Genomic DNA, 57,671 nt, shown 5'->3' on the forward strand with positions numbered 1-57,671 from the left:
GCGCTCCCGACGGTCGCCAGCAACATCATGCCGCTGGCAATGACGCTTTTCCTTGCCGAGAATGCAGGCGGCCAGGTCAAGATCGTGACGGGCGAGAATGCCGTCCTGATGGAACAGCTACGCCTCGGCGATCTCGATCTGGTGGTGGGACGGCTTGCGGCGCCCGAGAAAATGGCGGGGTTGAGCTTCGAGCATCTCTATTCGGAACAGGTCGTGTTTGCGGTCCGCACCGGGCATCCTCTGCTCGAGGCGAAACAGTCGCTCTTTGAGACGCTGGGTCATTTCCCGATCCTGATGCCGACGCGCGGATCGATCATTCGGCCCGTCGTCGAGCAGTTTCTGATCACCCACGGCATTACCGATCTCCCGGTCCAGATCGAGACGGTTTCCGATACGTTCGGTCGCGCCTTCGTCCAGACCAGCGACGCTATCTGGATCATCTCCCACGGCGTTGTGGCGGCCGATATCGCCCACGGCCTGCTGGCAACGCTGCCCATCGACACGGCGGAGACGAAGGGTCCGGTGGGGCTGACCCTCAAGGCCGAGGCCGGCGTCCCTGCGCCGCTCGATATTCTGATGCAGACGATCCGCCAGGCGGCGCGCGACATTGCAGGGGCGGCGGGCAAACGCGATTGACGACCGCAGGTCACCGTGATCGAACGGACGAATGAAGGCATGAGGGAGCGGAGAATGCAGGATCGGGAATTGTTGGAGGCGATGTTCCGCGCAGCGGTAAAGGCAGCCGATCCTCTAACCGGCATCAGCCGGCACCTGCCTGAGCCGCCACAGAACGGCCGTACCGTAGTCGTCGGCGCCGGCAAGGGCGCAGCCCAGATGGCAGCTGCGCTGGAAACGATATGGCCCGGCGAGCTCTCAGGCGTCGTCGTCACCCGTTACGGCTACGGGTGCGAAACACGGTTGATCGAGGTTCTGGAAGCGTCTCACCCTGTGCCCGATGCGGCCGGTCTCGCCGCTGCGGTGAAGATCATGGAAACGGTCTCTGATCTGACGGAACGGGATCTGTTGATTGCACTGGTCTGCGGCGGCGGGTCTGCCCTTCTGCCGGCGCCACCGGAGGGACTGACGCTCGATGACGAGATCGCGCTCAACGAGACCCTGCTGGCATCGGGCGCGCCGATTTCAGCGATGAACGTTGTCCGCAAGCATCTGTCGACGATCAAGGGTGGCCGTCTTGCGGCAGCAACCCAGGCCAGGGTCGTCAGCCTGATCGTCTCCGACATCCCCGGCGACAATCCGGCCTTTGTCGCGTCCGGCCCGACAATCCCCGACGAAAGCACGCGGCACGATGCCTTGGCCATCGTCGAAAACTACGGACTCAATCTCACGCGGGCCATGATGGCGCATCTGACGTCGCCCGCGGCCGATGCTCCGGATCCTTCAGACCCGGTTTTCGCCCGGAACGAGCATCACGTCATCGCCTCGGCCGGCGTTTCGCTGCAGGCCGCCGCCGAGATAGCGCTGGCACACGGCCTGACGCCGCATATCCTGTCGGATTCCATCGAAGGTGAAGCGCGCGATGTGGCGCTCGTTCATGCAGCGATTGCGCGGGAAATTGCAAAGCACGACCGGCCGTTCGCCAAGCCTGCCGTGCTTCTCTCAGGTGGCGAAACGACTGTGACGCTGCGCTCCGACGGCGGACGTGGCGGACGCAACGGCGAATTCGCACTGGCCCATGCGCTCGCTATCGACGGCCTCGAGATCACTGCGCTCGCAGCCGATACGGATGGGATCGACGGCTCCGAAAACAACGCCGGCGCCTTTTGCGACGGCAGCACGACAAGGCGACTGATCGCGGCCGGACAGGATGGACGCGCGCTTCTGTCACGCAACGACAGCTATACCGGCTTCGAAGCGACCGGTGACCTGTTCGTCACCGGCCCGACGGGCACGAATGTCAACGATTTCAGGGCGATCCTGATCCGGTAATCCGGCTGTCGTTCACTGCAGTTGCGGTTTCAGAAGGAAGTCGTTGCGGTCCGCCGATTTCACGCGAAGCCAGGCTTCGCGGCCGTCACGGAGAACACGCATGGGAATTTCCGCACCGGGCGGACCGCTTTCCCAAACCTTGCGGTAGAAGTCAGCCAACCCGTCGACCTCACCGTCGCGGATTTCCGAGATGACGTCGCCACGCTTGAGGCCTGCCTTTGCGGCCGGACCATTTTCGGTGACGCTCATGACAACGACGTCGCCATTCGTTTCTGCCGAGAACGCGCCGAGCCAAGGGCGCGGCTGGCGCTTGAATTCGCCGCTGTTGAGCAGGTCATCCAAGATTGGAGCCAGGAGGTTGATCGGGACCACCATATTGATATCGGCGATCTCTCCGCCCTTGCTCATCTGCAGCCGTAGCGAGCCGACGCCGATCAACCGGCCTTCGGCATCGACCATCGCGGCGCCTCCCCAGGAGGGATGCGCTGGCGTGATGAATATCGCCTCGTCGAGCAGGTACTCCCAGTATCCTGCGAACTCCTGCTTGGCGACGATATTGCCGCGCACATACTGGCCCTCCCCGTCCGCAAAAACGATCGGATCTCCGACAGCAGCATTGTCGGAATCCCCGATCTCGAGCGCAGGCAGTTCCAAGGGCGCCAAGGCCTGCACGAGACCGAAGCCGCTTTCCTGATCGTAGGCGAGTGCATGGCCCGGGACCTTGCGGCCATCACGGCTCGTGATCCACACGTCATCGGCCTCGGTAATCAGATAGCCGATCGTCAGGATAAGACCGTTTTCCCGGATGACCACACCGCTGCCTTCGCGCCGGACGCCGAGAGCATCGGCCGTGAACGCGTTATCGGGAATGGAGGCGCGTACCGCGACGACGGACGCCAAGATTTTTTCTATATCCATGATGCCGATCCTTATCTTGTCGCGGTAGGGGCGCGGCCGCCTAGCCGAATTGATTGATCGCAAACTGCACGCTGTTTCCAAGCGACAGGGTCAAAATATGATTTTGCGCGGACCGGTTCAAGAGGTCGCTTCCAGACATGGAAAGGCCACCGGAGTTACCCGGCGGCCTTCCAAATGACTTGACGTCTAACCGTTGGATCAGTTGGCTGGGGTCAGCGTAACCGAAGTACCTGTCGCAGCAACGTTCAGGCCGAGCTGACCGGTGATGCTGACGGTCTGGAGATGGATCGAACCGGACGTGCCGCCGACGAGAATGTTGGCGCCGATGCCGGCACCGACAGTCGCTTCAGCCGTTGCGCCCTGGTAGAGGCCGCCGAGCGAACCGTGGTGATAGCCAGCGGTAGGTGCGAAGACTGCCCAGATCAGGCGGCTGCGCGTGGTAAATCCGAGATCGACACCCATCTTGCGAATGACGCCGGTGTACTGATCGATCGGCTCGCTGCCCATCGTGGACGAGAAGGTGCATTCGGCTTCCTTGGCGGAACCGATGACGTAACCGACGCCACCGCCGACCTGGCAATCGAGATAGCCGATACGGACGCCGCCGCGCTGGTCAGCTTCCTGGTATGGTGCATCCCTGCGCGAAATCACGTCTGCAGAAAAGGCGGTCGTTGCGGTGAGAACGATCGGCAGGGCGGCAACAGCCGCGGCGAAAGTCTTATTCATCCCTGTACTCCATTTAATTCTTCTTTTACCGCGACCTCACCTCTTGGTCGGTCGCAGGCAGCGAACATAAACGCACATGACTCCGAATCGATCCCGTCATCGCTACACGAAATGTCACGCCGGATTCCAGAACGTGAGTGGATTGCATTGGCGGCGCCCGTCGAAAAGCCATGATCGGCTGGCGGCGCCCGTTCAGGGATCGGTGAAGCTGATCGTCCGCAACCGGATCTGATCCTGACGCGGCTCACGGGCGAAAAGGATGGCTCCCGAGGCTTTCGATTGCGCGGGAACGTAATCGAAGGTGACATCCGCCTGTTCGATGGCCGCCTCACCATCCATGACCTCGCCGCGCACGACGACCGCTGCCGCCGTTCGGTTAGCGCTGTTGGAAACATCGAACCGGATGCGGTAGCCGCCCTCGACGGGCATGCGTTCGGTGATCTCGATACGGAACGCGGGTGAGACTTTCTCCTCACTTACGGCGCGCCAGCCAACCCAGCCAAGGACGGCCGCAACAATCAGCGTCGAAACGATCGCAGTGACCCATTCGATCCAGTGTGCCTCACCCTTTTCGGTGACCTTGCCGATATCGCTCGTGTCTTTCATCAGGGCCTCGCTAAAGGATCAGTCGGGCCGCGGCAGCGCCGATCGCCCCCGGGAATGAGAGGACGATGACCGAGATCAGCACCGGCGTTGCGGCCATGCCATCCAGCCGGCCGAAGATCCACAACACATAGAGACTGACCAGCATCGCGACCATATAACCGGGAAGCGTGTAGCGGAAGAAGATAGGCCAGCGTGAGCTGTCTTCCGGCATTCTGTGCCCGCCGCGAAAAGACACCGCGTAGACGAAACAGTGCATGATGGCGATCGACACCAGGATTGTTACCACCCCGTGCCAGTTCATCATCTTGTAGGAAATCAGGACGACTTCTTCCGTCGGCGCGACATTGAGGTTGAGAAACAGTGCACCGATCGCCATCAGAAACAGCTCGCGCACGTAGTTCGTCGAAAGACTGTCGGGAACGGCATCTGATGACTGGGACGTCTCGTCGTCCTCGTCGTCAGCGTTATCCTCTCCACCCAGCTGGGAGCGCCCGAGCATGGCGCCGATGCTTGCCGGCACCGCCTGGATGGCGATCTTGCCGATGATGGTTGCCATGGGCATATCGGCCTTCAGCACGCCGAGCATCACAAGTGCCGCACCACTTATGACGATCCCGAGCGCGAAGGCCGTCAACGCGTCGCGCACGGCCTGCCAGAAGGTAGAGGTCCGCTCAAACCCGATGAGATGCGCAAGCACGATCAGGAGCGGGATGTTGAAGAGGAGCAGGATCAGGAGCCGGGATTGCTCGATATAGAAACCCAGTTCCCACAGCTCCATCGTCATCAGCATGGGAATGCCGAACAGCATCGCGCCCGCGGCACCCCGGCCAAGGCCCACGAGAAAGCGCCGCAATTCGCCATCGGCTTGCGTCTTGCTGTTTTCGATACTGGCAGTTCCGCCCAAACCGGTCGCTTTCGCTTGCACGCCTGAATGGCATAGATAGGAACATGGCCCCGATTGGCTAGCTATCCGTCTGCCGATAAAAGGACTTATCCTCAGTTTGCGGAAGGGCTTCTTGACGATGGCGACACAATTTCTGATCGATGGACGACAAGACGCGCCGGTGACCATCCTTCTTGCGCATGGCGCAGGCGCCCCGATGGATTCAGGCGCGATGACCGCCGTCACTGAGGCTCTCGCTGCCGAAGGGTTTCGCGTGGCGCGGTTCGAGTTCGCATACATGGCGGCGCGGCGGGAGGGCGGCAGCAAAAGGCCGCCACCGAAAGCCGAACGACTGCAGGAGGAATACCTAAAGGCAATCACCGACCTTGATGTGAAATCCCTGTTGGTGATCGGCGGAAAATCCATGGGCGGACGCGTCGCCAGCATGATTGCCGACCAGGCGTTTGCCGATGGCAGGATCGGCGGTCTCCTCTGCCTGGGTTATCCGTTCCACCCGCCGGCCAAACCGGACAAGCTGCGCACCGCCCATCTCAGCGACCTTAAGACGCCAACCCTGATCTGCCAGGGAGCCCGCGATCCGCTCGGCAGCGAAGAGGAGGTCAAAGGCTACGATCTTTCGGACGCGATCGAACTCCTGTGGCTTCCTGATGGCGATCACGATCTGAAGCCGCGAAAAACCGTTTCAGGCAATTCCGCCGACGATCACCTGAAGACGGTTGCGACCCACGTCAAAAGCTGGTCCGCGCGGCTTTGATGCTCACTGCCCCGTCCTGAGTCTTAGTCTAACGGTCGAAAATGTCCTGCCACTGTTTCTCGCCCATCATGCAATCGCTCTCGGGCGCCGAAGCAATCTTCATGACTTTCTCCGGTGGCGTGATGCCGCTCACCTCCATCACCAGCTTGCGGCGCACAGCAACTGCGAAATCCTCGATGCGGTGAACCGGGAGAACGAAGGAGCCCGGACCACCCGTCACGCAATCCGCGTAATACTTATCCAAGCCGCCCGGTGCACCAGACGGTCGCAGCATCAGAGCCAGACCGTTGATGACGATTCCGGCCTCGACCGCCTTGTTCCTTGCAGGCTCAACCGGGTTGCCGGAATTGTTGGGCCCATCGCCCGAGATATCGATGACCTGGCGCATGCCCCTCAGCGGGTTGGAGACGATCATCGTCGCCCCTTGCGTGATCGCCGCGGAAATCGACGTCCGCCTTTGTGTCTCGATCGGACGCGCTGCCAGTTTTTGCGTAAAGACGAGCGCATCCTGCGCATTTTCGATCACGTGCCAGTCGATGACCGACCCCGGCACGACCCCGCCAGCCCATTCGAAATAGCTGATCGCAATGCGGCCGGTCATGCCTGACCTGACCGCATCGAGAAATTCCCTGTGCTGGAGAGCTTCGATATAGCCTTCGCGCTGGATGGCGACCTCTTCGAAATCCATGGAACGGGAGGTATCGACGGCGAGGACGAGTTCGACATCGACCTCGCCGGACGGACCGCCCGCAGTGGCAGGCGATTGTACGACGGGCGTTGCAGCCGAAGACAGGCTGATCAGCATCGCGAGTGTTGCAAGCATCTGCACTCCAATCACTGCGTTTGTACTGATGAAAACAGTAACACAGGATTGAAAAGCTTCGATGCAGTTGCGCGAACTCGACTTCAACTCTCAGTGATGAGACTCATTCTGCAGGCGTCACCTCCTGCTGGGCGCCTTGTGTGAGCGCTTCGACAAGGCAATCCATGATCGCTTTTCTGAGCGCGTAGGTGCTTGCGCTGGTTCGCTTGCGGTCAAGGCACTGCGCGGCTTCGATCAGGCTCATACCGTGGTGGACGACAATCTGATGGGCCCTGTTCATGGCCCAGTATTCGACTGATGAACTCTGGTCTTCAAACCTGTGGCTTACTGCGTCCAATGTGGCCTCACTAGATAAATGCATCGTGACGGCGAATCATTTGCTGAGCAGAATCTAGCGCAACAGTATAGATTCGTGAATCCGGCACGGATTTGCTTCGCGGCAATAAACATTCCAAATTCTTAAGCGAAAACAATCACTGTTAGTTTTTATGAATGAGATCTTCCCCGCGATGTGAATATATATCACGTTTCTGGCGCGAGGCTTGTCGGCACGCCGCCGGCATTGGCCAGTTTACCGCGGGACGACCATCGGTTTTCCCGTCACCGGATCGGCAATGATCATTGATTTCAAACCGAAAGCCTCGTCGAGATTGGCTTCCGTCATGACCTGCTCGGGGCTTCCGACATCCACCAGTCCGTTACTGCCGAGCAACACGAGATGATCGGAAAACCGGACGGCTAGATTGAGATCGTGCAGTACGGCCACAACCGTCGTTCCGTGGTTGCGATTGCGCTCGCGCAGCACGGAAAGCACGTCCATCTGGTGGCTGAGGTCAAGCCATGTCGTCGGCTCATCGAGCAAAAGGTAGGGCGTATCCTGTGCAAGCACGAGCGCGATCCAGGCCCGCTGCCTCTGGCCGCCGGACAGTTCGTCGAGCGGCCTGTCGGCGAGATCGGCAAGGCCGACCTGTGACAACGCCCGTTCGCAGGCGATCGCATCGGTCTCGCTCCAGGGCGCGAGCAGTCCGCGCCAGGGTGTGCGGCCTCGCCGCACCAGATCAGACACACTGATGCCTTCCGGGGCCTTGGATGCCTGCGGCAGGATGGCGAGCCTTCGTGCGAGAGCTCTCGTGTCGATCTTCGCAATATCATCCCCCCCCAGCGTCACAGTGCCGTGCAGCGGCGGGATAAGCCGTGCCAACGCTTTTAGAAGCGTCGATTTTCCGCATCCGTTCGGCCCGAGAATGGTCGTGATCTTGCCGTCCGGCAGTGTGAGCGACAGATCCTGGATCACGATCCGGTCGCGATAGCCAAGGGTCAGGAGTTCGGTTTTCAGCGCCTTGCCTGTCACAGGTCTCCAGTCTCCATTTCACGCGAGAGCAGCCACAGTAGATAGGGCGCTCCCATGATCCCTGTCATCACGCCGACCGGTAGCTGCAGACCCGGCACAAGCGAGCGCGCGACGAGATCCGCGAGTACAGTAATTGTGGCACCTGTGACGGCGGCTGCTGCAAGCCGCGATCCCGGACTGCTGGCCTTAGTCATCCGCGAGCCGAGCGGCCCGGCCATCAGCGCCACGAACGGCACCGGCCCCGCCACGGCGACACCGGCGCCGGCCAGCAGCACACCCGTGGCGATCAGCAGATATTTCGACCGGCGCACACGCGCGCCGAGACCCGTTGCAAGCTCATCGCCCAGTTCGAGCAGGCCGAGCGAGCGCACCTGAAAGGCCAGCAAAGCAAACAGAACGCCGCCGGTGGCGGAAACCTGAAGCGCATGTCCCCAGTTGCGGGCGGCCAGAGAGCCTGCAAGCCAGCGCTGCGCATCCGCAGCCTCCTGGAGCGGCAGGCGGGTCATCAGGAAGCTGCTTGCAGCAGAACAGAAAAAACCCATTCCGAGGCCGACGAGAATAAGCGTCAGCGCCGCCTGCGTACCGTGCCGCCGGTAAGAAAGTCCCGCAACAATGACAGCCGCAATCAATCCGCCGGCGGCGGCCAGAAATGGCAGCGGCAGGGAAAGGCCGAAGGCGACGCCGCAGATCACCGCAAGGCCAGCACCTTGCATGAAACCCATCACATCCGGCGCCGCCAGCGGATTGCGCAGCAGGATCTGGAAGATCGTGCCGGACGCGCCGAGAACGGCCCCGACACCGACTGCCGTCGCAATTCCCGGGCCTCGCAGGACACGCAGCGTCAGCGCTCCTGGCCCGGTCCCCGTCCATAGACCGGTCCACAGATCCTGCGGTGTCAAAAAGATCTGGCCGAGCATGAGCGATGCGAGAATGGAGGAAAGCAGCAGGCCAACCAGCAGGACGACGCCAGCCCTGCCGCCACCCCTCGCCCGACCATTGCCTCGCGCCGTCACGATGTCGCACCGGGACGAAGCCGCCGTGCGATGATGACGAAAGCCGGAGCCCCGATCAGCGCCGTCATGATGCCGACGCGAATTTCCGATGGCGCGAGAAGGATACGCCCGAGCGTATCCGCATAGAGCAGGATCGACGCGCCGATGACAGCGGCCGCCATCAGCTCGAACCGCAGGGCGTGTCCGGCGACGCGCCGCGCCAGGGGCGGAACCAGAAGGCCGACGAAAGCGATGGGGCCCGCGACCGCGACCGCAGCACCCGTCGTCAGCGTGATCGCCACGAGAGCTCCGGCCTGCACGCGCGCCGGTTTCGTGCCCAGCCCGCGGGCAAGCGAAGACCCGAGTGAAAGTGCCTCGATGCGCGGCGCAATCAGGAGAGCCACCCCGATACCGATGGCAGCGGCGCTCCCCATGCCGGCGAGCGGACGCGCGCCAGCCTGTGCCAGCGATCCTGTGATCCAGAAACGGAGAATTTCGAGCGTCTCGTTGCGGGCAAGGACGATGGCCGAGACCAGAGACAGAAGCATCGCATTGAGCGCTGTGCCCGCGAGCGCCAGCCGGACGGGGCCTGCATCGCCGCGTAGTCCACCGCCCAGCATGAACACGGCGGCGGCGGCGAGTGCTGCGCCCGGAAAGGCCATGGCAGACATCAAGCCACTATCGGACCGCCCTGTCAGCAAAGCCGCAATCACCACTGCGAAGGCGGCACCGGAGTTGACGCCCATGATGCCGGGATCCGCCAGCGGATTACGAGTGAGCGCCTGCATGATCGTGCCGGCGATACCGAGGCCCGCACCGGCGATCAGCGCCGCGACAAGGCGCGGCATTCGGACGGAACCGATGACGATATGGACCGGATTGCTCTCATCATATGCAAAGATTGCCTGGAACAAATCGATAGGCGTGACATCGCGCACCCCGACGCCAAGTGTCAGCACCACGGCGCAGAGGAAAATCAGGCCAAGGACGGCGGCTGATTTCACGGGGCAAGCCCGGCGGCAACGCTTGACGGAACCTGTGTCTCGACTTTCCCGTCCAGAGCCAACCCGATCTCCGCTTCGAGCCGCTCGAGCGCGAACGGCAGGGAAAGAACGCTGCCGAAGGTCAACGCTCCGGCCAGAAGCGCTCCGGCCAGAACCTCACGACCCTCGACATGAGCCTTCAGCGTCTTGCGCATCGGCATCGAGACGATGTCCGGCACGGCATCGGACGTGGAAACCCAGATCAGCAGGTCCGCGTCGAGACTGGAAAGATCCTCCGGGGAAAGCCGGGCGTAAAAACCCTCGTTTGTTTCGAGGTTGGCGAGTGCTGGCGGCGGCCTGAAACCCAATTCCTTCAGGAACGTCGCGCGGGTATCGGTGCCGATGAAGGCGCCGGTTTCTCCGCCGAAATTGTAGGCGCAGACAGCGGTCTGTTCCGCCCATTGCGGATGCCGTGTCCTGATGTCCGCAAACCTCGACTTGACGCCTTCGATGAGTTCCTCAGCCTTGCCAGTGTTGCCGACCGCGCGACCGATGACGCGGGTCTGGGCGTCCCAGGTGGTGCCATAGGCGAGATCGCCCTTTTCCTGCATCAGGACAGGCGCAATCTGGGATAGGATATCGTATTCGGCCTGCGAGATACCTGATCCGATGCCGATAATCAGGTCCGGTTGGAGCGAAGCGACGATCTCCATTGACACTTCACCCGAGATGACCTGCGGCTGGGCATCTCCCATCAGCGCCTGGGCCCAAGGCCAGACGTTGTAGGGATAGCCTCCGAACCACTGGCGCGTGGCGACAGGGACGACACGCAGCGCCAGGAGAGGATCATGGGTGGAATACCCGAGCGAGACCACACGCCTGGCCGGCTGCGGCAGTACCGTTTCACCGAAGGCATGGACAAAGCGAAGTTCGTCTTGCGCCATCGCGACACCAGGAAGGCCTCCGGTCGCCGCAGCGGCAAACCCCGACGCGATAGCCGTCAGAACCTGTCGTCTCGTGGGTGCAACGATACCGAAGCCGATCGCTGTCTGGCAGATAGGCATCTGTAAACGGTCCTTTCCACAGTCATGTCTTGGTATAATCAGGTTTCACAGTTCGAGTGCCCCATTGAGGCGAAGCCCGGTTACCAAGTGTATTTCAGCGTTGCGAGAACCGTACGGCGATCGCCGTAATAGGCGGTGTTGCTGAAGCCGTCGATCTGGCTGATATACTCCTTATCGAGCAGGTTCGTGACGTTCGCCGAGAGAGCGACGTTGTCGCGGATCTGATATTTCACGGCTGCGTCGAACAGGACCCTCGACGGAACGGGATCCGTGTTGGCGTTATCGGCATAGGAACTGCCGACCAGGCGTCCGCCAACGCCGAGCGTCAGATCGCCGCGCGCGCCGTTGCCGGGAAGCGTGTAGTCGAACCATGCCGACGCCATGTGCTTGGGAACCAGATACGGCCGGTTGCCGACGAGAGTGGGGTCGACATCCTCCTCGATCTCTGCATCCAGGTAGGAATATCCGGCGGTAAAGTTGATCCGATTGGACAGCGCGACCTTGGCTTCCAGTTCGAGACCGCGAACGTTGATCTTTCCGACCTGGTACTGTGCCGAATAGTCCGGTGCCCATTGTGCAACATTGGTCTGCGTCAGGTCGAACAGTGCCGCCGTGAAGAGCGCATCGATGCCGGTCGGCTCATACTTGATGCCAATTTCGTACTGCCTGCCTTCCTGCGGTTTAGGGGTGCCGATGAAGTAGCTGCGATTGGCCGCAACCGGAAGGAAGGATTCCGAGTAGTTGGCGTAGACAGAGACTTCGCTCGTGGCCTTGTAGGTCACACCGGCTCGCTTGGAGAAATTCTCGTCGACCGCGTCGTAGTCGGTGCCGTAGGAGGTACTTTCAGTTTCGGCATGGTCATACCTACCGCCGACGGTAAAGATCAGACGATCGTCGTAGGTCAGCTCTTCCTGAATATAGAGACCCTTGGTCGTGAGATCGGACTCGGACGCAACGCCGGCACCGAATGACACGCAGCTTCGACCGCAGTATACCGGATTGCGGATATCGCCGACGCCGAGTGCAGTACCGTCAAACCGCATTTCCTCGTTGCTGTCGCGACCGTAGTCGAAGCCGAACAGCGTCCGGCTGTCGAAGGCACCAAAGCTCGCCTCGTATTGCAGCTGGTTGTCGATGTGGAAACGCGTGGATTCGCCGTAGACTGCAAGAGCGTTCCGGCTCGTGGCTGGATCAGCCGAATTGTAGACACTCTCGTAGGTGACATCGAGTTTGGTGTACCTGGCGTTCTGGCGGAACTCGAGACCATTGCCGAAATCGTGGCGGAACTGGTAACCGATATTCTTCTCGATTACGTCCATGTTGTCGAAATCTTGCTCGCCGAGATAGGTCTCGGAATCGATGCCGGAGCCGAGCGGAATGCCGTGAGACGTGCTGCCGTCACGCTTGTTGTAGTCCATCAGAAGCGTGAAGGACGTATCCGCGGTCGGAGACCAGGTCAGCGCCGGCGCGACGTAGATGCGATCGTCCTCGGTCTCGTCGATCCCTGCGTCGGCATTCTGCCACTTGCCGGTCAAACGATAGCTCCAGATACCGTCTGCATCCAGCGGGCCGCCGAAATCGGTTCCAGTCTCGACATGACCGTCGCCGAGTGTCGTGTAGACTTCGCCGAATTTCTCGTCCTGCGGAAGCTTGGTCACCGCATTGACGATACCACCCGGTCCCGACAGTCCGAACAGAGACGAGTTGGAACCCTTCAGCACTTCGATGCGCTGCATCGCGTAGGGTTCGATACGGTTGGTCGTAAAATCGCCACCCGTATACATCGGCAGACCGTCGCGATAGGTGGCGTTGCCGGTCGAGTAGAACCCGCGGATCAGATAGTGATCGTAGCGATTGTCGGAGCCGTAGATGTCGGTCGAAACACCCGGCGTGTAGGCCAGAGCCTCGTCGAGCGTCGTGACGCCGCGTTTTTCCAGTTCTTCTTCCGTCACGACGGAAACCGAAGCGGGCGCGTCGAGCAGAGGGGTATCGGTCTTGCTGCTGGAACGGGAAGCCTTGGCAACGATCGTCGCATCGGGACCCACTCCACTGCCACCGCTTTCGAGCACAATCGGCGCGAGCGTTGTGCCGGTGGCATCAGCTGTCTGTGCAAGAGCCTGCAGCGGCAGCAGGATTGCCACACTGGAAAGAAGCGCTATCCGTTGGGCGCTTACCCGGCGCCCCATCGAAATCCGTGAAAAACCATTGACTTGAAAAGGTCTTGACCGAAACGCCACGCGAAATTCCCCTCGTACTAAAATTCCTGCCACGACGCCCCGCCGCTGCAGACCAAGCGGAAAAGAAATCATGATTATTTTGATCAGGAATTATCGGGAGGGCTTTTGCAAGTCAACGGCTGAACTCTTTTGCTCAAAGCAAGAGTTGCCCGGAACGGAAAAGCGGGTCAAACTGTGGCAGGAATGTCATAGCGAGGGTGCTGGCTCTCCGTGCTTCCTGGATAGGACGGCGCTTTCTAAGCTAGCTCCGTTCAGCCAGCGCGTTCAGTTTCGCACCCTCGAGACGGTAGAAGATGTGGGTTTCCTTCCGCTCGCCGCCAAGGTCGTCGTAGAACTTCAAAAGCCGCTGGTTCGTGCGCGCCGCCGTCCAATCGACGCGGCCAAACTTCCGTTCGACGGCAATCGCTGCAAGCCGCTGCATCAGTTTGATACCAACCTCTTGGCCCCGCTCGGAAGCTGACACGAAAAGCTCTTTGAGGAACAGGCCCGGCACCAGGCCGGGACCGGGAAAGATCGAAGCGAAGGCGGCAAAGCCGATCACGCGGCTGGTTCCGGCGACGATGATCTCGGTATTGAGCGGCCGGTTGAGAATCCCCGCGACGATTGCGTCCCGCGGAGGGCAGAACACGCCGTAATAGTCCTGCATTTCCTCGAGCAGTCCCGCAAGTTCATCGGTGTCCCCAGCGCTAAACGCACGAATCTGCATGATTTTTGCCCTATTAGGATACGTGTGATTGTCCGGCAGAAAAATCAATCAGCTCGGATCCTGATATCCTTCCAGCCAAAGCGCGCGACGGTCAAGATCATCCGTGTAAGGGCAGGTGTCCAGCGTGTTGCCGCTTGCCGCGGATCTCCGGCCTTCTTTCACGATGATCAGCCGTTCCGAATCCGTCAGTGTATCAGGCTGGACTGCGGTGCTGTCGATGGCTACTTCCACCCGCACCCCCTGTCCCCGCAACGCATCGATCGAAGAGACGGCATCCTGCGCCGTTGCGAAACTTTCCCGAATGATCTGATCGCCTCGGACGGCCCTTAACTCGTAGGTCATGGCGCATCTCTCCTTGTTGTCAGAAACAGAGGAGATGCGGTTATTGTTCCGGCCGCCTAACGCTTCCGCTGAGCTAATTTTTCTGCCCGACTGAGCGGCCTGCCCCGTCCGGGAACGTTAGCTTGGCATGCGCCTGCGCAATCGGCGCAAGCTTTGCCATGACTTCCGGAGGAGCGACAACGGATTTGCCGGCGCTTGCATCCACATGCAGCATCAGTTGCTCTGCCGTCGCGATGATGCCGTCAGTCTTCGAGTCGTGAATGGTCGAGAAAAATCGGACGCGCTTTTCGTCGACGGACAGGATCTGCAGTGTGGCGTAGATCGCCTGGCCGAGCTTGGCCTCGCCCAGATGCCGGATATGCGTCTCGACCGTGTAGTAGCTGTGGCCCGCCTCGACATACGCGAAGTCGACGCCGATCAGGCGCAGCAGGGCATCGGACGTGTCGCCGAACACCTGGAGGTATCGGTGCTCCGTCATGTGGCCATTGTAATCGACCCAGGCGGCGTTGACCTTGGTATCGACCAGCCGCAGCGGGGCCGAGGTGTCGACGGACAGGCTTGTCCCCTTGCCGTTTCCGCCACCTTCGGACCAGAGATGCGTCTCGAACTCGGACAGGATTTTGCCCGCGCCCCAGCCCTTGCCGCCGTCGCCGGCCTTCAGCGCCTGCATGATTCCGACGAGGTTTTCATCCCGGATCCGCTCCAAATCACGGATGCCATAGGCGCCGGACTGGGCATCCGATTGGGCTGCGATCTTGTCGACCAGGGCGTCATCGAGATCGACCACGTCGGTCAGCTTGGTCCAGGGCCAGGCGAGGCAGGGGCCGAACTGCGCCAGAAAATGCCGCATGCCCGCTTCGCCACCCGCAATGCGGTAGGTTTCGAACAGTCCCATCTGCGCCCAGCGCATGCCGAATGAATAGCGGATCACATCGTCGAGTGTCTCGGTATCGCAGATATCGTCATGGATCAGCCACAGCGCCTCGCGCCAGAAGGCTTCCAGCAGACGGTCGCCGACAAAGGCTTCGATCTCCTTCTTGAGGATCACGCCCTTCATGCCAATCGGCGCCAGCCGCTCGCGGGCGAGAAGCAGGGTCTCCGGGCTTGTGCGTTCGCCGCCGACCAGTTCGGCCAGCGGCAGGAGGTAGACAGGGTTGTAGGGATGCGCGACGAACATACGCTCGGGATGCCGCATGTCGCGCTGCAGTTGCGTCGGCATCAGTCCTGAAGTGGACGATCCGATCAGCGCCTTCGGATCGGCGGCCGCATCGATTTTCGTCAGCACGCCACGCTTCAGGTCCAGCCGTTCCGGGACGCTTTCCTGGATCCAGTCGGCGCCTGCGACCGCCTCCTCAAGCGTCGCGCAGAACGTGAGTTTTCCCCGAGGCGGCAGCGGCGCCATGGTAAGCATGCCATAGGCGCGCTCCGCATTGGCCACCACCTCCGTGACGATGCGCTCGGCATCGGGATGCGGATCGAAGATGGAAACATCGATGCCGCCAAGCAGGAAACGCGCGGCCCAGGCGCCACCGATGACACCGCCGCCGATACAGGCTGCCTTCTTGATCTTGCTCATGCTGGTCACCTTTTCTGCAGCTTGAGTTTTTCGCGCACCTCGGCCGGGCCGATGATTTTTGCGCCCATGCCCTCGATCACCCCGACCGCTTTTTCGACGAGCTGCGCGTTGGTCGCGAGCTGCCCCTTGCCGGCATAGAGATTGTCTTCAAGACCGACCCGGACATTGCCGCCGGCCAGCACCGCTGCCGCCGGATAGGCAAGCGCGTTGCGGCCGATCGAGAAGGCCGAGAACGTCCAGGTTTTCGGAACGTTGTTGACCATGGCCATGAACGTGTTCAGGTCGTCGGGCGCGCCCCACGGAATGCCCATGCAGAGCTGGATCAGCACCGGATCCTCGATCAGGCCTTCCTCGACGAGCTGCTTGGCGAACCACAGATGGCCGGTATCGAAAGCCTCGATCTCGGGACGGACGCCGAGCGCCGTCATCTGCCTTGCCATTTCGCGCAGCATCGACGGCGTGTTGGTCATGACGTAATCGCCGAGCGAGAAATTCATGGTGCCGCAGTCGAGCGTGCAGATCTCCGGCAGGCACTCCGCCACATGCGCCACACGCTCGGTCGCGCCGGCCATGTCGGTTCCATCAGGATTGACCGGGAACGGCGCTTCGACATTGCCGAACACGAGATCGCCGCCCATGCCGGCGGTCAGATTAAGGACCACATCGACATCGGCCGAGCGGATGCGATCGGTCACTTCCCTGTAGAGTTCGATATTGCGGGCCGCGGCACCGGTTTCCGGGTTGCGCACATGGCAGTGAACCACGGCGGCTCCCGCCTTCGCCGCGTCGATCGCAGAATCGGCGATCTGCTTCGGCGTGATCGGCACGTGTGGCGATCGTGATGTCGTATCTCCGGCACCCGTCACGGCGCATGTTATGAAAACCTCGCGGTTCATCTCAAGCGGCATCATATGCTCCTTCTGATTGAGCGTATTACGACCGAGAGGCGGATGGAATGCTTTGCATTATCGGAGCCATTTCATACACTATCGGCAATCAGCACGGATTACGGTGAATGAGCCAAAAGGCCCCCAGTCAGCACTTCGATATCCTTCTTCTGCCAGAGACCAACCTCATACTTCTGGCGTCTGTGATCGAACCGTTGCGGGCTGCAAATCGCATTGCCGGGGGCGACCTCTATCGCTGGACACTGCATTCTCCTGATGGAACGCCGGTCGACACGACATGCGGAATACCGATCGCGGTGGCTGGCGCGTTTCGACCGGCAAGGGAAACGGACCCGCTGTTCGTCTTGTCGAGTTATGACTGGAAGAAAAGCGTCACGCACGACCTGAAGGCGCAGCTTGCCCGCACCGCGAGACATCGCAGCCTGATCGCGGGTATTGAGACCGGAACCTTCGTGCTGGCCGAGGCTGGCCTGCTGAACGGGTCGCGTGCAACCATCCACTGGGAGGATCTGGAGGCCTTTTCGCTGGTTTATCCGGAGGTCGAGCTTGTACGAGACCGCTTCGTGATCGACAGCAAGCGCATTACGACAGGCGGACCGGTTCCGACGCTCGACCTGATGCTGGAACTGATCCGCAGGGCCCATGGCCATACGCTGGCGCTCGAAGTGTCCAGGCTGTTTCTCTATGAATACGGTCACCGCTTAGACCGCGAGCATGGTTCAGCCGTCACTTCCGTCAGACAGGGACGCGACGCCAGAGTTCAGGCGGCGGTGCGATTGATGGAGGAGACTGTCGATGCTCCCTTGGTTCTCACCAGGCTCGCAAAGCGCGTCGGTGTAAGCGCCCGCCATCTTCAAGACATGTTTCAGACGACGATAGGTGTGGGACCACACACTCATTATATTGCCCTGCGTCTGAACGCAGCCCGACGAAAGGTCATCGAAACCTCAGCGGCAATCGCCGACATCGCCGCAGAGACAGGTTTTAACTCGGCTTCCGCCCTATCGCGCAGCTACAGAGCGCAGTATCGCGAAAGTCCGAGTGAGACGCGACGGCGCGTCAAGCGCCGCGATCCTGTTATTTCTTCAGGATGACCCACAGCGCGTGCACGATACCCGGAAGAAAGCCGCACAGGGTGAGGAGGATGTTCAGCCAGAAGTGGAGGCCGAGGCCGACCTGGAGGAACACGCCCAGCGGCGGCAGGAGGAAGGCAAAAAGGATGCGGATGATGTCCAAAATTATCTCTCCGAATGATCAATGGCGCAAGATAACGTGCAGTGCAGCGAAAAGTTCATTTCACTGCTCTGCGGTCGAGGTGCGTGGTGAGGCGATTTCGAGCGCCTACCGGGTTAAATTGATGCTGCTGGTTACGACGGTCTTGCCCGTGCTCGGATCCTTGTCGACCGTCTGCAGACGCAGGCTGCCAGCACCGCGCGATTCGATTGTCATATTGGCAGTCCGATCGCCGTTGATGACACGTGCCCAACGGACGGACAGATTGATCCGGTTGCCGGATTGTCTTCCCGAAAGGGTCGAAGGCTGACCGGAAGGGCCGGTATAGGTGCCGCGGTAACCATTGCCGCTTTCCTGAAGTGTGGCGGATATTTTGCGCTGGACGACCAGCAGGCCGCGGCAGGTGCCGTCCATCGAAAACGCCGTGCGCCCACCCGACATATCGAATTTGCACGTCACGTTGATCGGCTTTGCGCCGATGCGCGTCACGACGGTGCCGACGCCGGTCCAACTGCCCTTGAGCGTGGGAAGAAAGGAAGACTCCTGTGCCGATACGGGCAAGCTGAGAAGGCTGGCGATGCAGGCGATGATCGGGCGGCGAAAGCGCATGGGTTGGCTCCATCTGAGATTGCTACCCAACGTCGCAAACGCGTTTGGAGTTCCCCTCCTCCAAAGCAGGATCCGGCGGAGCCTGAACGAGAACTGTGACGGGCTCGAATGCGGGACGGTGCCCTTGATCCTGGAGCCCCTATTAAAGACGCCGGCGACCGGGGTCTCTCCATGCGGTCACTTTTGACTTCCGGATTGGGAACCACGATTTACGTTTGCCGTTTGCCCTTCGCTGATTTTCGCGTCGCAGCAAGGAATGTGCTCATGGAATTGAAAACGCAGGTCGCTCTGGTCACTGGCGCCGGATCTGGAATAGGCAAGGCGGCAGCGCTCAAGCTAGCCCAATCGGGAGCCAGAATCGGGCTTCTCGGCCATACGCGCAGCGAACTGGAAGAGACGGCTGACGAAATCACGGCCGGAGGCGGCGACGCCCTCGTGCTGGATGCCGACGTTGCGGACGAAGCCGCAATGAGAGCAGCGGTTGATCATCTGGTCGAAGCCTATGGCCAACTGGACATCGTTGTGATCAACGCCGGTATCAATGGCGTCTGGGCCCCGATCGACGACATGAAGCCGGACGAGTGGGACACCACGATCCGCGTCAACCTGCGCGGCACCTACCTATCCTTTCACGTCACCGTGCCGCATCTCAAGAAACAGGGCGGGTCGGTCGTCGTAATCTCCTCGATCAACGGCAACCGCACGTTCACAACGCCGGGCGCTACCGCCTATTCTGCCACCAAGGCTGCCCAGGTTGCGATGGTGCAGCAACTGGCACTCGAACTTGGTAAGCACAGGATCCGCGTGAATGCGATCTGCCCGGGATCGATCGGGACAAGCATCGACGACAATACAAGTCTTCGCGGCAAGGACGAAACGGCTGTCCCTGTCGTTTTCCCGGCAGGGGAAATTCCGATCACCGGAGGCAAGGCAGGCGAAAGTGAGGATGTTGCTGACGTCGTGCTGTTTCTCGCGTCCAATCGCTCCCGTCACATCACTGGAACGCCGATCTTCGTCGACGGCGGGCAAAGCCTTCTTCGCTAAGATGTAAAGGCGTGGAACCAGTCGATGACATTCGCGTTACTGTCCGCCATCAAGGAGGGCAGGAAACGTGAAGAATTTTATTATCGCAGCCGCTATTGCTATTACATCGACTGTATCATTTGTACCTTTTGCACAGGCTCAGAGCGTTACGATCGTTACCGACGACCGCCGTGGACCGCCGCCGCCGCGCATGATGCGCGAACGTGACCGTCATCATCAGCGCCGCGGTTGCGTCGTGAAGAAGGTCAAGACGATGCGTCACGGTGCCGTGATCATCAAGGAAACGAAGGTTTGCCGCTAACACCAAGTGCTGGCCGCAGGTTTTCTGCGATACAGCGATAAGTCCTGCCGCGCTTCCCAAGAGCGCGGCATTTTCTATGGAATAGGCACGTCAGTATGGGAGCGGACACTCCGGACCCATGCAGCAGAACGGGGTCCGCAATGCGATAATGGCGTTGCTGAAGCCGGCAGACAGGGCGATCCCGACCTTGAACCGGAATAGTACGCATGCTAACTAATGGTCATCATAAACTTAGCACACTAACCTTTTATGGATCAGGATCTCGCAAGCTCTGATTTTCTGGAATCGCTTACCAAGGTAAGCCGGAAAATCCGCACGGCGTTCAATCAGCAGGTCACCGCCCACGGCCTGACCTATCCGCGCGCCCGTGCGTTGTTTCGGCTGACTAAAAAGCAGAGCATGACACAGACCGAGCTTGCGTTTGAGCTTGAGCTCGAGCAGGCGACACTGGTCCGGCTGCTTGACCGCATGGAACAGAACGGCCTGATCGAGCGCAGGCCCGATCCCGGCGACCGACGCGCGAAACTGATCTCGCTGACGTCCCACGGCAAGGAGCAGGCAGACTTCGTGCGCTCCCTCGCGGACCAGATCCGGAAACAGATTTTTGCAGGCCTCGACCACGACGATATCCGCCGTGCCAACGACCTTCTGGACGCGATCGGCACCAATCTTGCCGATCTGGAGAGCTTCAATGTCATCACGTGACACAACAGTCGTGAAAGACGACGTCGAAAATTCAGATGCGAGCCCCGATGCGGGGCGATCGGCCGCCTCAGCTGTGCAGGATGCGGCCCCTGCCGTTGCGCCGCCTGTAGCCCCCCCGGCTTTCGTTCCGAAACCGCTTCCGATTGCGCTCCTCTATGCATTCGCGTCGATTGCCGCGGCGGTCATGCAGGGCCTGGGCACAAGTCTGATTTCGGCCAACCTCCAGCAGATTGCCGGCCCGATGGAAGCGACCCAGACCGAAGCGTCCTGGCTGGTGGCCGCCTATCTGTTTCCCAACGCCAGCCTTGGTCTGTTCCTGTTCAAGGTCCGCACGCAATACGGTATCCGCAACTTCTGCGAAATCGCCATTATCCCTTACGTGATCATCAGCCTGGCACATCTGTGGGTGAACGATCTCAGCGTTGCCATTGCCCTCCGGTTTTTTGCGGGAGCCGCGGCCGCGCCTGTCTCCTCCATCGCAATTCTCTACATGCTGGAGATCTTTCCGCCGGAGAAGAAGCTGAATATCGGTATCTGTCTGGCGCTGATCGGTCTGCTTCTGGCAACGCCGATTGCCGGTCTCGTGTCGCCATCGCTGCTCGACGAGCGCGACCTTCAGGGCCTCTACCTTCTGGAACTGGGCCTCGCACTGATCGTGTTCGGCCTTGTGTTCCTGCTGCCACTCACCTCGCCTCCAAGAGCCAAGGTGATCGCGCCGCTCGACTTTGTCAGTTATGCACTTCTGGCCACCAGCATGGGATGCCTTGCCGTCGTCTTCACCATGGGCCGCCTGTATTGGTGGTTGGAAGCGGACTGGCTCGGCTGGCTGCTTGTCGTCGCGATCGTCACCGGCGTTCTGATGACGATCATCGAACTCAACCGCAAGACAAACCTCATCGACGTGCGCTGGATCACCTCGCGCGAGATCATCCATTTTGCAGGCGTTCTCCTGGTCTTCCGCATGCTTTTGACCGAGCAATCCACAGGCGCGATCAATTTCTTCAAACAGCTCGGGCTGTTCAACGAACAGATGGCTGGGCTCTACTGGGCGATCCTGATTGCCAGCGTGATTTCAGGCCTCGTCTGCGCGCTTGTGATGAAGCCCGGCCGGGAAGGCTTCATCCACCTCGTCGCGTTGATCCTGATTGCGGCGGGATGCTACATGGACAGCCAATCCACGGTCCTGACCCGTCCCGAACAGATGTATGTCAGCCAGGCCATGATCGCATTCGGAAGCGGTCTGTTTCTACCGCCGGCCATGGCGGTGGGTTTTGCCGCCGCGCTGAAGAAGGGCCTGACCTACGTCATCAGCTTTATCGCCGTCTTCCTGTTCACCCAGAAGGTCGGCGCGTTCCTCGGCAGCGGCTTGTTCGGCACCTTTGTCACCTGGCGCGAGCAATATCACTCGTCGATCCTGACATCCCGACTTCTGCCCACCGATCCGATGGTGACGGCGAGAATCCAGCAGTATGTCGGCGCCTACGCGCGGTCGACATCCGATCTGACCCAGCGCACGATCCAGGGCACCACGACCTTCGCCAAGGCCGTTCAGCAACAAGCCTATGTGCTCGCCTATAACGACGCCTTCTACGTGACTTTCCTGATCGCAATCGGCGCGATCGTGATGCTTGTATGCCATCTCGCGTGGACCCACCGCGATCGGCTCATACCGCATGCGTCTGCCTCCACGCAGGCCTGACCGTCAATTCGATACACTTTAGAAAAAGAACAGAGCTATGAACGCTGCCTTCAGATCCATTTCCACATACGTCGCGCTCATCGTCGGGATCGTCGGCGTGTTTATCGTGCTTTACGCCTGGAACCTGCCCCCCTTCCACGGCACGGTCGAGACCACGAACGATGCCTATGTCCGCGGACAGGTGACGTTGCTCAGTCCGCAGCTCGCGGGCGTCATCGTCGACGTGCCGGTGCAGGACTACCAGAAGGTCAAGAAGGGCGATCTGATCGTCAAGATCGATGACCGCATCTATGCCCAGAAGCTCGAACAGGCAGAAGCGCAGCTCGCCACCGCTGAAGCGTCGCTCGACAATTCCGAGCAAAGCCGCAAATCGGCGGAGGCCAATATCGTCTCGGCAAAGGCCGGCATCGAAAGTGCGCAGGCAGCACTGAACGCGGCCAAGCTGACCTATGAGCGCACCGAGACTTTGCTCAAAAACAACGTCACCACCCAAAGCGAGTCGGAGAAGAACCGCGCCGCCTATGACCAGGCGCAGGCGAGCCTCCACCAGGCACAGGCGACCGAACTGGTGGCCGAACAGGACCTCAACACGATCGTCGTCAGTCGTCGTTCGCTGGAAGCGAGCGTCGGAAGCGCCAAGGCCGCAGTCGAACTCACGCGGATCGACCTGCAAAACACCAGGATCATCGCACCGCAGGACGGAACCCTTGGAGAGGTGACCGGCCGCATCGGTCAATATGTTTCCGTTGGCACACAGGTCGCTTCGCTCGTGCCCAATCACGTCTGGGTGGTCGCAAACTTCAAGGAAACCCAGCTGGAGAACATGACCGTCGGCCAGCGCGTGACATTCACGGTCGATGCTCTGGGTCATCAGGCGTTCACGGGAACGATCGAGCGTTTCGCACCGGCGACAGGCTCGGAATTCTCCGTGATCAAATCCGACAACGCGACCGGCAACTTCACCAAGGTCGCTCAGCGTATTCCGGTGCGCATTGCCATCGATACCGAACAGCCCCTGACGGACCGTCTTGTGCCCGGCATGTCCGTCGTGGCCAAGATCGATATCGCTCAGGAGAGTGCAGCAGCTGCAGAGGTAGAGACGCGCTAAGCCGAAGTGGCGATGGCGTCAGCGGAACCTGCATATCCCGGATGGCAAAACGCCCCGCATCAGACGCCGACGCGGGGCGCTCGCCGATTATCGTCTGAAGTCGATCCCGTCAGTTGCGGGCGACCCAGTCATGCCAATCACCCTCGCCGCCGCGGAAGACGTTGAGATCGATCTTACCCTCGACGCCCTGCGAGAGGCCGGATCCGGAATACTGCCAGAACACCCATCTGCGATCGGGATAGACCACCGACGGATGCTGAGCGACCGCGCGCAGCCAGAATGGGTAGTTGAGGAACTCGCCGCGCAGGTTGTCCTTGTAGAAATCCGGCGCCGTGTAGATCACCGGCCGCTTGCCGTAATGGCGCTCCAGCATGTCCATGAAGACTTGCATCTTTTCGAGCACCTTGGCGCGCGACAGACGCATTTTGCAGCTCGACTCGCCGTTGTATTCGACGTCGATCACAGGCGGCAGCGCGTCGGGATCTTTCGGAACATTGCGGATGAACCATTCGGCCTGGTCGCTCGCAACGCGGCACCAGTAGAAGAAGTGGTAGGCGCCACGCTTGACGCCGGCCTCCTTGGCCTTGCGCCAGTTGGTCTTGAACATCGGATCCAGATGATCGCCGCCGTCGGTCGCCTTGATATAGGCAAAGTTGGCGCCCTGCGTCCGCAGCTTTGCCCAATCGATATCGCCCTGCCAGCGAGAAACGTCGACGCCGTGAACGGACATCTTGCGTGGCGAGACCTTGCCGAAATTGATCGGTTTGGCATCGCGGAAGCTGTGGCTGTAGATCCGCGAGCGGCCGCCAGGCGAAACCCCGAGGCCTGGCCTCATGTCGGGCAGGGAAACCGGAGTGAGCGCCGATACGGGCCGCTGAGCCGGCATCGGCATGCCGACGGTCGTGACCATCGGATTGCCTGGCGTTTCGACCGAAGGACCCGGCGCGATGTTGCGGAACGCCGGCGACTGCGGCACAGGCCCGCCCCAGGCCAATGGCTTCTGCGGTGGTGACGGAATGCCGGCCGTCGTCCCGACGTCGACGGCGGGAACCAGCGGAGCCGTTCTTGCAGCCAGACGCGACGTCTTTGCAGACCCGGATGAAGCGGGCACAGCGGATTCCAGATCGCTGCTGGAGGTACATCCAGTCGCAGCGAGGGCCAGAACGAGCAGTGATACAGCCGTAAGACGCATAAGGAACCCGTACTCGATACAAAACGGAATCCGTGCAGCAGACGATCAGCGCCGCACGTTTACTAACGGGACCTTACCGGGAAATACTGAATGCAATCTTTACGGATGTGCTCCGAGCCCTGCAGGATGACGTCTAGAGAGGCGAAATCGATAACACTTCAGTCACGAGGTCGTCAGGTGAGCGCAATGAGCCCGCGAAGGGCACCACACGATCGGTCAGGCAGTCCTGATTTAATCCTGAATACGCTCGTTTGGAACTCTCCATGCGGCGTTGGCGTTCGGTTGTCGAATATATCTCAAGGAGACGTGGATGGACCAGTTACGGGATCAGCTCGAGGATCAGCTGGCAGCACTTGTCCAGGAAGCGGCGCCACCCCTCGAACGGCAGTGGTGGCATAGCTCGACCGTCTACCAGATCTATCCGCGCAGCTTCTGCGATCTGAACGGTGACGGCATCGGCGATATTCCGGGCATTATCTCGAAACTGGATTATATCGCGTCTCTCGGCATCGACGTCATATGGCTCTCCCCGATCTTCAAATCGCCGATGCATGACAACGGTTACGACATCTCGGACTATCGCGATATCGCGCCCGAATTTGGAACGCTTGCCGATTTCGATCTGCTGGTTGCCGAGGCTCGACGCCTGGGCATCGGCATCTTGCTCGATCTGGTTGTCAATCACACGTCCGACGAACACCCGTGGTTTCAGAACTCACGAGCCTCTCTCGACAATCCGTTTCGTGACTTCTACGTCTGGCGCAAGCCGGGTCCTGACGGCGGACCTCCCAACGATCTCCAGTCGACATTCGGCGGCCCCGCCTGGACGCTCGACGAGACGACCGGCGAATACTACCTGCATCTCTTCTCGCGCCGCCAGCCCGATCTGAATTGGGAAAACCCAAAGGTCCGTGCCGAAGTTCATGACATGATGAACTGGTGGCTGGAACGCGGCATTTCCGGTTTCCGGATGGATGTCATCGATTATATCGGCAAACAGGTGGACCAGGGCGTGGTGACCGACGGTGCGCACCTGCACGAATATCTGCAGGCGATGAACCGCGAGACCTTCGGTGGCCGCAACGTCCTGACCGTCGGCGAGGCGTGGAGTGCCACACCTGCATCGGCACTTCTCTATTCCGGTCGCGAGCGGCAGGAACTCTCGATGGTGTTCCAGTTCGAACACGTGACCCGCCAATGGGATGAAACATACGGCAAATGGCAGCCGAAAAGCTTCGACCTCGTCGAACTGAAGTCGGTGCTGAGCAAATGGCAGAACGCGCTGGCCGACGACGGCTGGAATTCCTTGTTCTGGGGCAATCACGACCTGCCGCGCGCCGTCTCGAAATACGGTGATGCCACAGGTTATCCCGTGGAATCGGCCAAGATGCTGGCGACGGTGATGCATCTGCTGAAAGGCACGCCCTTTATCTATCAGGGCGAAGAGATCGGCATGACCAACATGCCGTTCACCGCGATCGAGCAGTACCGCGATATCGAGACGCTCAACATGTATCAGCTGCATGTGGATGCCGGCCGTTCGCCTGAGGATTTCATCATGGGCGCCAACGCGAACGGCCGCGACAACGCCCGCACGCCGATGCAGTGGAACAGCGCAGCTTATGGCGGTTTTTCCACCGTAGAACCCTGGATCGGCGTCAATCCGAACTATGCGTCGATCAATGCGGACGTGGCGATGAGCGACGAGCGTTCGGTCTGGAACCATTACCGCCAGCTGATTGCCTTGCGGAAATCCCATCCGGTCATCGTCTACGGCAAATACCAGTCGTGGCTCGACGACAATCCCGACGTCTTTGTCTACACCCGCAAACTGGACAGGGACCTGCTGGTCGTCATCGGCAGTTTTTCAGCCCGCGAGGTAAGTCTGGATCTGCCGGAAGAGCTGCGCGTATCCGGCAGTTGCCTCATCTCCAACGAACAGCCGATCGAAGCGCTCTCGGAGACGATCGTTCTCAAGCCGTATGAAGCCTTCGCCATCCTGCACCGGATGCCATGACGAAAAGTTTTCAGTCTTAGAGAGCCCTGCGCCCGGAGGCGTAGGGCTCTCATCTACTTCCGCAACAGCCTCAGCGCATTGATCGTGACCAGCACGGTTGCGCCGGTGTCGGCGAGGATCGCCGGCCAGAGCCCGGTTATGCCGATCACCGTCGTCACCAGAAACACCGCCTTCAGACCGAGCGCGATGGTGATGTTCTGATGGATGTTGCGCATCGTCTTCTTCGACAGGGCAATCATTGCTGCGATATCGGCCACCCGGCCATGCAGCACAGCGGCGTCGGCGGTTTCGAGCGCAACATCCGTGCCGCCGCCCATGGCGATGCCGACATCTGCCGCCGCCAAGGCCGGTGCGTCGTTGATCCCGTCCCCGACCTTGCCGACGACGAAACCGTCACGCTTCAGTTCGCCGACGATACGGCTCTTGTCTTCCGGGAGCAGGTCAGCGCGGACCTCGATCCCCAGCTCCTGCCCGATTGCAACTGCCGTGCGCGCATTGTCGCCGGTCAGCATGACCGTTTTCACGCCCGCTTCGGTGAGAGCCAGAAGCCCAGCCTTGGCATCGGCGCGCGGCTCGTCGCGCATGGCGATCGCACCGGCGAGCACGCTGCCGACGATCAGCACGGAGACGGTTTTGCCCTCGTCGTTGAGCGCTGCGATCCGGCGGCTGTGCGCCATAGACATCGACACCCGCTCGGCGGCAGCCTTGGGAGAGCCGAAGAAGACGTCCTGTCCCTCGACCTCTGCTGTCAAACCTTTTCCGCCGAGCGCCTTGCCATCACTCGACTGCGGAATGACAACTTCGTCTTCTTCAGCTTTCGCGAGGATGGCCTTTGCAAGTGGATGGCTGGAGCCGATTTCCAGCGCGGCCGCAAACCGCAGCACTTCATCGGCACTGTGGCCGAAAGCAATGACATCGGTGACCTGCGGCCGTCCCTCGGTCAGCGTGCCGGTCTTGTCGAGGGCAACAACGGTCAGCTTTCCGAGTGTCTCGAGCACCGCACCGCCCTTGATCAGGAGGCCACGGCGGGCACCGGATGAAAGCGACGCAGCGATCGCCGCAGGCGTCGAGATGACAAGTGCGCAGGGGCAACCGATCAGCAGAATGGCAAGCCCTTTGTAGATCCACTCGTTCCAGTTACCACCGGCAATGAGCGGCGGCAGGATGGCGACCAGAGCGGCAACCGCAACGACGCCGGGCGTATAGTACCGCGAAAAGCGGTCGATGAAGCGTTCGGTCGGCGCCTTCTTTTCCTGCGCCTCCTCAACGAGGCGAACGACGCGGGCAATCGTGTTGTCTTGCGCAGCGGCGGTGACACGCACCCGAAGCGCGCCATCGGTGTTGATGGTGCCGGCAAACACGACATCGTCGACGCCCTTGGCAACCGGCGTGCTTTCGCCCGTGACGGGCGCCTGATCCACCGCGCTCTGGCCTGACATGATGACGCCATCGGCTGATATCCGGTCGCCGGGCCTGACCAGGATGATCGAACCGATCGCAAGGCTTTCGGCCGGCACGGTTCGCGTCTGGCCGCCTTCCTCCAGAAGTGCTTCCTTCGGCACCAGAGCGGAGAGGCTCCTGATGCTGTCGCGTGCCTTTCCGGCGGCAACGCCTTCCAGCAATTCGCCAACGAGAAACAGGAAGACGACGGCCGCCGCTTCTTCCGACGCATCGATCACCACCGCGCCGACAGCGGCGATCGTCATCAGCATTTCGATCGAGAACGGCGTGCCGGCGAGCGCTGCCATGATCGCGCGCCGCGCGATCGGCACGAGACCGATCAGCATCGCGGCGGTGAAGATATAGGTCTCGTAAGCGGGAAACAGGTGGCCGAGCCCATAGGCAACTGCAAATGCCAGGCCGGCCATAATGGTCAGTCGGCCCTTGGCGGATTTCCACCATGGGCCCTCCATCGGACCGTGGTCATGCCCATGCAGGCCTTCAGTGGCGGCCGTGTCCTGCTCATGATGGGAATGGTCATGACTGCTTCCATGATCGTGATCATGATGGTCGGCGTGATCAGCAACGGGGATGACTAGCTCGGCCGAGCGGTTTCGCTGCGAAAGCTGTCTCAGCGGATAACCGAGACCGGAAACACGCTTTTCGACGGCGCTAAGATCGGCGCTGTCATTGTGGCTGACCGTCATCGTGCCCGCGGCAACCGATACCGAAACATCCTCGACGCCGGGCATGCGGCGGACAGCCGTGTCGATCTTGGTGGCGCAGCTGGCGCAGTCCATACCGCCGACCTTGTATCGCGCCTGATTTACTGCCGTCATCGTGCTGGTTCCCTGCCGTTCGTCTCAGATCACCTCTCGTGTCTACAACCTCTAGCCACTAGAGCTGCAAGAGGGAAAACGCCCACACGTGCGTTCCTATTGCAGTGCATATCCACATGGATATTGCGCGTGCACAATTATTGAGCTTGCGGGGAAAGCGATGAAAAAATACTGTCGTTCTACGCTCGGCGCTGTCCGAGCAGCCAATTCAACACCGATTGTTCGACAAAGGATCACCTCATGAAGGCTCATCGCCTCACCAAGTTTGCAGCGCTTGCAATTCTTGCCACGTTTTCCGGCGTCGCCTCGGCCAGTGCCCAGACGAAGACCTTCACCATTTCCTGGTGGGGCTATAACGGCGACAAGATGAAAGCCAACATCATCGAGCCGTTCAAGAAGATCTGCGGCTGCGACATTGTGTTTGAAACCGGCAACAATGCCGACCGCTTGAACAAGCTGAAGCTGCGCGACGGCAAGGGCGTGGACGTGATCTACCTCTCGGATAGCTTCTCCCAGCTCGGCGTCGCACAGGGCCTGTTTCAGGAAGTCGACGCATCCAAGATCCCGAACCTTTCGGAAATCTACGAACTCGGCCGCAATCCGCAGGGCAAGTATGGTCCGGCCTACACGATCGGCCGCGTCGGTCTCGTCTATGACAGCGCCAAGGTGGATCCGGCGATCACCTCCTGGGCCGATCTCTGGCGCGCCGACATGAAGAGCTCGGTCTCGCTGCCGGGCATCACCACCACGGCCGGCCCGATGGTCGTGTTGCAGGCCGGCAAGCATGCGGGCGTCGATGCCTACGAGGACTCCGAAAAGGCCTTTGAGGCGATCAGCGAACTGAAGCCCAATGTGGTCAAGAACTACAATACCGGCTCCGAACTTGTGAACCTGATCTCGACCGGCGAGGTGCGCGTTGCCCTGGCGCAGGATTTCACGCTCGCTTCGATGCAGGCAGCCGTCAAGACCATGACCTGGGCGACACTGAAGGAAGGCGATATCGCCACGCTCAACATGGTCAACATTCCGAAGGGCTCCGAGAACGTCGAGCTGGCGCACCAGTTCATCAACTTCGTTCTGTCGAAGGAAGTCCAGCAAAAGGAAGCCGAACAGGGCGTCGATGCGCCGATCAACAGCAAGGTCGAGCTTTCGCCGGAACAGGCCAAGATGTGGACCTATGGCGCAGACCAGGTCTCGAAGCTTGGCCGCATCGACTATGCCAAGCTGAATGATGCCAAGACCGACTGGATCGACCAGTGGAACGAGGTCTTCGGCCAGTAATCCCAGTCACAGACGACGAGCCCTCTCCTCGATCCAAGGAGAGGGCTTTTCCTGATCCGGGCAGGGATTGCGGAGCACATCCGCTGCGGGAACGCCGGTGCCGGAAAGTCGCAGGGCAGCCCGGAATTTGAAAGAACAGACATGAAGCGTTTTGCCAAATGGGGGCTGACGATGCCGGCGACGATTGCTGTCGTCGTCGCTCTCGTTATTCCGGTTCTCTTGACCATCGCCACCACGTTCGGTGAGCCGAAAGGCGCCTTTTCGACCTACACCGCCTTCTTCAACAGCGGCTTCCGCACCAATATCCTCTACCGTACGCTGCGTATCGCCCTCATCACCACCGCGATCTCGCTGGTCATCGGCTTTCTGACGGCTTACGTGATCGCCCGCATGCCGGGGCGGCTGAAGTCTGTCGCCATCATCGCTGCGGTCTTCCCGCTTCTGACCGGCGTCGTGGTTCGCTCATTTGCCTGGCTGATCATTCTTGGCAAGAACGGCATCGTCAACGACACGCTCATGTCGCTCGGCATCATCTCCGAGCCGTTGTCCATGCTCTACACCGAGGGATCGGTAATCGTTGCGATGGTCTATCTGTTCGTGCCGCTGATGATCCTCACCCTGACCGGCGTGCTCGAGGGCATTCCGCGCGAAGTGGTCGAAGCCTCAACCTCTCTGGGTGCAACGCCGATCGCCACGTTCTTCCAGGTCATCCTGCCGCTTGCCGTGCCGGGCCTCATCGTCGGCGCTGTCCTGGTCTTTACCGGCAGCTTCACCTCCTACGCGACGCCGCAGCTGCTGGGCGGCGAGCAGATGATGATGATGGGAACGCTGCTTTACCAGCGCGCCATGGTCACCTTCGACTGGGTGGGCGCCTCCACCATCGCAGCGATCATGGTGGTCATCACCATTGCCGTAGTGACGATCATGAGCCGCATGGCGCGGCGCCTCAATCCGATGGCGGTATGACAAGATGACCACACGCATCCATCCCCTCCTCGGCGCGTTCGCCGCCCTCGTCTTCCTTTTCCTGCTCGCGCCGCTCGTCATCATCGTCGGCGCGTCGCTTTCCGACACATCCTACCTGACGTTTCCGCCGCAGGGGCTGACGCTGCGGTGGTTTGCCAATATCTTTGAGATCTCCGCTTTCCGGAACACGGCGATTACCAGCTTCCAGGTGGCGATCCTCGGAACAGCGCTGTCGCTGCTGATGGGTATTCCTGCCGCCTATGCGCTAAACCGGTACCGCGTCGAACTGCCGAAATGGCTTTCCACGCTGTTCGTCCTGCCGATCCTGGTCCCCGAAATCGTGTTCGGCTTCTCGCTTCTGAAGTCGATTACCATCGGCTTCGGCCTGCCGGTCTATCCGAGCCTGATCCTCGGCCACGCGCTTCTTGTTCTTCCCTATTCCGTGCGCGTCGTCGGTGCGAGCCTTGCGGCCTTCGACTTCTCCGTAGAAGAAGCTGCGATCAGCCTTGGTTGCCCGCCGCTCAAGACCTTCATGACGGTCGTGCTGCCGAACATTCGCGCCGGCGTCATCGCCGCCTTCATCCTCGCGTTCATCACCTCGATCAACGACGTGTCCATCTCGGTGTTTCTGACCGGTCCCGGCATTTCCACGCTGCCGATCCAAATTCTGGCCCATATGGAGCAGTTTTTCGACCCCACCATCGCCTCCGTCTCCGTGCTTTTGATGCTGGTGACGGTTGGCGTGATGGCCATCGTCGAAGCCACGCTCGGCCTCACCTTCCTGACCAAGTAAGACGAGTAGAACCCTTTTGACCGTATCGCTCACCATCGAAAAACTTTCCGCCCATTACGGATCGACACAGGTCCTCAAGGACCTGTCGATCTCGGTCGCGGCCGGCGAGCTCGTGTCGCTGCTTGGCTCATCCGGCTGCGGCAAGACGACGACGCTGCGGATCGTCGCAGGCTTTCTTGAGCCGACCAGCGGCCGCGTGCGGCTTGGAGATCGCGATCTCACCACGCTTCCGGCACATGCCCGCGATATCGGGCTTGTGTTCCAGAACTACGCGCTCTTTCCTCACCTGACCGTGATGGAAAACGTCGCCTTCGGTCTGAAGCAGCGCGGCATTGCCAAACCCGATCGGGCCAAGCGGGCAGGGAGCATGCTCGACCGCGTCGGCCTTTCACACCTGGCCGACCGCCTTCCGTCGGCGCTGTCAGGCGGCCAGAAGCAACGCGTGGCACTGGCCCGCGCGCTCGTCATCGAACCACCGCTCCTGATGTTCGATGAACCGCTCTCGAACCTCGATGCCAAGTTGCGCGTGGACATGCGCGTCGAGATCCGCCAGTTGCAGAAGGCGAACGGCACGACGTCGCTTTATGTCACCCACGATCAGGAAGAAGCCTTCTCGATCTCCGACCGCGTGGCGATCATGAATGCAGGCCGCATCATGCAGCTCGACACGCCGGAAGTCCTCTATCGCAAACCGGCAAATGCCTTTGTCGCCAGTTTTGTCGGGTTCGAGAACCTCATTCCGATGAAGGTGGTCACCCGCGACGGAGCGACCGTCACAGCCGAAGCTGCCGGCGGTGCAAGACTGTCGTTCTCGCAGGATGTCTTCGGCCCGATCAAGGACGATTTCGTTCTGGCCACCCGCGCCGACGGCCTTGTCGCCCGGCAGTCCGGCGAAGGCATTCCCGCGACCCTTGGCACCCGCACCTATCTCGGCCGCGCCTACCAATACAAGTGCAAGACCGTCGCCGGAGAGATCACCGCGAATGGAGCACTGTCCGAACCTTTCGACCCTGATACGAACGCTGTTCTGGTGCCTGTTGCCGAACAGTGCTGCATCCTTGCTCCGGAAGCCTGAGCCTCGATTTACAAACCTCAAGCCGCTCCTCAAAAGTATGACTTTTCGCAGCGCTTGCTCTCGACAAGGCGGGCCTGCCCGCGCTATCGAAGGCCAAAATGTTCGGGGAGGAAACCGCGAGATGCCAGAGCCTAAGTCGATCATTCTAGATTGGGGCACGAGTTCGCTCCGTGCCGCGCTAGTATCTGAAACGGGCGAAACGCTCGATACCCGCGATACGACAAGCGGCGGCATCCAGTTCGTCAAGGATGGGGCTTTCGAGGACGCCCTGATGGAAACGGTCGGGGCATGGTTCGACGCGCACGGCGCAATCCCAGTCCTCGCGAGCGGCATGATCACCAGCCGCAATGGCTGGATCGAGGTGCCTTACGTCGATGCGCCCGCGGGTCTTGCCGAACTGGCAGCCGGCACGCGGCAGATCACGCTTGGCAACGGCGCCATCGTCACCTTCCTGCCCGGCATGCGCGATCCCGCGGCGAAACCGTTTCCGGACGTGATGCGCGGCGAGGAAACGCAGATCGTCGGCTTCGGGCTGGACAAGAACCGGACCCTGGTTCTGCCCGGCACCCACAGCAAATGGGCACGGGTCGAGAGTGGCCGGATCGCCGGTTTCCAGACCTATGCGACCGGTGAAATCTTCGCTCTGCTGACCAAGCATTCATTTATCGCCAAGGCATCCGAGCCGGCACCGGGCTCCGAGCCGCGCTGGGAGGCATTTGACCGTGGTGCCGGGTTTGCCGCAAGCGACGCGCGTGCCGCCGACGCGTTCCTGTCTGCCGTCTTCAGCGCCCGCACGGGCGTGCTCGCCGGCGTTCTGGCACCTGATGATATCGGCGACTACGTTTCCGGTCTTGTCATCGGTTCGGAGTTCCGTCAGGCCCGCGCGGCAGGCTGGCTGAAACCCGGTGAAGCCATCGGCATTGTCGGCAACAACGTGCTGAACAGCCGTTACAGCCGCGTCGCGCCGCTGTTTGATCTTGATATAGAGCCGGGCCCAACCGATGCCGCCAAGCGCGGCGTCCAGTTGATCGCCGGACAATTGCAACTGACGAATGAAGGATAGTTCGATGACGTTCCAAGACGCGCTGCAAGCCTGCAATCTGGTTGCCATCCTGCGCGGCATCACGCCTGACGAGGCCGAGCCGATCGGCGAGGCGCTGATCGAAGCCGGCTGGCGCATCATCGAAGTCCCGCTCAATTCGCCGGAGCCGCTGAAGAGCATCGAGAAACTGCAAAAGCGGTTCGGGGACAGGGCGCTGATCGGTGCGGGAACGGTGCTGACGACCGCTCAGGTCGCAGACGTCGCCTCGACGGGCGCAACTGTCATCATCTCGCCGAACGCGAACCTCTCGGTCATCGAAGCGAGCGTCTCGCGCGGCATGATCAGCCTGCCGGGCGTCGCGACGCCGTCTGAAGCCTTTGCGGCGATCGGCGCCGGTGCGACCGGCATCAAGGCCTTCCCGGCGGAGGCGATCCCGCCCATGGTCATCAAGGCCTGGAGGGCAGTTCTGCCGAAGGATATGCCGGTTCTGGCCGTTGGCGGGATTACGCCTGACAACATGAAATCCTTTATCGACGCCGGCACGAACGGCTTCGGCATCGGCGGATCGCTTTACAAGCCGGGCGACGATGTTGCGTCGGTGGCGGCCAAGGCCAAGCTATTTATCGAGGCGATGCGCCGCAGCTGATACCGAATCAACGCCATGCGCCAATCCGCGCATGGCCTTTTTCGACCAATCGGCGTAAAGCAGCGGTTCTTGAATCAGCAATGCACCGCATCCTTATGAAAATCCTTCCTGAAGAGCAGTTTTCCAAAGACGAACCGCAGTTCGAGGATGACATGGGCGAAGACGAACTTGTCCAATCTGCGTATTTCCTGATCGAGGCGCTGACCTTCGCCCCGGTGGCGAAACCGGGCACGCCCGAAGAGCCGTCGAAACCATCGCCAAATCAACGCTTTCGGACCGAAGGTTCCGTGTCCGATGCGGCCTGCAACCGGTTGACCGTACGTCGGAACTTGGCCTAGGCATAGTTCCCCGCCATACTCAGCCGAGATTCGCATGACGATCATCCGACCCGACATCAGCGCCCGCGCTGCGGCCGCTCCGCGTAGCGGTATTGGCGAAATCGTCACCTATGCACGCGGTCGTGACAACCTCATGCCGCTGTGGATCGGCGAAGGCGACCTTGCGACGCCCGACTTCATCACCCGCGCGGCCAGCGACGCGCTTCTCGCAGGCGAGACATTCTATACCTGGACGCAAGGGATCCCGGAGCTTCGCCAGGCAATCCTGCGCTACTACCAGCGCCACTACACGGCCGATCTCTCAGTCGACAACATCTATGTCACCGGATCGGGCATGCAGTCGATCGTGCTGGCGATCCAGACGGTCGCATCGGCCGGCGACGAAGTGATCTATTTGTCACCGGCTTGGCCGAACGCTGCCCATGCCGCGAGTGTTTCCGAAGCAAAGGCCGTACCTGTCGTCCTCGATTTCATCGATGGCAGGTGGGTGCTCGATGCGGGCCGACTGGAAGCTGCGATCACGCCGAAAACCCGGGCGCTGTTCATTAATACCCCATCCAACCCGACGGGCTGGACGGCAACGAAGGATGATCTCGAGGCGATTCTCGGCCTTGCGCGCCGCCATGGTCTCTGGATCATCGCCGACGAAATCTACGGGCTCTACTATTTCGAAGGCACGCGGGCACCATCGTTCATGGATGTCATGGACGCGGAAGACCGCATCATCTTTGCCAATTCCTTCTCGAAGAACTGGTGCATGACCGGCTGGCGCATCGGCTGGGTGGTAGCGCCGACCGAGATCGGCCAGACGCTCACCAATCTCATCCAGTACTCCACATCAGGCGTTGCGCAATTCATGCAGAAGGGCGCGATTGCGGCACTCGACCTTGGCGACGAGTTCATTCGCTCCAATGTCGAGCGTGCCCGAACCTCGCGCGACATTCTGTGTGACGCGCTGGTCGCCACCAACCGTGTCGAAACGCGAAAGCCCGAAGGGGCGCTCTACGCGTTCCTGAAGATCGACGGCGTAACAGACAGCCGCGCCGAAGCCTTCAGGATTGTCGACGAAACCGGCGTCGGCATGGCGCCGGGCACCGCATTCGGCCCCGGCGGCGCCCCCTTCATGAGAGCATGTTTTCTGCGCGACCCGAAGCAGATCGAAGACGCGGCCGAGCGGCTATTCGCCTATATCCGCCGACGTTGACCGGACGAGCTCGTCAAGATCGGCGATGGGCGAATGCCGGTTTCGCACTCCACCCATCAGCGATCTTGAGATCGACGTCAGTTGCACTGACCGGCCTGGTTGAGGGCTGCGGTCACGCCGCTGAGCGAGAACGTGTAGGATGTGCGGGTGCCTCTCCCCGAGACGGCCTGAAGCGTCATATTGCTTCCCGTACGCATGGCGTCGATCATCGCGGAATCATTGCTTTCCTGCTGCGTCCAGCCGGAGTTGCCCCGCGGCGTCATGGCAAAAGATTTGCCATCGATCGTGACCGTTATCTGTGAGCTGTTTTGAAGATCATATCCCATGATGGCCTGCGGATAATATCCGCTGCCCGAAGGCTTGGGCGCCACGAGGAAGAAGTTATCGCCGTGGTTGACGCTTGCGGGCGTCGCCTGTTTCGGAATGGTCAGGACGTAGCAGCTTTTCGAAGCTCCCGCCTGATAGGAATAGACGTTCCAGTCGCCGAACTGCCTCAGCATCGTCGGGCTCGGCTGGGCAAATGCCGGCAGGGCAATCACGGCTGCAAAGAGAGGCGCAAGGGCGAAAGGTTTGAAGGACATCTCGTCTCCTGTTGGGAATGGCAAGGGAAATACGGGTACGAATGCATCCGTATGTGATCCCATAGGGGGAGGAGGCGGTTACCGGAAAGTTAAAACTTTCACCTTCTGCGACGTCGCCTCCGCCAAATCCGGTCTGGAACCGGGCAGATGTGATCACCCGAAAGAGACGAAATATCGCGTTTCCGGTTCTTTAGCGCGATCGCTGCGGCCAGCCTCACGGCATCTTCACAAATGCGTCAAACCTGTAACGAAACCGAGGCTTTTTGCCGTGAGGCGATGCGGACAAGAAAAGTCGTGGCCGTTACAGTCAGATGAAATTCGACATCCGAATCGCCCGGATGCAGCAGGATCGCATCATAGGCGGCAAGCAATGTGCCATCTTTCAGCACCAAATCCGACGTCGGCAGAACCAGGGTCACGTCCGAACCGTTCGACGTAATGACGCGTTCACTGGCGGGGAGCATCGTCACGCCGTGAATAAACTTTCCGCGCCGGGTCATGACATTGAGATCGGTGATCGGGCCAGAGAGCAGCCTTGCGCTGGTCACTGCATCGGCCGGAAACGCGTGGGGCGGCGTGTCGGGGCGCAGGACACGATCGGGCTCGCCCTCGACCGAAAGCTCGATCCCGTCGCCCGTCAAAATGCTGAGGGTCCGGTCTATGTCCGCGAACACAGAGAACGGGCCGTCCTCGGCCACCGTCGCCATGCTGATACGCCAGTCGAAATCATCGACCGACGCAGCCTCGGGAAAGACGGCGATCTCCACCGTCTCGCCCTTGCCGTTTTTCCAGGGCATCCGCTTATGGTCCGATGCAGGCAGGATGCGCATGCGCGTCAGTTCCCGAGGATGCCGGGAAGGCGAAGACCCTTGTCTTCGGCGCAGTCGATCGCGATCTCGTATCCCGCATCGGCGTGGCGCATGACGCCGGTCGCAGGGTCGTTCCACAGGACACGTTCGATCCGCCGGGCTGCATCATCCGTTCCGTCGGCGCAGATGACCATGCCGGAATGCTGCGAATATCCCATGCCGACACCGCCGCCATGGTGCAGCGACACCCAGGTGGCGCCGGATGCGGTGTTGAGGAGCGCGTTGAGGAGCGGCCAGTCGGACACGGCGTCCGAGCCATCCTTCATCGCTTCCGTCTCGCGGTTCGGCGAGGCGACGGAACCGCTGTCGAGATGGTCGCGGCCGATGACAACAGGCGCGGACAGTTCGCCGCTCCTCACCATCTCGTTGAAGGCGAGACCGAGCTTGTGGCGATCCCCCAGACCCACCCAGCAGATCCGCGCCGGAAGTCCCTGGAAGGCGATGCGCTCGCGCGCCATGTCCAGCCAGTTGTGCAGGTGGGTGTTGTCGGGCAGCAGTTCCTTTACCTTCGCATCCGTCTTGTAGATGTCCTCAGGATCGCCCGACAGCGCCGCCCAGCGGAACGGGCCGATGCCGCGGCAAAACAGCGGACGGATATAGGCCGGAACGAAGCCCGGAAAGGCGAAGGCATTTTCCAGGCCTTCGTCCTTGGCGACCTGGCGGATGTTATTGCCATAATCGAGCGTCGGCACGCCCGCATCCCAGAACGCCACCATCGCTTCCACATGCGCCTTCATCGATGCACGGGCGGCGACCTCCACCGACTTCGGACCGCTTTCGCGCTTGGCTTTGGCTTCCTCGACGGTCCAGCCGACCGGCAGGTAGCCGTTGCGCGGGTCATGGGCGGATGTCTGATCGGTGACGATATCCGGGCGAGCGCCGCCGGCTTTCATGCGGGCGACCAGTTCGGGGAAGATTTCGGCGGCATTGCCGAGCAGGCCGACCGATTTCGCTTCGCCCGCCTTGGTCCATTGGTCGATCAGCCCCAGCGCTTCGTCCAGCGTCTTTGCCTTGGCATCGACATAGCGGGTGCGCAGACGAAAATCGATGCGGGTCTCATCGCATTCGACCGCGAGGCAGCAGGCGCCTGCCATGACGGCTGCGAGCGGCTGTGCGCCGCCCATGCCGCCGAGGCCGCCGGTCAGGATCCACTTGCCCTTGAGGCTGCCGCCGTAATGCTGGCGGCCCGCTTCCACGAAGGTCTCGTAGGTGCCCTGGACGATGCCCTGCGTGCCGATATAGATCCACGAACCCGCGGTCATCTGGCCGTACATTGCCAGGCCCTTCTTATCCAGTTCGTTGAAATGGTCCCAGGTTGCCCAGTGCGGCACGAGGTTGGAGTTGGCGATCAGAACGCGCGGCGCATCCTTGTGGGTGCGGAACACGCCGACCGGCTTGCCGGACTGCACGAGAAGCGTCTCTTCCTCCGTCAGCGTCTTCAGGGTCGCGACGATCTTGTCGAAATCGTCCCAGGTGCGGGCGGCCCGGCCGATGCCGCCATAGACCACGAGTTCGTGCGGGTTTTCAGCCACATCAGGATCAAGGTTGTTCATCAGCATCCGAAGCGGTGCCTCGGTCATCCAACTCTTGGCATTGAGCTCGCTGCCTCTAGGCGAGCGGACATCGCGGATGTTGTGGCGTGGATTGGTCATGACGCGGCTCCCCAATTTCTTCTGATGATCAAACTTCAAGGACCGGCAGGATGCCCGGCGAGATGGCGTGGGCGAAGGCGCCGGATGCGACCAGTTCACTTGCGGCCTTTAGATCCGGCGCCATGTAGCGGTCATCCTCGAGCGCCGGCACCGCTGCGCGCAACACTGCAACGGCCTTCTCGAGTTCAGGGCTGGTCTTGAGCGGCCCACGCAGTTCGACGCCCTGGACGGCTGTCAGCGCTTCGATCCCGAGAATGCCGAACAGGTTTTCGGTCATGCCGAGCAGGCGGCGGGCGCCGTGGCAGGCCATCGACACATGGTCCTCCTGATTGGCGGAGGTCGGCGTCGAATCGACCGAGGCGGGATGCGACATCTGCTTGTTCTCGCTCATCAGAGCCGCCGACGTGACTTCCGCGATCATCAGGCCCGAGTTCAGACCGGGCTTCTTGGAGAGAAAGGCCGGCAGTCCGTAGGAGAGAGCAGGATCGACCAGAAGCGCGATACGACGCTGGGCGATCGCACCGATCTCGCAGATCGCGAGCGCCGTCTGATCCGCGGCGAAGGCGACCGGCTCCGCATGGAAATTGCCGCCGGAGACGACGGAATTGTCGGACAGAACCAGCGGATTGTCGGTGACGGCATTCGCCTCGATCTCCAGCGTCCTTGCGACGGACCGCAACAGTTCGAGGCAGGCGCCGTCGACCTGAGGCTGGCAACGGATGCAATAGGGATCCTGAACGCGCTCGTCGCCTTCAATGTGGCTCGCACGAATTTCGGAGCCTTCGAGAAGGTTGCGAAGCGCGGCGCCCGCATCGATCTGGCCCTTGTGGCCACGCAGGGTGTGGATGTCAGGATGAAACGGCGCGGACGAGCCCATCGCGGCGTCGGTCGACAGGGCGCCCGTAACAAGTGCCGTCTGGGCAGCGCGATGGGTGCGAAACAGTCCCGCAAGCGCCAGTGCGGTTGAGGTCTGGGTGCCGTTGATCAGCGCCAGTCCTTCCTTGGCGGCAAGCACGACGGGTGTCAGCCCCACCTTGGCGAGCGCATCGGCTGATGCCAGCCGTTCTCCCTGCAGAAAGGCCTCGCCTTCGCCCATCATCGTGGCGGCCATATGGGCAAGTGGTGCCAGATCGCCGGATGCGCCGACCGAGCCTTTTTCCGGAATGGCCGGAATGACGCCCTTTTCCAGCATGCCTTCGATCAGGCGGATCAACTCGAGACGGACACCGGAGGCGCCGCGGCCGAGCGAGATGAGCTTCAGCGCCATGATGAGACGTACCACATTCTCCGGCAGCGGCGCCCCGATGCCACAGCAATGCGACAGGATGAGATTGCGCTGCAGGGTGGCGAGATCGGCACTGTCGATCTTGATCGAGGCAAGCTTACCGAAGCCGGTGTTGATGCCGTAGACCGGCGCGTTTCCGGCGGCGATTTCCGCGATCCGTCTCGCCGCCCTTTCGATACCGGCATCGAAGGAGCGATCGAGAACCGCCGAACCGTTGTCCCAGTAGAGATCGGAAAGCTCGGCCAGAGTAACGCTGCCGGGGTGAAGCGTGATCGTCATAGCTGTTGACCTCTGAAGACGTTCGAATAAAGCGGGTTGAAGCCGATGCGGTAAACCAGCTCGGCCGGTCGCTGGATGTCCCAGATGGCGAAGTCCGCGGATTTGCCAGCCTCCAGCGTGCCGGTTTCGGAGAGAAGACCGAGTGCCCTGGCCGCCTCGCGCGTCGCGCCGGCGATGCATTCCTCGACGGTCAGCCGGAAAAGCGTCGCCGACATGTTCATCGTCAGCAGAAGCGAGGTGAGCGGTGACGTGCCGGGATTGCAATCGGTCGCGATCGCGATCCTGACGCCAACATCGCGCAGCATCTGCACCGGCGGCTTCTGCGTTTCGTTGATCGCATAGAACGCGCCCGGCAGCAGAACCGCAACCGTGCCTGACGCGGCCATCGCGGCAGCACCTTCGGCATCGAGATATTCGAGATGATCGGCGGACAAGGCACCGTAGGATGCCGCCATCGCGGCACCACCGAGATTGGAAAGCTGTTCGGCGTGCAGCTTTACGGGCAGGCCGAACGACGTCGCATGATCGAACACCCGCCGCATGTCCGCGACCGAGAACGCGATGCCTTCGCAGAACCCGTCGACAGCATCTACGAGGCCCTCCGCATGGGCAAGGTCCATAGCGGGCAGCACCACGTCGGTAATGTAGTCGCCGTTGCGTCCACGGTATTCGACGGGCGTTGCATGGGCGCCAAGGAACGACGTGACGACGCGGACCGGGCGGATCTTTTCGAGCGCCCGGGCGGCGCGCAGCATGTTGAGCTCGCCTTCGACCGACAGGCCGTAACCGGATTTGATCTCGAGCGTCGAAACACCTTCCGCGAGCAGCGTATCGACCCTTGGAAGCGCGGCCTTCACAAGCCCGTCGACGGAAAGGGCATTGGTCGCCTTGACGGAGGAGACGATGCCACCGCCTGCGCGCGCAACCTCTTCATAGGTGGCCCCTTCGAGCCGCATTTCGAATTCCATGGCGCGATCGCCGCCGAAGATCAGATGCGTATGGCAGTCGATCAGGCCGGGCGTGATCACCCTGCCCTCCACGTCGATGATCTGATCGGCTTCCAGAAAGGTTGACGGCAGATCGGACTCTGTGCCCGCGAAGACGATCCTGCCCCCGTCGACCGCAATGGCACCCTGCTCGATGAGAACAAGACCTCGCGCCTCGTCCGCAAGTGTCAGCAGACGGGCGTTGCGCCATAGGCTTCTGGTTGGCGCCACCGGTGAATTATCACTATTCTCGACCACGAAGCCTTCCTCTTTTTGTTTTAATGTATATACATAAAAACTCATGGCAAGAAGAATTTGCAGGCGCCTGCTGGACGCAGACGGGACCGACGAGTGGAGTTGGCAGTGAACACCATTTTTGCAGAAAGCGCACTGATCGGCGGGGAATGGGCGAGCAACACTCGCATGACGATAGAGCATGGCACCGTGAAGTCGATCGAGCGTAGCGCCATGCCCGCGGCCTCCGACGAGCGGCACCGGCTGATCGTGCCCGGCATGGCCAATCTCCACAGCCACGCTTTCCAGCGCGCCATGGCAGGACTGACGGAGGTTCGCGGATCAACGAGCGACAGCTTCTGGAGCTGGCGCACGCTGATGTACAAATTCGCCCTGTCGATGACACCTGACGATATCGAGGCGGTCGCTGCGCAGCTCTATATGGAAATGCTGGAGGCGGGCTTTACCCGCGTTGGCGAGTTTCATTACCTTCACCACGACCGCGATGGGCGCCACTATGCCAATATCGGCGAGCACGCGGAGCGGATTGGTGCGGCCAGCGCTGCCACCGGGATCGCTCTCACCCTTCTGCCGGTCTTCTACGCCCGCTCCGGTTTCGGGGGAATGGCACCGACGGAGGGCCAGCGACGCTTCATCAACTCGGTCGAAAGCTTTTCCACGCTGATGGAGGAATGCCGGAAGATCACGTCTGCGCTTCCCGGCGGCCAACTCGGCATCGCGCCGCACAGTCTGCGGGCCGCGACGCCGGAAGAACTGCGGGACGTTCTGCCGATGGCAGGTGGAGGCCCGATCCACATCCATATCGCCGAGCAAACGAAAGAGGTCGAGGACTGTATCGCGTGGTCGGGCGCACGTCCCCTCGAATGGCTGCTCGCCAACATGCCGGTCGATGAGCGCTGGTGCCTGATCCACGCTACCCATATGACCGAGGCGGAAACGCGCGACATGGCACGCCGAGGGGCCATTGCCGGTCTCTGCCCCATCACGGAAGCCAACCTCGGCGACGGCATATTTCCGGCGCCGGCATTTCTCGAGGAAGGCGGCCAGTTCGGCGTCGGCTCGGACTCGAACATCTCGATTTCGGTCGCGCGTGAACTTCGGCAGCTCGAATATTCGCAGCGTCTCGGACTTCGCTCGCGAAACGTCGTGGCACTACCGCAGCGATCGACGGGTGCGCGCCTGTTCCAGGAAGCGCTGAAAGGTGGCGCCCGCGCATTGCAGTCGCAGGACGACATCGTATCAGGTGCATCGGCGGATTTCGTCTCGCTCGATCTTGGGGCCGCACCCTACCTTTCGGCAGATCAGGTTCTCGATCAGTGGATCTTCGCTGACACGATCAAGGTGGATTGCGTCTGGGCGGCGGGCAAAAAGCTCGTGACGGGCGGCCTGCATGGGAGCCGAGAGACAATCGTCCCGAGGTTCCAGGCCGTGATGGCCGCTCTGCTTGACGCCGGCTGACCGGATATGGTGGAGAAGCCGTTTGATGCAGAGAGCCGAAGGACTTCGCCTTGACCGGAGAAAAAGACATCAAGGCGATGCGTACGGTGAGCACACTGCACCAGAAGATCCTGGGCGACATCGAGAACAATATCGTCAGCGGCGAATGGCCCCCGGGCTACAGGATCCCTTTCGAGGTCGAGCTCGCCAAGCACTACAATGTCTCGCGGATGACCGCGAACAAGGTTCTGACCCAGCTTGCCAATGCCGGACTGATCGAGCGGCGCAAGAAATCGGGCTCCTTTGTTGCCCAGCCGCGCAACCAGGCTGCCATTCTTGAGATCTACGACATCGAAGATGAAGTCCGCGCGCTGAACAAGGACTACCATTTCCGGATGGAGGAATGCCGGGAGCGGAAGACTGTGGCAACGGACCGGCTGCGCCTGAGCGTCTCCGGCAAGGAAAAATCCATCTACGTCGTCTGCCTGCATTTCTCCGACGGGAAGCCGTTCTGTCTTGAGGAACGACTGATCAATCTGAAGACCGTGCCGCAGGCAAAGGACATGGATTTCTCGACGGTTTCACCGGGCAAGTGGCTGATCGCGCAGATACCATGGACCGCTGCGGAACATCGGATCTCGGCCCAGCTTGCGGACGAAGAGCTGGCAAGGCGGCTGGAAATCACGCCGCAGTCTGCCTGCCTCGTGGTAGAACGCAAGACCTGGGACGTTTCCGGCCCGGTGACGTCGGTGCGGTTCAGCTACCCTTCCGACAGCCATGCGATCACTGCGCGCTTTGCTCCGGCCTCGAGCTGAGACCGGCTTGCCCACCCCAAGCATCCCTCGCCAATTCAGGCTTAAAATGCGGTCTGTCGCAGCCGGCTCGCCATTTCGCGTTGGACTTCGGGGGCTCAACGTGACCTAGTCATATGGTTCGTCGGCATAGGATGCCATCGATCCGGCGTTTGGAAAATTGGCGGCGCTGCCTCAATACGGACTGCGGGACCAAAAAAGCCGGTTACCTGCGAAACGTCACTGGGCTTGTTATCATCGACTAAGCGGATGGCAGCAAGATACCCGACATGCAAACGTGGTAGTCCGACATTCGGAGCCATGCTGACGACAGAGGCTGCCATGACACTTTCTTTCCCAAATCCCGCGCGCAGTTACGATGAATCGAAAAGACGCGTCCGCTTTCTGGGTCATGACGGCATGTTCGAGGTTCGGTTCTTCGTCGCTGCTGAAGTTCTCAGCAGCGACCTTGTTGAAAGAACTGCCGTCAGCGATGATTATCTTGCCTCTTTCGATGCGCTACGACCGAAGATCCTGAAGGCGGCCCAGGCTGCCTACAAGGCGAAAAACGCACAATCCATCATGCTAGATCTCGAGAACTTCAAATGAACAGACTTCTGCTGAGCGCCATCGCTCATCGTCCCGACATGATGTATTTTTCCGATCTGACCCAATGTCAGTCGAACTCGGGTCGGTGATCGCATGACGATCTTTTCGGTTCGTCACCTTACGTCCTACCAGTATCATAAGCCGGTCGAGTTCGGCGAACACAGGCTGCTGTTCCGACCAAGGGACAGTTTCGACCAGACGCTGCTCGTGTCGCGCCTCGAGGTCTTTCCAAAGCCTGCCTATGTCCGCTGGATCCATGACGTGTTTGGCAACTGCGTGGCGCTGGTCGGGTTTGAGGGTGCGTCTCAGAAACTCCAGTTCGAAACGACCATCAGGCTCGATCATACGCCGCAGCTCGCGATGGATTTTCAGATCGACGAGGAAGCCCTCACCTATCCCTTCACCTATGATCCGGTGGAAGCGTTCGATCTGGAATGCACCATCCGTCGCCATTACCCAGATGCCAACGACGAGGTTGGCAAATGGGCGCGGCAGTTCGTCAAACCCGGCCAGCCGACCGAGACCGGCCGATTGCTGATGACGCTCTGCTACGCGATCCGTGAAAGCTTCGTCTATGCCCGTCGCCACGAACACGGCACCCAGGCTCCGCTCGAGACGCTGCAGCTGCGTCGCGGGACCTGCCGCGACTTTGCGCTTTTGATGATGGAAGCCGCACGGGCCCTCGGCCTCGCTGCACGTTTCGTCACCGGCTATATCTACGTTCCCGATCGCGACGGATCGACGACGCTTGGAGGCGGGTCTACCCACGCCTGGTGCCAGGTCTACCTGCCGGGAGCCGGATGGGTGGAATTTGATCCGACCAACGGCATTGTCGGCAACCGCGACCTCATTCGCGTCGGCGTCGCCCGCGACCCGAAACAGGCTATCCCGCTTCGTGGCAGCTATGACGGTGAGGCGGAAGATTTCAAAAGCATGTCAGTGCAGGTCAACGTCACGACCGACGAGTTCCAGGCCAAACTTCATGGCTAAACGGAACCGTATCAACGCCCGGGCATTGCCGCATTGCTGCCATCTCGTCAACGGTATTTAGGAGACATCGCTTCATGAGGATACGCGCCGGTTTTCATCTGGGCTATGAATGCCAACAGCCGACTGCCATGCTTCTGGCGTTGAATATCCACCCCTCCCGTCGCGTAGATCTATTGACCGAACAGGTGCTGACTTTCGACAGACCGATCGAAGCCTGGGGTTATCAGGATGTCTTCGGAAACGCCTGCAGCCGCATCGTTGCACCGCCCGGCCTGACGACGATCTCGACCGAGTTCGAGATCTATGACACCGGGCTCCCGGACCCGATCCCGGAAGATGCGCAGCAGCACCTCATCCAGGATCTACCCGACGACGTTCTGGTGTTCCTGCTGGGCAGCCGTTATTGCGATACGGACCGTCTGTCAGACTTTGCCTGGAACACGTTTTCCTCGACTGATCTGGGCTGGCCGCGCGTCAAAGCCATTCTTGATTTCGCGCATAACCGCATTGCGTTCAACTATCAGAACGCCGATTCGCTGCGGACCGCGTTCGGCGGCTTCAACGACCAGACGGGCGTGTGCCGGGACTACGCGCATCTGGCGATCACCCTTTGCCGGTGCATGAACATTCCCGCACGCTACTGCACGGGTTATCTCGGCGACATCGGTGTTCCCAAGGATCACAATCCGATGGACTTCAGTGCATGGTTCGAAGTCTATCTCGGCGGCCGCTGGCACACTGTCGATGCCCGTCACAACAAACCTCGTATCGGCCGGATCCTGATGGCGACCGGTCGCGATGCGACCGATGTCGCGTTGTCCACGGCCTTCGGCCCGGCGATCTTGGCAAGGTTCGAAGTGATCACGGACGAACTGCCGATGGGCGGAGACGGGCAGGCGTAATAGCCGTGCCGAGTTTCTGACCCTTTGAGCTTTATGACGTCGCGCCCGGTTGCGAGAGCACCTAGCGCGGCGACGTAAGCTTGCCGATCTGTTCCGCCAGCTGTGCCTGCGTATACGGCTTTCCGAGCCGCGCAACCTCAAGATCAACGCCAGGCGGAAGATCCGCGTAGCCGGAGGCGATCAGGATTGGCAATTCGGGCAGCAAGGCTCGTGCAGCCTTCGAGAGTTCGCCCCCGGTCATGCCAGGCATGGAGTAGTCGGTGATCATCAGATCGAACTTTGGTCCCTTACCCAGATGCTCCAGCGCCTCCTTGCCGGAATGGGCTTCGACCACGTCGTGTCCGAGATCCAGCAGCATGTCGGCGGAACTCATGGCGATGAGGACGTCGTCGTCGACAAGCAGGATACGCTTGGGACCATCCTGATATTCTGCCGGAGGCGATGGTGCCTCGGCCTGCCTCGGCTGCTCGGCAGCGGAAGAGACCGGAATCCACAATTCGGCGGTGGTGCCGGAACCGATCCTGCTCGACAATTTCAACTCTCCCTTTAACTGGGACGCCAGGCCGTGGATCATCGACAATCCGAGGCCCGTTCCCTTGCCCAGTTCCTTCGTTGAGAAAAACGGTTCGATGGCTTTTTGCAGCGTCGCCTCGTCCATGCCTTGGCCTTCGTCCTTGACCGAGAGCACGACGTAACGCCCGGCTGCAAGCGTATCGTTTGAGAACCTCTGCTCTTCCTGGCTGAGGCTGATCCGCAGCGTGCCACCGTCGGGCATGGCGTCACGCGAGTTGACGGCAAGGTTGAGAAGCGCCAGCTCGATCTGGTTGGCATCTGCCGAAACCTTCGGCAGATGATCCGGTATCGAAGTCTCGACGAGGATGGTCGACCCGACCGAGCGTTCGAGAAGGTCGCGCATGCCACCGATCAGGGCGCCAAGGTCAACCGGGCCGATCTGCAGATCCTGGCGGCGGGCAAAGGCGAGCAGCCGCTGGGTCAACGACGCGCCGCGTCTTGCACCCTGAAGGGCGCCATCGATCAGGCGTTCGGCTTTCGGATCGCCCGCAACGAGCTTGCGGAGCAATTCGAGATTGCCGAGCACTGCCATCAACAGGTTGTTGAAATCGTGGGCGACGCCGCCGGTCAGTTGGCCGATCGCCTCCATCTTCTGCGCCTGGCGCAGTTGATCTTCCGCCCGCTCACGCTGCGACACCTCGTCCATCACGACCGAATGGGCCTGTTCAAGTTCACGCGTCCGCTCGGCGACACGCTCTTCAAGCAGTTCGTTGATCTGCCGCTGCTGCTTCTCGTTGATGACCCGGTCGGTAATGTCGGCGGATACGCCGACCAGCTTGACCGCCTTGCCCGAGTGGTCGCGGTAGAGCTGTGCCCGCACCTCTGCCCAGCGCACGGTGCCGTCGCGCCAGACGGTGCGGTATTCGACAGAATAATCCTCACCGCTCTCGGCTGTTGCCGTATGAGCATCCTGTACGCGTTGCCGGTCATCGGGATGGATACTGGCAAAAAGGTCCTGATAGGTGAACGCCTCTTCCGGACCGCGTCCGAAAATGCTCTTGCAGGTCGCAGACGTGCTCAGGACATCAGTTGCAAGATCCAGTTCCCAAGCGCCGAGGCGACCGGCCTCGAGTGCTGTCTGCAAACGGCGCTCTCCTTCGTCGAGAGCTTCCATCCGCAGACGTGCATCATATTGGCGCCGACGCCCGCGTGCGGCAGAACGGGCAACGCTGATGAATGTCGTTGCGTGGAAAGGGCGCTCGATGAAGCTGACATTGCCAAGGACTTCCGACAGCCGCGCAGCTGCGGGATTACGCTCCGGACCACCGCCGCGGTTTGTCAGAATGACAAAAGGTAGATCCGACCAGCTCGGCTGGTTCTCGATCCACTGGGAGATGGCGCGCAGGTCGGCGGAGCGCAGAGCTTCCTCGGTGATGACAGCGAGCGCGATGTTGTCGTCAAGGCTGTCGACGAAACCGGACAGGTCCAGGGCCGCCTTCGAAGCGATACCGGCTTCCTTCAGGAGGGATGCCGCAATCTGCGCATCGCGACCGTGTGGGGCATGAATGAGGCCGACGGCATCTCTGTTAGGAATGGCTTTCGTCCTCGTTTGAAAGCTCCAGCAGTTGCTGCTTTTCGCCGACAAGCGTCGGTACGCCGCGCAACACGCCCTGGAAACCGGAAAGCGGATCGCCCAGTGTCAGCCCCGCATCGGTGATGCGAAACTCGCGGATGGTTTCTTCGTGCCGACCGGTTCGCTTCTTGATGACCGAGACTGCACGCCGAACCCTGCCCAGTGCCTCGAAATAGCGCAGCAGGATAACTGTATCGGCGAGGTAGGTGACATCGACCGGGGATTTCATGTCTCCGACGAGCCCGTGCTGGGCAACTGTCAGAAACGTATTGGCGCCTTGCCGATTGAGGTATTGCAGCAGTTCATGCACGTGCAGGATCAGCGCGTTTTCCTCGGGCATCGACGCCTGGTAGCCGTTCACGCTATCGATCACGACTGTCCCGGCCTTGAAGGTCGCCACGCGATCCCGCACGCGTTGCGAGAATTCCCCCGGCGAAAGCTCGGCCGCATCCAGCTGCTCGATGTGAATAGCGCCATCGTCGCGCATCTTCTCAAGGTCGATCCCCATTGCTTTCGTACGCGAGAACAACAGGCCGAGCTCTTCGTCGAATATGAAGACGGCTGCTTTCTCACCGCGCTTCACGGCAGCTGCTACAAACTGGAGCGCGAACAGGCTTTTGCCGGTACCGGCAGGTCCGATGAGCAGCGTGCTCGACCCGCGTTCTATACCACCGCCAAGTAGATCGTCGAATTCGGCAATGCCGCTTTTTAAAATAGCTCGGTCGAATGCCGTCTTGTGCTCGATCGCACGCAGCCGCGGAAATACCGAGACGCCTCCGGTCTTGATGACGAAATCATGATAGCCGCCGCGGAACGCCTGGCCGCGATATTTGATCACCCGCAGGCGGCGGCGTTCCGAACCATAGTCGGGAGCCAGCTGCTCGAGATGAAGAACGCCGTGAACGACGCTGTGGACGGTCTTGTCGAGATTGTCCGACGTCATGTCGTCGAGCAAAAGGACTGTGGCGTCGGATCGAGAAAAGAAATGCTTCATGGCCAGGATCTGGCGGCGGTAGCGGAGAGAACTCTGTGCCAACAGACGGATTTCCGACAAGCTGTCGATCACCACACGCTGCGGTTTCAGACGCTCGAAGGCCTCGAAGATCAGCTTGGTCGTCTCGCCGAGCTCCAGATCTGAGGAGTAAAGCAGGCTTTGCTGCTGGTCTGCGTCAAGCAGGCTTTCCGGGGGGACGAGCTCGAAGATTTCGATCGAATCCCCGAATTCGATACCGTGCGAAAGCGCGCTTTCCCGCAGTTCTTCTTCACTCTCCGACAGGCTGATATAAAGACAGCGCTCCTTGAGTGTTGCGCCTTCCAAAAGAAATTGCAGGGCGATCGTAGTTTTGCCCGTGCCCGGCGTCCCTTCGAGCAGGAAAACATGGCGGCGAGTCAAACCGCCCGATAATACATCGTCCAGTCCCAGAACGCCTGTCCTCGCCTTTGTACTCAAGCCGTCGATCATGTTTTTTCCTTTTGCGACTTTTGACTTAGCGCAAACTGGCGTGGAAACAAGAGATGGACGGGTTGGGTACGGTAACTGTGACGAACGAGATGTTTCCGGCTGTCCTTCGATTCTAGCAGTTGCGCAGGTAAGCGGCGGCGCGAAGACCCGAAATGCGTCCGAGCGCCACTGCAGTCAGGAGACCGTTCCCGGACAGGTAGCCGCTCACTTTGCTGCCCGATACGCCACAGGCAGCGCCTCCGGCCGCAAAAAGGTTTGCGATGGTCGAACCGTCGCGTCGAACCACGCGTGCCTCGCCGTCAACAACAAGTCCGCCCTGGGTGTGGAAGAGTGCGCCGGTGACCCTTACCGCTTTGAAGGGCGCTCGAAGTGGCGGCACGTCTGCCAGAGAACGGCCGAACGGGTCCGCCCCACCCTCGGCTTTGCAATTCTCGAAAGCACAGAAGCTTGCCGTCAGTTTCTCCGGCGAGACCTGCATCCGCTCCGCAAGCGCCTCGATCGTATCGGCCTCGATGATCGCATGCATACGCTCGGCGCTTCTGAAATCCTCGAACTGGGCCGCGATCGCGGCGATCCGCGTGTCGAACACGGTCCATGCGATCCCTTCCGGCTGAGCAAGCACGTTGGACGCCTGCTCCGAATACCCCTTCGCCTCGTTGGAAAAGCGTTCGCCTGCGACATTCACCTGGAAGCCGCCTTCCATCACGGTCGCCCAGGTGATCAGGATCCCGGCAGGATGGGCGACGGATCCATGTCCCTGATGACCGCTCAGATGCCGCGTCGCAGCACCCAGCGCCTCACCCCACACGATCGCATCGCCCTGGTTGCCCGGGTGGCCGAAATAAAGAGCATCCCGCATCTCCGGAATGTGGTGGGCGACCAGCGCCGGATTGCCGCCATAGCCATTGCAGGCAAGGATCAATGCCTCACAGCCGATGTCTTCGCGGGACCCATCCGGTCGCGACAGGGTCATGCCTCGCGGTTTGCCGTCGGAGCCGACGACGAGCGTGTCCACATGAGCTTCCGTCAGGATATCGATGCCGGCTTCTTCCGCGGCGTCGCGCAGACGATCGATCAACTCCTCGCCGGACCGGGAGGGAAGACCATGCATTCGAAGGTGCGAGTGACCGGGATAACGGAAGTTGTCGACCAGCGAAAACGCCAGGCCGTGGTCCTCGGCCAGCCATTCCAGCGTTGGGCCGACCGTTTCGGTTACCAGCCGAACGAGGCCCACATCCGGCTCGTCATCCGCCTTGTGCAGGATATCCGCCCCGAAGGTTTCCGGCGTGTCCTCGACGCCGATCGCGAGCTGCCAGCGCGTGCCTGCTGCCGGGATGAGGCCGGCTGACAGCGCCGTCGAGCCGCGCGGCAGCGGATCGCGCTCCAGCACAAGCACATCGACGCCGTCTGCCTTGGCCGACAATGCTGCAATCATGCCGGCGGCACCGGCGCCGATCACGACCAGCGGCACCGTCACCTCGAATTCCCGGTCCGAGACTTCGACCTTGCTCATCGGGCCTCGAACTCGGCGATCATGTCCGCGATCGTTGCGATCCGGCTGACCGGTTTCAATGCTGCGATCGCGGTCTCGTGCGTTTCCTGCGAAAAGGCGGCCGAACCATCCGACAGGGTGATCGTCTCGAAATCGCGGACATGGGCGTCGCGAACGGTGGAGGCGACACCGCCATTGGTGACGATACCGCCGACCACCAGCTTCTCGATGCCGCATTTGCGCAGGACCCATTCGAGCCGGGTCATGTAGAACGCCGAATAGGCGACTTTCTCGACAATGAGATCGGCCGGTGAAAGATCGTCGATCAGGCTGTTGCCCCAGGTGCCTGGCGCAAAATCGCCCTTGCCGAGAAAGGGCCGGAGTTCCTTCAGATGCGGCGAGATGATTGGCTCGCCACCCTTGCCCGGCACCAACGTGAACTGCGCCGAGATGATGTAGCCGCCTTTTGCGCGCATCACGTCCACAAGTGGCTTGATGCGTTCCGGCAATGCTGCGATCTCAGGCGCCCCTTGCCCGGCCCGGCCATAGGCGCCGTCGGGGGCCAGAAAATCATTGGTCAGATCGACGATGATCAGGCCGGTCTTTTCGATGGGGATCGAATGTCCGCTCATGATTTCCGCTCCACGATGATATTTCCGTAGAGATCGACGCGTGCCTTGAATTCCGGCGAGACGACGGTCGTTGCATCCGGCTGTTCGAGGATCGCCGGGCCCTGGATTTCGGAACTCTCCGGCAGTTGCAGGCGATCGTAGATCGTCGTTTCATGCCAGGCGCCGTCGAACCAGACCTGTCGCGAGCCGGTCGTGGCAGATTCTACCGTCGTGTCGACAGGTGCAGCCAAGGCCTTCAGATCGAAACTCGGACGAATGCCGATCGCGCTGGTGCGAAGATTGACGATCCGCATCGGAACGCCCGGCAGAAGCCGGCTGAAACTTGCCTGATAGGCATCCTCGAAAGCCTGCTGGATCATCGCTTGGCTGACATCGGTTTTACTCCCGCTGATCGTTGCCGGCAGTGTGACGCGAACCGTATGGGTCTGACCGACATAGTGCATGTCGAGCTCTAACAGCGTATCGATCCGCTCGACCGTCAGATGCGCATCCTCGACGACGGCGCGCGCCTTGCCCGCCTCCTCGACCATGCGGGCGTCGATCGCCGCAACGTCGATGCCCTCGAGCGAGAGGTTCAAGGTCTGCACCTGATCGTGGCGGATGTCGGCGATGACGCAGCCGAGAGCCGATGTCACACCCGGATAACGCGGCACGAGCGCCGCCTTCAGCCCGACTTCGCGGATCAGCGCCGAGACATGCAATGCCCCGCCGCCGCCAAAGGGAACGGCCGCGAACTTCTGCGGATCGTGACCGCGCTCGATCGACATCAGCCGGATCGCGCCGGCCATGCGGCTGTCGGCGATCTTCACGATCGCTTCGGCCGCTTCCATCACACCGAGGCCGAGTGGCTTTGCCACATGCTGCTCGATAGCCGCCTTGGCGGCCTCCACATCGAGACGGGCAAGCTTGCCGCCGATCGGCCGGTCCGCGTTGATGCGGCCGAGCACGACATTGGCATCCGTCAGCGTCGGACGGGTATTGCCCTGACCGTAGCAGACCGGGCCGGGCCGCGAGCCGGCACTTTCCGGGCCGACCTGCAGCAGGCCGCCTGCATCCACATGGGCAATTGAACCGCCGCCGGCACCGATCGTGGTGATCTCGATCATCGGCGTGCGGATGACGAGGCCGAAATCGATCGTCGTCTGGGCCGCGAGTGCTGCCTTACCGTCGGCAATCAGCGAGACATCGAAGGACGTGCCGCCGAGATCGCCGGTGATGACGTTCGGAAAGCCGGCCGCCTTTGCGATCGCGGCTGCGGCAATCACACCTGCCGCCGGACCTGACAGCGCGGTACGGGCCGGAAGCCTGCGCGCCGTTTCCGTCGACATCACGCCGCCGTTCGACTGGACGATATGGAAGCGGCCGGCGAAGTCTTCGCTTGCCAGTGCCGTTTCCAGCTTGCCGAGATAGGAGCCGACCACCGGCTGCAGATAGGCATTGAGAACGGTCGTCGACGTGCGCTCGAATTCACGGATTTCGGGCAGGATCTGCGTCGAGCAGGCGAGGTTCTCGTTGTCCCAGACGGCACGGGCGGCTTCCACCGCACGCTCCTCGTTTTCGGGATTGGCATAGGCGTTGACGAAAACGATCGCGAGCGCTTCCGCACCCATCGCCTTCAGCTTTTCGGCCGCGACGCGCACGGCAGCGACATCGACGCCCAGACGGATCGTACCGTCGGCGAGTGTGCGTTCCGCCACTTCCAGGCGCATGTCACGTTCGACGACGGGGATGAAATCGCCCCATAGGCCCCAGGTATTCGGCCGGTCCCGGCGTCGCATTTCCAGTACGTCACGAAAGCCTTCGGTAGTGATCAGACCAACCCTGGCGCCCTTGCGCTCCAGCAGCGCGTTGGTGCCGACGGTCGTGCCGTGCACGATCGAAGACAGGTCTGCGATGGCGCCGAAACCCTTCAGACCATCGAGGAAGCCGACCGCTTCATCGCCCCGGTTGGAAGGGACCTTGTTGGTGCTGAATTTCGAAGACGCTTCGTCGAAGTAGAACAGATCGGTAAAGGTACCGCCGACATCGACGCCGACGATCCTGCCCAATCCCGACTGGCCCAGTTTTTCATTTTGTTGTTTTGTTGTTCCCAGATCGCTCACGCGGCCACTCCCTTGCGCAGCTTGTCGGTTGCTTCATGGTCGATCTCGCCATCTGCGCCGATCACCACGCCGTAGAGGGCTTCGGCCTGGCTGGTGCTGACGAAGCCGAGGCGCACGTCATGCAGAACCTTGTCCGGATCGCGCCTGTGGGGGTCGCCCCAGCCGCCGCCTCCCGGTGTTTCCAACCGGATCCGCTTGCCGGGCTTCAGCCTCAGATCGGTGATCTTCGACGCCATCGGCGGAACGGCTTCGCCGCCGTCTTCCGTCTGCCAGGAGAACCGGTTCAATGCCGCTGACTCTCCGCCGACGACGCCGAACGGCGCGCGTCTGCCGCGTTCGCCGAGCAGCGCCACGTCGCCGCCGGTGAGAAGCTCCAGTTCATAGATAGAACCGACGCCGCCACGATGGGTGCCGGCACCGGCCGAATCCGGCCGCAGTGCCCATTGCGTGAACATGACGGGATAGGCCGCTTCCAGGATCTCCACCGGCGGAATGGTCGCGGTCGAAATCGGGTTGTTGGCGTGGTTCAAGCCATCCGACATCGGATTGCCGCCGAGACCGCCACCGAAGAACGAGAACATCACCCATCGCTTGTGGTCTGCCCTGTACCCGGCGAGCGACAGTGCGTTGATCGTGCCGAACGGGGCAGCAGTTGCACGCGCCGGATCAGCCTGGGCAATGGCGCCGAGAACGACGCCGATCAGGCGCAGGATGGTTTCCGTATAGCCGGCAACCGGCTTTGGAGCATTTGCGCCGAGCAGGGAATTATCGACGATGGTGAACGAGATCGGGCGAAGGCAACCCGCATTCGCCGGCACTTCGGTAAAGATGTGCTTCAGCGCCACATAGCAGGCGGCAATCGTCGTCGAGCGCGAGATATTGATCGGACCCTGGGCCGACTGGGTGGACCGCGAAAAATCGAGCGCCATCGTGTCGCCGGCAATCGTCAGGTCGAGCGCCACCGTCAGCATCTCGTCGATGATGCCGTCATTGTCGAGTACGTCCTCGAACGAATAGGTGCCATCCGGGATCGAAGCGATCGCCGAACGCATCAGCGCTTCGGCGCGGTTCGAGAAGGCCTCGAACGCCGCATCGACTGTCGCTGGACCATATTCGCCGAGAAGAGCGCCAAGCCGTTTCTCGCCAAGATCGAGCGCATTGAGTTGACCGTTGAGATCGCCCCAGTTCGACATCGGAACGCGGGAATTGGCGGAAAGGATCTCGATGATGTCGTTGTTCATCGTGCCTGCGGAGATCAGCTTGACGACCGGGATCCGCACGCCTTCCTGAAAGCTTTCGACCGCCTTCGGATTGTAGCTGCCGGCGACATTGCCGCCGATGTCGAGCCAGTGACCGACCGAGGCCATCCAGCAGAACAGCTTTCCATCGCGAAAGATCGGCCGCACCAGGCGGAAGTCGTTGAGATGTGTCCCGCCTTCGTAAGGGTCGTTGAAGATGAACGTATCGTTCTCCTGCAAGCCCCCTTCCCGCTCGACCTTGGAGATGACGGCGCGCACGGCAAACGCCATGGCCCCGACGAAGATCGGCAGGCCGGATGTGCCCTGCACCAGCGTATCGCCGGTCGTGGCGTGATAGATGCCGTGGCAGGCATCCTTGGCTTCGGCAATTGTCGGGTTGAAAGCCGAGCGATAGAGCGTCGCGTCCATTTCGTCTGCAATCTGTTCCAGCCGGCCCTTCAGAACCGCCAAAGTCACGGGATCAAGCGTCACGGCATCGGTCGTGACGGTAGCTTGCGAGCTCATGCCGCATCCTCTTCGTGTCTGTCTTTTCCATCGGCATCTTCGTAGGTTCTGCCGAGCGCGAGCATGTCGGGCGTGCCGATCAGCGCATTGAGCCCGTTGAAATCAAACATCCGGTCCGCAAAAGGTGCGTTGGATCCGGCAGCGGCCAGCGAGGCGTAATAATCGACCGCCGTCTTCGCAATTGCCCGGACGATTCCGCCCGGAAAGATGACGATCTGGAAGCCGAGATCGGACAATTCAGCTGCGTTGTGGATTGGCGTCGTGCCGCCCTCGACCATGTTGGCGACCAGCGGCTTGACGCCCTTCAGCGCGCCGGCGATGTCGCCCAGCTGCTCGCCACTCTTCGGCGCCTCGACGAACAGGATGTCGGCACCGGCTTGCGCATAAAGATGCGCGCGTTCCAGCGCCCGATCGATGCCTTCCATCTGCAGCGCATCGGTGCGCGCGATGATCAGCGTCTGTTCGTTGGCGCGGGCGTCGACTGCCGCCTTGATCTTTCCAACCATCTCTCCCGTGGAGACGACCGACTTGTCGTTCAGGTGACCGCAGCGCTTCGGCGTCGTCTGATCCTCGAGCTGGATGCCCTGGGCGCCCATCTTTTCAAACAGCCGCACCGTGCGCTGGACGTTGAGCGCATTGCCGTAGCCCGTGTCGGCATCGACGATGACAGGCACGGTCATCCGGTCGCAGATCATTGCGATCCGGTCGGCCACTTCCGCCATCGAGACAAGCCCGATATCCGGACGTCCGAGATGGGTATAGGCGATGGCCGCGCCGCTCAGATACACCGCGCGAAAGCCGGCGCCTGCTGCAATCGACGCCGTCAGAGCGTCAAACACTCCAGGCGCAACAATCGGAATGCCGCTCTTCAAATCCTGGCTCAGACTCATGGTATGTTTCCTTGTTCTTGCCGGCCTCTCTGGGCCGTGTTCTTGTCGCTCAAAGGCCGAGATAAGCCCGTTTCAATTCAGGATTGTCGCGAAGTTCGGCGGCATCGCCTGATAGTGCGACCGAACCGTTCTCCAGGATGTAGGCCCGGCTCGCGAGGTCCAGCGACTGCATGACGTTC

The 57,671-nt window shown here is 61.0% G+C and carries 55 protein-coding genes (2 of these 55 running past the window's edge); 23 read left to right on the top strand and 32 right to left on the bottom strand.

What is annotated here, in order from left to right; genetic code table 11:
• Together pcaQ and IFT59_RS19100 are read left to right on the top strand one after the other, a co-directional pair.
• Window positions 1-636 carry the 3' portion of a pca operon transcription factor PcaQ gene (pcaQ, locus tag IFT59_RS19095; protein ID WP_430249552.1) on the top strand. Its footprint begins 309 nt before the window's first position, so only the last 636 of its 945 coding nucleotides appear in the window; its start codon lies beyond the left edge, outside the window; it ends in the stop codon at window positions 634-636.
• A gap of 54 nt (window positions 637-690) precedes the next feature.
• On the top strand, window positions 691-1,947 hold the full coding sequence (locus IFT59_RS19100; protein WP_192087847.1) for a glycerate kinase type-2 family protein: 1,257 nt from the start codon (window positions 691-693) through the stop codon (window positions 1,945-1,947).
• A gap of 12 nt (window positions 1,948-1,959) precedes the next feature.
• Here IFT59_RS19100 and IFT59_RS19105 read toward each other — a convergent pair whose 3' ends face one another.
• The 4 genes from IFT59_RS19105 to IFT59_RS19120 all read right to left on the bottom strand — a co-directional run bounded on the left by IFT59_RS19105 (window position 1,960) and on the right by IFT59_RS19120 (window position 5,122).
• A complete protein-coding gene (locus IFT59_RS19105) occupies window positions 1,960-2,865 on the bottom strand; it encodes a S1C family serine protease (protein ID WP_062454437.1) in 906 nt (301 codons plus the stop codon).
• A gap of 198 nt (window positions 2,866-3,063) precedes the next feature.
• Window positions 3,064-3,591, bottom strand: a complete 528-nt coding sequence (locus tag IFT59_RS19110) for a DUF992 domain-containing protein (protein WP_062454438.1) — start codon at window positions 3,589-3,591, stop codon at window positions 3,064-3,066.
• Window positions 3,592-3,783: 192 nt separating this feature from the next.
• Window positions 3,784-4,197, bottom strand: coding sequence for a TIGR02588 family protein (locus tag IFT59_RS19115; RefSeq protein ID WP_113110188.1), 414 nt, complete (start codon window positions 4,195-4,197; stop codon window positions 3,784-3,786).
• A 10-nt stretch (window positions 4,198-4,207) separates the two neighbouring features.
• Window positions 4,208-5,122, bottom strand: a complete 915-nt coding sequence (locus IFT59_RS19120; protein ID WP_446737847.1) for a TIGR02587 family membrane protein — start codon at window positions 5,120-5,122, stop codon at window positions 4,208-4,210.
• Between the two features lie 97 nt (window positions 5,123-5,219).
• On the opposite strand from IFT59_RS19120, the gene IFT59_RS19125 reads away from it, so the two are divergent.
• Window positions 5,220-5,855 carry an alpha/beta hydrolase family protein gene (locus IFT59_RS19125; RefSeq protein ID WP_192087849.1) on the top strand — a complete coding sequence of 212 codons (636 nt, stop codon included), beginning with the start codon at window positions 5,220-5,222 and terminating at the stop codon, window positions 5,853-5,855.
• A gap of 28 nt (window positions 5,856-5,883) precedes the next feature.
• On the opposite strand, the gene IFT59_RS19130 is transcribed toward IFT59_RS19125, so the two are convergent.
• The 11 genes from IFT59_RS19130 to IFT59_RS19180 all read right to left on the bottom strand — a co-directional run bounded on the left by IFT59_RS19130 (window position 5,884) and on the right by IFT59_RS19180 (window position 16,837).
• The gene (locus tag IFT59_RS19130) at window positions 5,884-6,678 is read right to left on the bottom strand and encodes a DUF1194 domain-containing protein (protein WP_192087850.1); all 795 of its coding nucleotides are present in this window, start codon (window positions 6,676-6,678) and stop codon (window positions 5,884-5,886) included.
• A 103-nt stretch (window positions 6,679-6,781) separates the two neighbouring features.
• Window positions 6,782-6,958, bottom strand: coding sequence for a hypothetical protein (locus IFT59_RS19135; protein WP_192078735.1), 177 nt, complete (start codon window positions 6,956-6,958; stop codon window positions 6,782-6,784).
• 291 nt (window positions 6,959-7,249) lie between these two features.
• On the bottom strand, window positions 7,250-8,029 hold the full coding sequence (locus IFT59_RS19140) for an ABC transporter ATP-binding protein (RefSeq protein ID WP_062576760.1): 780 nt from the start codon (window positions 8,027-8,029) through the stop codon (window positions 7,250-7,252).
• The gene (locus IFT59_RS19145; RefSeq protein WP_062454447.1) at window positions 8,026-9,042 is read right to left on the bottom strand and encodes a FecCD family ABC transporter permease; all 1,017 of its coding nucleotides are present in this window, start codon (window positions 9,040-9,042) and stop codon (window positions 8,026-8,028) included. Before IFT59_RS19145 ends, IFT59_RS19140 begins: the two co-directional genes overlap by 4 nt.
• Window positions 9,039-10,025 (bottom strand): iron chelate uptake ABC transporter family permease subunit, encoded by a 987-nt coding sequence (locus IFT59_RS19150; protein WP_192087851.1) that lies wholly within the window; start codon window positions 10,023-10,025, stop codon window positions 9,039-9,041. Before IFT59_RS19150 ends, IFT59_RS19145 begins: the two co-directional genes overlap by 4 nt.
• Window positions 10,022-11,068: an ABC transporter substrate-binding protein gene (locus tag IFT59_RS19155; protein WP_192087852.1), complete on the bottom strand. Its 1,047-nt coding sequence runs from the start codon at window positions 11,066-11,068 to the stop codon at window positions 10,022-10,024. The genes IFT59_RS19150 and IFT59_RS19155 overlap by 4 nt, the downstream gene beginning before the upstream one ends.
• Before the next feature lie 80 nt (window positions 11,069-11,148).
• Complete coding sequence (locus tag IFT59_RS19160; protein ID WP_174197389.1) at window positions 11,149-13,254, bottom strand: TonB-dependent siderophore receptor; 2,106 nt, start codon at window positions 13,252-13,254, stop codon at window positions 11,149-11,151.
• Between the two features lie 292 nt (window positions 13,255-13,546).
• Window positions 13,547-14,011: a GNAT family N-acetyltransferase gene (locus IFT59_RS19165; protein WP_062576754.1), complete on the bottom strand. Its 465-nt coding sequence runs from the start codon at window positions 14,009-14,011 to the stop codon at window positions 13,547-13,549.
• A 48-nt stretch (window positions 14,012-14,059) separates the two neighbouring features.
• A complete protein-coding gene (locus IFT59_RS19170) occupies window positions 14,060-14,353 on the bottom strand; it encodes an Rmf/CrpP family protein (RefSeq protein WP_062576751.1) in 294 nt (97 codons plus the stop codon).
• Between the two features lie 73 nt (window positions 14,354-14,426).
• Window positions 14,427-15,929, bottom strand: coding sequence for a carnitine 3-dehydrogenase (locus tag IFT59_RS19175; RefSeq protein ID WP_192087853.1), 1,503 nt, complete (start codon window positions 15,927-15,929; stop codon window positions 14,427-14,429).
• Between the two features lie 5 nt (window positions 15,930-15,934).
• The gene (locus IFT59_RS19180) at window positions 15,935-16,837 is read right to left on the bottom strand and encodes a 3-keto-5-aminohexanoate cleavage protein (RefSeq protein ID WP_192087854.1); all 903 of its coding nucleotides are present in this window, start codon (window positions 16,835-16,837) and stop codon (window positions 15,935-15,937) included.
• Window positions 16,838-16,944: 107 nt separating this feature from the next.
• On the opposite strand from IFT59_RS19180, the gene IFT59_RS19185 reads away from it, so the two are divergent.
• A complete protein-coding gene (locus IFT59_RS19185) occupies window positions 16,945-17,931 on the top strand; it encodes a GlxA family transcriptional regulator (protein WP_192087855.1) in 987 nt (328 codons plus the stop codon).
• Here the strand turns inward: IFT59_RS19185 and IFT59_RS19190 are convergent.
• Window positions 17,915-18,073, bottom strand: coding sequence for a YqaE/Pmp3 family membrane protein (locus IFT59_RS19190; protein WP_082471680.1), 159 nt, complete (start codon window positions 18,071-18,073; stop codon window positions 17,915-17,917). The two genes, IFT59_RS19185 and IFT59_RS19190, sit on opposite strands and share 17 nt — an antisense overlap.
• A 105-nt stretch (window positions 18,074-18,178) precedes the next feature.
• Window positions 18,179-18,679, bottom strand: a complete 501-nt coding sequence (locus IFT59_RS19195) for a hypothetical protein (protein WP_062454454.1) — start codon at window positions 18,677-18,679, stop codon at window positions 18,179-18,181.
• Window positions 18,680-18,943: 264 nt separating this feature from the next.
• Here IFT59_RS19195 and IFT59_RS19200 point away from each other — a divergent pair, with 264 nt between their 5' ends.
• From IFT59_RS19200 to IFT59_RS19220, 5 genes are all read left to right on the top strand, one after another.
• Complete coding sequence (locus IFT59_RS19200) at window positions 18,944-19,723, top strand: SDR family oxidoreductase (protein WP_062576745.1); 780 nt, start codon at window positions 18,944-18,946, stop codon at window positions 19,721-19,723.
• A gap of 67 nt (window positions 19,724-19,790) precedes the next feature.
• Window positions 19,791-20,024 carry a hypothetical protein gene (locus tag IFT59_RS19205; RefSeq protein ID WP_113110177.1) on the top strand — a complete coding sequence of 78 codons (234 nt, stop codon included), beginning with the start codon at window positions 19,791-19,793 and terminating at the stop codon, window positions 20,022-20,024.
• A 249-nt stretch (window positions 20,025-20,273) separates the two neighbouring features.
• Complete coding sequence (locus tag IFT59_RS19210) at window positions 20,274-20,729, top strand: MarR family winged helix-turn-helix transcriptional regulator (protein WP_062576743.1); 456 nt, start codon at window positions 20,274-20,276, stop codon at window positions 20,727-20,729.
• Entirely contained in the window at window positions 20,716-22,428 is a 1,713-nt protein-coding gene (locus tag IFT59_RS19215; protein WP_062454460.1) for an MFS transporter, read from the top strand. Before IFT59_RS19210 ends, IFT59_RS19215 begins: the two co-directional genes overlap by 14 nt.
• Window positions 22,429-22,465: 37 nt before the next feature.
• Window positions 22,466-23,536, top strand: a complete 1,071-nt coding sequence (locus IFT59_RS19220) for an HlyD family secretion protein (RefSeq protein WP_174197391.1) — start codon at window positions 22,466-22,468, stop codon at window positions 23,534-23,536.
• 109 nt (window positions 23,537-23,645) lie between these two features.
• Here IFT59_RS19220 and IFT59_RS19225 read toward each other — a convergent pair whose 3' ends face one another.
• Window positions 23,646-24,728 carry a glycoside hydrolase family 25 protein gene (locus tag IFT59_RS19225; protein WP_192087856.1) on the bottom strand — a complete coding sequence of 361 codons (1,083 nt, stop codon included), beginning with the start codon at window positions 24,726-24,728 and terminating at the stop codon, window positions 23,646-23,648.
• A gap of 310 nt (window positions 24,729-25,038) precedes the next feature.
• Between IFT59_RS19225 and IFT59_RS19230 the strand changes: the two genes are divergently transcribed.
• The gene (locus IFT59_RS19230) at window positions 25,039-26,745 is read left to right on the top strand and encodes a glycoside hydrolase family 13 protein (RefSeq protein WP_192087857.1); all 1,707 of its coding nucleotides are present in this window, start codon (window positions 25,039-25,041) and stop codon (window positions 26,743-26,745) included.
• 53 nt (window positions 26,746-26,798) lie between these two features.
• On the opposite strand, the gene IFT59_RS19235 is transcribed toward IFT59_RS19230, so the two are convergent.
• On the bottom strand, window positions 26,799-29,024 hold the full coding sequence (locus IFT59_RS19235; protein ID WP_192087858.1) for a heavy metal translocating P-type ATPase: 2,226 nt from the start codon (window positions 29,022-29,024) through the stop codon (window positions 26,799-26,801).
• 240 nt (window positions 29,025-29,264) lie between these two features.
• Between IFT59_RS19235 and IFT59_RS19240 the strand changes: the two genes are divergently transcribed.
• From IFT59_RS19240 to IFT59_RS19275, 8 genes are all read left to right on the top strand, one after another.
• A complete protein-coding gene (locus IFT59_RS19240) occupies window positions 29,265-30,305 on the top strand; it encodes an ABC transporter substrate-binding protein (RefSeq protein WP_062576733.1) in 1,041 nt (346 codons plus the stop codon).
• 141 nt (window positions 30,306-30,446) lie between these two features.
• The gene (locus IFT59_RS19245) at window positions 30,447-31,271 is read left to right on the top strand and encodes an ABC transporter permease (RefSeq protein ID WP_092664465.1); all 825 of its coding nucleotides are present in this window, start codon (window positions 30,447-30,449) and stop codon (window positions 31,269-31,271) included.
• 4 nt (window positions 31,272-31,275) lie between these two features.
• Window positions 31,276-32,064, top strand: coding sequence for an ABC transporter permease (locus IFT59_RS19250; protein WP_062576729.1), 789 nt, complete (start codon window positions 31,276-31,278; stop codon window positions 32,062-32,064).
• 16 nt (window positions 32,065-32,080) lie between these two features.
• Window positions 32,081-33,139 (top strand): ABC transporter ATP-binding protein, encoded by a 1,059-nt coding sequence (locus IFT59_RS19255; RefSeq protein ID WP_192087859.1) that lies wholly within the window; start codon window positions 32,081-32,083, stop codon window positions 33,137-33,139.
• 121 nt (window positions 33,140-33,260) lie between these two features.
• Window positions 33,261-34,202, top strand: a complete 942-nt coding sequence (locus IFT59_RS19260; protein ID WP_192087860.1) for a 2-dehydro-3-deoxygalactonokinase — start codon at window positions 33,261-33,263, stop codon at window positions 34,200-34,202.
• Window positions 34,203-34,206: 4 nt separating this feature from the next.
• On the top strand, window positions 34,207-34,827 hold the full coding sequence (locus IFT59_RS19265) for a 2-dehydro-3-deoxy-6-phosphogalactonate aldolase (RefSeq protein ID WP_092664457.1): 621 nt from the start codon (window positions 34,207-34,209) through the stop codon (window positions 34,825-34,827).
• Between the two features lie 80 nt (window positions 34,828-34,907).
• Window positions 34,908-35,165: a hypothetical protein gene (locus IFT59_RS19270; RefSeq protein ID WP_192087861.1), complete on the top strand. Its 258-nt coding sequence runs from the start codon at window positions 34,908-34,910 to the stop codon at window positions 35,163-35,165.
• A gap of 34 nt (window positions 35,166-35,199) precedes the next feature.
• Window positions 35,200-36,369 (top strand): pyridoxal phosphate-dependent aminotransferase, encoded by a 1,170-nt coding sequence (locus IFT59_RS19275; RefSeq protein WP_192087862.1) that lies wholly within the window; start codon window positions 35,200-35,202, stop codon window positions 36,367-36,369.
• Between the two features lie 77 nt (window positions 36,370-36,446).
• Here the strand turns inward: IFT59_RS19275 and IFT59_RS19280 are convergent, their stop codons facing one another.
• The 5 genes from IFT59_RS19280 to hutI form a co-directional block, all read right to left on the bottom strand.
• Window positions 36,447-36,950: an invasion associated locus B family protein gene (locus IFT59_RS19280; RefSeq protein WP_062576716.1), complete on the bottom strand. Its 504-nt coding sequence runs from the start codon at window positions 36,948-36,950 to the stop codon at window positions 36,447-36,449.
• A gap of 236 nt (window positions 36,951-37,186) precedes the next feature.
• Entirely contained in the window at window positions 37,187-37,780 is a 594-nt protein-coding gene (locus IFT59_RS19285) for a HutD/Ves family protein (RefSeq protein ID WP_192078719.1), read from the bottom strand.
• 5 nt (window positions 37,781-37,785) lie between these two features.
• Window positions 37,786-39,471, bottom strand: coding sequence for a urocanate hydratase (hutU, locus tag IFT59_RS19290; protein WP_192087863.1), 1,686 nt, complete (start codon window positions 39,469-39,471; stop codon window positions 37,786-37,788).
• A gap of 28 nt (window positions 39,472-39,499) precedes the next feature.
• Window positions 39,500-41,035, bottom strand: coding sequence for a histidine ammonia-lyase (gene hutH / locus IFT59_RS19295; protein WP_192087864.1), 1,536 nt, complete (start codon window positions 41,033-41,035; stop codon window positions 39,500-39,502).
• The gene (gene hutI, locus IFT59_RS19300) at window positions 41,032-42,279 is read right to left on the bottom strand and encodes an imidazolonepropionase (RefSeq protein WP_446737848.1); all 1,248 of its coding nucleotides are present in this window, start codon (window positions 42,277-42,279) and stop codon (window positions 41,032-41,034) included. The genes hutH and hutI overlap by 4 nt, the downstream gene beginning before the upstream one ends.
• A 105-nt stretch (window positions 42,280-42,384) precedes the next feature.
• Here hutI and IFT59_RS19305 point away from each other — a divergent pair, with 105 nt between their 5' ends.
• The 5 genes from IFT59_RS19305 (at window position 42,385) to IFT59_RS19325 (ending at window position 47,005) form a co-directional block, all read left to right on the top strand.
• On the top strand, window positions 42,385-43,734 hold the full coding sequence (locus tag IFT59_RS19305) for a formimidoylglutamate deiminase (protein WP_192087866.1): 1,350 nt from the start codon (window positions 42,385-42,387) through the stop codon (window positions 43,732-43,734).
• Window positions 43,735-43,811: 77 nt separating this feature from the next.
• Window positions 43,812-44,528 (top strand): histidine utilization repressor, encoded by a 717-nt coding sequence (hutC, locus tag IFT59_RS19310; protein ID WP_197978179.1) that lies wholly within the window; start codon window positions 43,812-43,814, stop codon window positions 44,526-44,528.
• Between the two features lie 297 nt (window positions 44,529-44,825).
• Complete coding sequence (locus IFT59_RS19315) at window positions 44,826-45,113, top strand: DUF1488 domain-containing protein (protein WP_446737849.1); 288 nt, start codon at window positions 44,826-44,828, stop codon at window positions 45,111-45,113.
• 93 nt (window positions 45,114-45,206) lie between these two features.
• Complete coding sequence (locus IFT59_RS19320) at window positions 45,207-46,103, top strand: transglutaminase family protein (RefSeq protein ID WP_062458480.1); 897 nt, start codon at window positions 45,207-45,209, stop codon at window positions 46,101-46,103.
• Window positions 46,104-46,177: 74 nt separating this feature from the next.
• Window positions 46,178-47,005 carry a transglutaminase-like domain-containing protein gene (locus IFT59_RS19325; protein WP_062458483.1) on the top strand — a complete coding sequence of 276 codons (828 nt, stop codon included), beginning with the start codon at window positions 46,178-46,180 and terminating at the stop codon, window positions 47,003-47,005.
• 61 nt (window positions 47,006-47,066) lie between these two features.
• Here IFT59_RS19325 and IFT59_RS19330 read toward each other — a convergent pair whose 3' ends face one another.
• The 8 genes from IFT59_RS19330 to IFT59_RS19365 form a co-directional block, all read right to left on the bottom strand.
• On the bottom strand, window positions 47,067-49,163 hold the full coding sequence (locus tag IFT59_RS19330) for a hybrid sensor histidine kinase/response regulator (RefSeq protein WP_197978171.1): 2,097 nt from the start codon (window positions 49,161-49,163) through the stop codon (window positions 47,067-47,069).
• Window positions 49,105-50,613, bottom strand: coding sequence for an ATPase domain-containing protein (locus IFT59_RS19335; protein WP_113110162.1), 1,509 nt, complete (start codon window positions 50,611-50,613; stop codon window positions 49,105-49,107). Before IFT59_RS19335 ends, IFT59_RS19330 begins: the two co-directional genes overlap by 59 nt.
• A gap of 112 nt (window positions 50,614-50,725) precedes the next feature.
• Window positions 50,726-52,126 (bottom strand): FAD-dependent oxidoreductase, encoded by a 1,401-nt coding sequence (locus IFT59_RS19340; RefSeq protein WP_192087867.1) that lies wholly within the window; start codon window positions 52,124-52,126, stop codon window positions 50,726-50,728.
• Entirely contained in the window at window positions 52,123-52,737 is a 615-nt protein-coding gene (locus IFT59_RS19345) for a cysteine hydrolase family protein (RefSeq protein ID WP_192087868.1), read from the bottom strand. Before IFT59_RS19345 ends, IFT59_RS19340 begins: the two co-directional genes overlap by 4 nt.
• On the bottom strand, window positions 52,734-54,830 hold the full coding sequence (locus IFT59_RS19350) for a hydantoinase/oxoprolinase family protein (protein WP_249407672.1): 2,097 nt from the start codon (window positions 54,828-54,830) through the stop codon (window positions 52,734-52,736). The genes IFT59_RS19345 and IFT59_RS19350 overlap by 4 nt, the downstream gene beginning before the upstream one ends.
• A gap of 5 nt (window positions 54,831-54,835) precedes the next feature.
• On the bottom strand, window positions 54,836-56,602 hold the full coding sequence (locus IFT59_RS19355) for a hydantoinase B/oxoprolinase family protein (RefSeq protein ID WP_192087869.1): 1,767 nt from the start codon (window positions 56,600-56,602) through the stop codon (window positions 54,836-54,838).
• Window positions 56,599-57,492 (bottom strand): isocitrate lyase/PEP mutase family protein, encoded by an 894-nt coding sequence (locus IFT59_RS19360; RefSeq protein ID WP_192087870.1) that lies wholly within the window; start codon window positions 57,490-57,492, stop codon window positions 56,599-56,601. Before IFT59_RS19360 ends, IFT59_RS19355 begins: the two co-directional genes overlap by 4 nt.
• Before the next feature lie 49 nt (window positions 57,493-57,541).
• A protein-coding gene (locus IFT59_RS19365; protein ID WP_192087871.1) for an ABC transporter ATP-binding protein crosses the window boundary here: on the bottom strand, window positions 57,542-57,671 show its 3' end. The gene runs 572 nt beyond the window's last position; 130 of the gene's 702 nt are visible here — the last part of the coding sequence; the start codon falls outside the window, past its right edge; its stop codon occupies window positions 57,542-57,544.

It is taken from the genome of Rhizobium sp. CFBP 8752 (assembly GCF_014842035.1).
Classification (GTDB): Bacteria; Pseudomonadota; Alphaproteobacteria; order Rhizobiales; family Rhizobiaceae; genus Neorhizobium; species Neorhizobium soli.

Coding starts and splice junctions, on each gene's coding strand:
- IFT59_RS19220 (WP_174197391.1), top strand. CDS start 22,466: ATGAACGCTGCCTTCAGATCCATTTCCACATACGTCGCGCTCATCGTC.
- IFT59_RS19240 (WP_062576733.1), top strand. CDS start 29,265: ATGAAGGCTCATCGCCTCACCAAGTTTGCAGCGCTTGCAATTCTTGCC.
- IFT59_RS19360 (WP_192087870.1), bottom strand. CDS start 57,492: ATGAGTCTGAGCCAGGATTTGAAGAGCGGCATTCCGATTGTTGCGCCT.
- IFT59_RS19160 (WP_174197389.1), bottom strand. CDS start 13,254: ATGGGGCGCCGGGTAAGCGCCCAACGGATAGCGCTTCTTTCCAGTGTG.
- IFT59_RS19355 (WP_192087869.1), bottom strand. CDS start 56,602: ATGAGCTCGCAAGCTACCGTCACGACCGATGCCGTGACGCTTGATCCC.
- IFT59_RS19280 (WP_062576716.1), bottom strand. CDS start 36,950: ATGTCCTTCAAACCTTTCGCCCTTGCGCCTCTCTTTGCAGCCGTGATT.
- IFT59_RS19335 (WP_113110162.1), bottom strand. CDS start 50,613: ATGATCGACGGCTTGAGTACAAAGGCGAGGACAGGCGTTCTGGGACTG.
- IFT59_RS19315 (WP_446737849.1), top strand. CDS start 44,826: ATGCTGACGACAGAGGCTGCCATGACACTTTCTTTCCCAAATCCCGCG.
- IFT59_RS19125 (WP_192087849.1), top strand. CDS start 5,220: ATGGCGACACAATTTCTGATCGATGGACGACAAGACGCGCCGGTGACC.
- IFT59_RS19345 (WP_192087868.1), bottom strand. CDS start 52,737: ATGAGCGGACATTCGATCCCCATCGAAAAGACCGGCCTGATCATCGTC.
- IFT59_RS19105 (WP_062454437.1), bottom strand. CDS start 2,865: ATGGATATAGAAAAAATCTTGGCGTCCGTCGTCGCGGTACGCGCCTCC.
- IFT59_RS19265 (WP_092664457.1), top strand. CDS start 34,207: ATGACGTTCCAAGACGCGCTGCAAGCCTGCAATCTGGTTGCCATCCTG.
- IFT59_RS19100 (WP_192087847.1), top strand. CDS start 691: ATGCAGGATCGGGAATTGTTGGAGGCGATGTTCCGCGCAGCGGTAAAG.
- IFT59_RS19210 (WP_062576743.1), top strand. CDS start 20,274: ATGGATCAGGATCTCGCAAGCTCTGATTTTCTGGAATCGCTTACCAAG.
- IFT59_RS19170 (WP_062576751.1), bottom strand. CDS start 14,353: ATGACCTACGAGTTAAGGGCCGTCCGAGGCGATCAGATCATTCGGGAA.
- IFT59_RS19175 (WP_192087853.1), bottom strand. CDS start 15,929: ATGAGCAAGATCAAGAAGGCAGCCTGTATCGGCGGCGGTGTCATCGGT.
- IFT59_RS19200 (WP_062576745.1), top strand. CDS start 18,944: ATGGAATTGAAAACGCAGGTCGCTCTGGTCACTGGCGCCGGATCTGGA.
- IFT59_RS19225 (WP_192087856.1), bottom strand. CDS start 24,728: ATGCGTCTTACGGCTGTATCACTGCTCGTTCTGGCCCTCGCTGCGACT.
- IFT59_RS19135 (WP_192078735.1), bottom strand. CDS start 6,958: ATGAACAGGGCCCATCAGATTGTCGTCCACCACGGTATGAGCCTGATC.
- IFT59_RS19215 (WP_062454460.1), top strand. CDS start 20,716: ATGTCATCACGTGACACAACAGTCGTGAAAGACGACGTCGAAAATTCA.
- IFT59_RS19340 (WP_192087867.1), bottom strand. CDS start 52,126: ATGAGCAAGGTCGAAGTCTCGGACCGGGAATTCGAGGTGACGGTGCCG.
- hutC (WP_197978179.1), top strand. CDS start 43,812: ATGCGTACGGTGAGCACACTGCACCAGAAGATCCTGGGCGACATCGAG.
- IFT59_RS19285 (WP_192078719.1), bottom strand. CDS start 37,780: ATGCGCATCCTGCCTGCATCGGACCATAAGCGGATGCCCTGGAAAAAC.
- IFT59_RS19130 (WP_192087850.1), bottom strand. CDS start 6,678: ATGCTTGCAACACTCGCGATGCTGATCAGCCTGTCTTCGGCTGCAACG.
- IFT59_RS19165 (WP_062576754.1), bottom strand. CDS start 14,011: ATGCAGATTCGTGCGTTTAGCGCTGGGGACACCGATGAACTTGCGGGA.
- hutU (WP_192087863.1), bottom strand. CDS start 39,471: ATGACCAATCCACGCCACAACATCCGCGATGTCCGCTCGCCTAGAGGC.
- IFT59_RS19180 (WP_192087854.1), bottom strand. CDS start 16,837: ATGCCGCTTGAGATGAACCGCGAGGTTTTCATAACATGCGCCGTGACG.
- IFT59_RS19325 (WP_062458483.1), top strand. CDS start 46,178: ATGAGGATACGCGCCGGTTTTCATCTGGGCTATGAATGCCAACAGCCG.
- IFT59_RS19195 (WP_062454454.1), bottom strand. CDS start 18,679: ATGCGCTTTCGCCGCCCGATCATCGCCTGCATCGCCAGCCTTCTCAGC.
- IFT59_RS19110 (WP_062454438.1), bottom strand. CDS start 3,591: ATGAATAAGACTTTCGCCGCGGCTGTTGCCGCCCTGCCGATCGTTCTC.
- IFT59_RS19230 (WP_192087857.1), top strand. CDS start 25,039: ATGGACCAGTTACGGGATCAGCTCGAGGATCAGCTGGCAGCACTTGTC.
- IFT59_RS19270 (WP_192087861.1), top strand. CDS start 34,908: ATGCACCGCATCCTTATGAAAATCCTTCCTGAAGAGCAGTTTTCCAAA.
- IFT59_RS19320 (WP_062458480.1), top strand. CDS start 45,207: ATGACGATCTTTTCGGTTCGTCACCTTACGTCCTACCAGTATCATAAG.
- IFT59_RS19235 (WP_192087858.1), bottom strand. CDS start 29,024: ATGACGGCAGTAAATCAGGCGCGATACAAGGTCGGCGGTATGGACTGC.
- IFT59_RS19115 (WP_113110188.1), bottom strand. CDS start 4,197: ATGAAAGACACGAGCGATATCGGCAAGGTCACCGAAAAGGGTGAGGCA.
- IFT59_RS19260 (WP_192087860.1), top strand. CDS start 33,261: ATGCCAGAGCCTAAGTCGATCATTCTAGATTGGGGCACGAGTTCGCTC.
- IFT59_RS19245 (WP_092664465.1), top strand. CDS start 30,447: ATGAAGCGTTTTGCCAAATGGGGGCTGACGATGCCGGCGACGATTGCT.
- hutH (WP_192087864.1), bottom strand. CDS start 41,035: ATGACGATCACGCTTCACCCCGGCAGCGTTACTCTGGCCGAGCTTTCC.
- IFT59_RS19185 (WP_192087855.1), top strand. CDS start 16,945: ATGAGCCAAAAGGCCCCCAGTCAGCACTTCGATATCCTTCTTCTGCCA.
- IFT59_RS19275 (WP_192087862.1), top strand. CDS start 35,200: ATGACGATCATCCGACCCGACATCAGCGCCCGCGCTGCGGCCGCTCCG.
- IFT59_RS19155 (WP_192087852.1), bottom strand. CDS start 11,068: ATGCCTATCTGCCAGACAGCGATCGGCTTCGGTATCGTTGCACCCACG.
- IFT59_RS19250 (WP_062576729.1), top strand. CDS start 31,276: ATGACCACACGCATCCATCCCCTCCTCGGCGCGTTCGCCGCCCTCGTC.